This window comes from bacterium (assembly GCA_019912885.1).
GTDB lineage: Bacteria > Lernaellota > Lernaellaia > JACKCT01 > JACKCT01 > JAIOHV01.
On sequence record JAIOHV010000201.1, the window covers coordinates 1 to 55,692 of the forward strand.

The following is a 55,692-nucleotide window of genomic DNA, read 5'->3' on the forward strand; positions in this document are numbered from 1 at the left end:
GCCCGCGCCGGCCGTGACCGCGATCGTCGCCGCGGCTTGCGCGGCGAGCGATTTCTGCATGCCGACCAGCGCGTTTTCGACGAGATCGCGCGGGGTGACCGAGGTCAGGTAAAATTCGTCGATCAGCCCGAAAACATCGAACAGCAGAACCTTGTCGGGATCGCGCCCGCACGCGCTCGCGAATAGACACAGCGCGGCCAGTATCGCAATCGCGATGCGGTGCGTTCGCCGGCGTGTCGCCGGTTGCCGGTTGCCTGTCGCCTTCACTTCTCCGTCGATTCTTTCAACTCGCGGCTCATCGCGTCGAGAAGCCACTTTTCGATCTTGTCGGGATGATGGCGCACGAAGATGTTGGCGTGTCGCTCGCGGCCGATGTTCGTGCGCGGGCCGTGGCCGGGATAGACCTGCACGTCGTCCGACAGCACGAACAGGCGTTCGAGAATGGACTCGGCGAGCTTTTCCCACGAGGCGCGGCCCCGGTCGGTGTTTCCGATCGACCCGGCCATCAAGGTATCGCCGGTAAACAGCGCCTTTTTGTACTTCAGGCAGATGCCGCCGGGCGTGTGCCCCGGCGTATGGATGATCTCGAAATCGTAAGGCCCCACGGCCACGGTATCGCCGTCGGCAAGACGCCGATCGGCCGGCGGCGAGAGCGTCAGGCGTCCGTGCGCGATCGCAAGAAACGAGAACCTGGTCAGCCGATCCGCGTCGGCCTCGTGGATCAGGATCGGCGCGCCCGTCGCACGTTTCAGCGCCGCGTTGCCCGTGCAGTGATCGGCGTCGGCGTGCGTGTTGAGGATGCCGACCACGCGTAGATTTTCGCCGCGGATGAACGCGAGAATCGGGCGCACGTTTCCGCCCGGGTCGATGACGAGCGCATCGCGCCCGGTTTCCGGCCCGACGACGTAACTGTTCGCCTTGAAGATGCCGGAGGTGAATATTTCGATCCGCATGTTTTTCCCGCGTCAACCCGGAATTCGGCCGCGCACCCGCGGCCATACGCGATTGGACCCCGCCGGCGGGGCCGCGTTAGGCGGAACAGGGCTCGAACCTGCGACCCACGGCGTGTAAGGCCGTTGCTCTACCAACTGAGCTACCCGCCCAAACCGGCTGATCTTAACAGACCGCGGGTGGCGATGCCACGTTCATCGGGGACAAGCGGGCCGAGGAAACAGGAAACAGGAAATAGAAAAGTCGTCTTGCGAGACGCGGTGGTTCGGCAACGTGCCGAAAAAACGAGAGGCTTGCCGATTTCGGTTGAACGATCGCACCGGCAATTTGCGATTCCACTATTTTCTATTTCCTGTTTCCTCTTTCCTACCCCACCACCTTCATCACCACCTTGCCGCACTCGCCCGAACGCATGAGCGCGAAGCCGTCCTCGAATTTCTCGAAGGGAATGATGTGCGTGATGACCGGGCGAATGGCAAGGCGGCCGGTTTCGAGCATCTCTTTCACCGTGTACCAGGTCTGCCAGATCTTGCGGCCGGAGATGCCGATGACGTTCGCGCCTTTGAAGATGATGTCGTTAGCCAGGTCCAGATCGATGCGCTTTGAGGGCAGGCCGAAAAACGTGAAGCGACCGCCGTTTGTCAGCACCGCGAAACCGTCGCGGATCGCGGCCTGCGTTCCGCTCATGTCGACCACGATGTCCACGTGCGGGCCGCCGACCAGCGCCTTGACGCGCTCGACCACGTTTTCCGTCGAGGGATCGATAACGTAGTCCGCGCCCATGCGCGTGGCCATGTCGCGCCGGTAGGGTTGGGGCTCGACCGCGATGATGTGCGCCGCGCCGTAGGCCTTGGCGACCGCGATCGCCATCTGCCCGAACGGGCCCATGCCGAAGATGGCGACGACCTTGCCGGTGACAACCGAACCCTCGGTCACGGCGAACACGCTGTTGCCGAGCGGCTCCTGGATGGAGGCGATCTCATCGGGCATGTCGGGGCTGTTTTTCCAGGCGTTTTTCGCGGGGATCGAGATATATTCCGCGTAGCAGCCTGGGCGGTCGACGCCGATGATGCTGGTGTTTTCGCAGATGTGCTTGGCGCCGATGCGGCACTGGTAACACACGCCGCAGACGATGTGCGTTTCCGCGCTGACGCGGTCGCCGATGGCGATTTCGGTCACGTCCGCGCCGCGCTCGACGACCTCGCCGGTGAACTCGTGGCCGAACACCATCGGCACGGGCACGCGCGCCTTGGCCCAGTCGTCCCAATTGTAGATGTGCAGATCCGTCCCGCAGATCGACGTGGCGCGCACCTTGACGAGAACGTCGCGCGGCCCGACGCGCGGGATGTCGGTTTCGATCATGGCCGCGCCCGCCTCGGGGCCGGTCTTGGCAATGGCTTTCATCTTTTCCGGCACGGTGTCCCCCTGAACGCGCGCAAGGGTAGGGGGAAATCGGGAAATAGGAAATAGGAAACGGGAAGCAGGAAAGAGGAAAGAGGAGATCGGGCACGCGGATCGCGCGTTGCTCGTACCCGGACTTCTCCCCGGCGTGCTACCGATGTTATCGTACCCGTTCAAAAGGGGGGTGAAATGTCCAAGGGCGGAAAGACCAACAAGAAGAGCTGGGAAGACAGCATCATCGATCAGCTCGATCGCGCGCGGGAAGGGCACATGGGCCCGAAGGAAGGCGCGTTCGACGAAGGCGTCAAAAAACGCCTGCACGACTGCCAGCCGGGCGACTGGGTGAAACAGGTGCTGGCCGGCACCAACAATTACGGCCCGCCGCTTCGCGTGCTCGACCCGAAGAAGGGCGAGGTGGAAAATCGATCGGGCATCCGGTCGGCGCTGCCGCCACGCTCGCAGGTGATGACGCAGGAATAGTGCCGAGTTGCGAGTGTCGAATGGCGAATGAAATCGCAGAATCGCAATTCGGCGGAACACGGAGAACACGGGGAAGACACGGAGGACACGGAGTGACCGGGTCGTCGTCCTTGCACGACATCATTGCTCGCGCGACGTCATCGTTCGCGAGACGTCATCCTGAGCGAAGCGAAGGATCTAGCTCGCCCCTTGCCACCGCCACGGAGATCCTTCGCTTCGCTCAGGATGACATTAGCGCGGGATGACAATAGCGCCGCGCCTCTACTTTAGAGGTCGATCAGCGCGAGGCTGATCGTCAGCGCCCGATCCACGTCCTTCATCGTGCGTGGCTCAAGGGCGCCAAGGCGCCGGATCAAACGGCGTTTGTCCATCGCTCGAATCTGATTTAACAAAACGACCGAATCCGCCGTCAATCCGCCGCCGCCCGCGGCGACGAATACTTCTGTCGGATACAACCGCTCGTTAAAGCGCGACGTGATCGGCGCGACGATGGTTATTGGACTGTATTCGTTCGATAGATCGTTTTGAATGATCAGAGCGGGGCGCTTCTTCTGGATTTCCGCGCTTCGAGTCGGGTCAAAATCTGTCAGGTAAATCTCGCCGCGTTTCGGATTGGATTTCCGTCGCGGCGCATTCATCGTTCATCCGTGTCCAACGATGCCCATTCCTCAGCGATTTCAAGGTCGCGCTTGGCGTGGACAATCGCGCCTTCTTTCAGCAGTTTTCTCAAGGTAGCCCGGCCTTTTTTCTCAACGTACTGGCGTACGGCCGCGTCGATGAGTGCACTGCGTTCGCCCTTCGGAGCGACGCGATCCAGCATCCGAACCGTGGATTCCGGCAATGTGACATTGATTCGAACGTTCATCTCCATCGTCTCCTCGTGCATCGACGGCGTTCACCATACACACAATTCGTGTGTATGGCAACGCCTTGAGTCGATGGCGCGCCGTTTGGTCTTACCGCCTATCTCCCCGCCAATTCGTTCGCGATGGCGACCAGTTCGTCGTAGCCGGGCTTGGTCGAATCGTCGGGGCGGACGACGCCCCAGTAGGTTTCGACGGCTTTGACGACATCGAGGAAGTGCGCGTCGATGTAGTCGATATTCATGATCGCCCACAGCACGAGCAGCAGCGCGTCGCCGTCGTGCCACCATGTGCCGAGCCGCGCGAGGTTTTGTGCGTCCTCGCCGGTGATGTCGATGCCGTGCGTGTCGGTTGTTTGCAGCCCGAAGTAGAGAAACCCGACGATGCCCTCGCTGTAGGCCGCGTGGAAGGCCTCGTCGATAAACTGCGCCTGGAGCGCTTCCGTGTAGCCAAGCTCCCCGGGGCCGGTGGGGTAGCCGATCTCCATGATCATGAGCGGCTTGCCGCAGCTAGCCTCGCGCATCGCCGCCGTGCGGTCGGCGAGCTCCGCGGCGTACAGTGGCGAAGCGACGTAGTAGTTCGGATACGCGTCGAACGCGACGATATCCATGTGATCGCGCCAGAGCGTCGCCGCTTCGATCCAGGACGGCTGAAACAGCAGCCGGCTGATGTCCGGGTGCACGTCGGTGTGGAGGTTCTGCGTCGTGATGGCGTCCGGGTCGGCGTCGTGCACCGCGCGATTGAGCGTGATGAGCAGATCCGTGACGAAGTCCCAGTCCATCCACAACGAGCCGATCGCCGCAAGCCAGCCCGGTTCGCGCCATCCCCACGCGGCGGTCAGGAAGGCCTGGTTCAGTTCGTTTTCGAGCTGCCAGTGTTTGATGACGTAACCGTCCGGCGAGTCCTTGTATCCGTCGCCGTCGTAGCGCTCCACGGTAGCGCGCGTGGACATGTACATGTACGCGAGATACGCGTCGCGGCCGATCAGGTCGGGATACGCGGCGTCGCCCTGATACTTCGCCTGCTGCCCGCTGTAGCCGTGGCCGACAATGCTCCACGGCGTCAGGCCCGCGTTGACGATCGGCGCGACAACGCTATCCGCCGTCGTCCAGTCGGCGTTGTCGAGCAGATCGTCGATCCACTCCGGGTGCGCGAGCACGTCGTCGAGCGTGATCGTGATGTCGGTGATCTCCGGGAACACGTATTTCTGGCTGATGCCGATGCGCGAGGCATTCATCCCGATTTGCGGCGCCCACTCGGCCTGATTCGCGGGATTGGACTGACTGAAGCCGAAGTGGAACGTGTCGAGCGTGGGGCCGTCGTTTGGCGGATTGTCCTTCGTGCCGTCGCAATCGTTGTCGGCGTCATCGCCGCAGATGTCGTACGCGGCCGGGTTGATATCCGGATCGCCGTCGTCGCAGTCCTCGCCGCCGCACGCTTCATCCTCATATCCGTCCAGATCGAGATCAACGCATCCTGCCGTGTCGTCGTCGCCGGTGTCGTCGTCGCCGGTGTCGTCGTCCGCCGTGTCGTCGTCCGCGGTGTCATCGTCGGCCGTGTCGTCGTCCGAAGTGGAATCGTCGTCGGCGGTGGTGTCATCATCGGAGGTATCGTCGTCATCGGAGGTGTCGTCGTCATCGGAGGTATCGTCGTCGCCGGAGGCGTCGTCATCATCGGAAGCGGTGTCGTCGTCGGGCGCGTCCGCATCGTCGTCATCGCCGCAGGTGCAACCGGGCAGCGCGAACATCAGCAGTAACGCGGTTATGGACGAGATGGACCGAATGGACCGAATGGACATGATGGACATATCAGCGCGCCTCGGCGTTCAAAAGTATTCGTTTTCCTGGGTGTCCTCTGTTTCTTCGCGGCGCTCTCCGTGTACCGCCGGGATTGCATTTCCGTTCGCCACTCGCCATTTCCTTTCCTAATCGTCGTAGTAATCGAATGCGGCGACATCCTCGGTCAGGTCGATGAAACGCTTCACCGGCGGGTCGTCCCACGACTGTTCGGCGCCGCCGGGCCAGAGCACCTTAACCTCGTCGATCGTCGTCTTGTCCCCCAGGCCGAATTCGACCGGCAAGGACGGCGTGCTGCTGGCGTGGCCCTTGGCGCACTGCACCTCGCGGATTTGCGTCAGGTCGCCCGCGACAAGCGTGACGCGCGCGCCGCACGCGGAGCGGTTCGAGGTCACGCCGGTCAGGCGGAACGTCGCCCAATTATTGTCCTGCCCCACGTCGTTGCGGAAGACGTGCGTGACGAATCCGCCGGACCGGCGCGTGACGAGCAGGTCGAGATCGCCGTCGCGGTCGAAATCTCCCCAGGCGTGGTTCGTGCAGTCGTGCATCTCGATGCCGGCCCAATACGTGACGTCCATGAACGTGCCGTCATCGAGTTGGCGATAGAGGCGGCCGTAGTGCCCTTCGTAGAGATCGGACAGGAACACGTCGAGCCGGCCGTCGTTGTCGAAATCGACGAACGACACGTCGATCTCGCCCTCGTCGCACGTGAAGCCGAGCGCGTCGGTGACCTCCGTGTAGAAAAAATCCGGCGCACCGGAGTTGAGATTCATGCTGCTCGGCTCGCTCGACGGCTGGTAGCGCGGGTGGCTGATCTCCGCGAGGTACGCGTCGAGGTCGCCGTCGTTGTCAATGTCGCCGAAGTCCGACGCGAAGGTGTTGCCGGGGCGGTTGCCGCGCGGCGAATCCAGGTTCGCGTCGTCCGCCACGTTCACGAAGGTGCCGTCGCCCTGGTTTTCCCAGAACACGTTTTTCACGCGGCCGTATTCGGACACGAAGATATCGGCGAGTCCGTCGTTGTTGTAGTCCGTCCATGTCACGCCGTAGGTGGGACGCCCGGCGAGCACGCCGATCGCCGATGCGTCGGTCACGTCGGTGAACGTGCCGTCGCCGTTGCCCGCGAAGAGCACGTCGGGGAACGACGGGATATTCGGATACTCCACGAGCCAGTTGCCGACGTAGAGGTCCACGACGCCGTCGCCGTTGTAATCCGCGGCCGCGGCGGCCGACGTGCTGGGTCGGTCGCCCTCGAACATCACGTCCACCCCGTTCGATTCCTTTTCGGTGAACACGCCCGTGCCGTCGTTCAACAGCACGGTGGACGGCGCGTCGACCGCGTCCGTCACGGGCGTGTTGACGCCGAGGTACACGTCGATGTCGCCGTCGTTGTCGAAATCGGCCCAGACGGAAAAGCCGGCGTAGTAGCCGTTCAGGCCGGAGGCGTCCGTCACATCGACGAACATCCCTTCGTCGTTGTGGTACACGCTGAAGCCTTCCTCGTCGTATCCGCCGCGCGACACCACGATGTCGTCCCAGCCGTCGCCGTCGATGTCCGCCCACACGGTGCGCTGGCGATGCAGATCGCCCGGCAGGCCGATGTCGGTCGTCACGTCGGTGAAGGTCTCCGACTCCTTCTCGCAGAAGGTGTAGCCGTTCGCCCGCACCATGTAGTTATGCCCGGCGACGCCCCACTGGAACGGCGCGTTCGCGGCGGCCCAGTCCGCGCTGTAGTAGCGACTGCGCAGGTGGTAATTGTCCGTTCCATCCACGCCGAGCAGCGGCTCCTCGGTCACGTGTTCGTAAGCCACCCAGAACTTGTCGGCGGGGTAGCGCCAGAAATCGCGCGGCGGCAGCTCCACGCGCACCCAGCCCGCCTCCTCGGGTATCGCAAGGCGGATCGGCGTGATGAGATCGCCGTAGCGATCCGGCTCGGATCCGCACACGTCCGGCAAAAGGCGGACGATCACATCGCCGCAGCCGCCAAAGAAATAAAGATCGACGCTCGTGACGTGGAACGGGTGCGGCGCGATGACCTGAATCGCCTCGATGTCGCCGGGTTCGAGCCCGCCGCGCCCGGCCTTTTTTACGCCGTCGTCGAGCGCGTATTGCGCCTCGACGTTCGCGGCCGGGTCCGTGGCGTCCGGGCAGATCGAGGCGTAGAGCGCCTCGCGGTCGATCGGCGCGCCCGGTTCGTCGCTTTCGACGACCGTCGCCTCGTCGACGCACTCGTAAACCGAGTCGTCGTCCCCCGCGTCGTCGTCGTCGTCATCATCATCATCGCCATCCGCTTCGTCGTCGTCGGCCGCGTCGTCGTCAGAGACATTGTCGTTGTCGTCATCGTCGTCGTCGTCGCCGCACGAGCAGCCGGCGGCCATGGACAGCGCCGCAAGCAGAAGCAACACGAAAATGGACCGAATGGACATAATGGACATGATGGACCCTATGGACCGGATCGACGCCTTAGACGCGCGGCGTTGCAGAGCGTCGCCCAGGTCGCGATTCTGATTTTCGTTCGTGGTTTCCAAATTCCTGCCTCGTCAGCGCGTAAGCGCGTCGCGGAGTGGCACGGGGGTCGAAAGCGCAAAACCCGACGGCACGATCGTGACCGCGGTTGTCTTTCCGGTTGCGCCGAATCGCCAGCGAATCGCCTGGCCGTTCATCGCGTCGAGGCGCGAGCGCTCGAACACCACGAAATAGAGGCCGCCGGGGTACGACGCGTACTCCTCGATGCGCGTTTCGCCGACGGACAGCTCGACGGTATCGGCCGTGCCGCGCGGGAATGTCCCCTTCACGCGCACGACGTAGCCTTCGGTGTACGTCACGGGCTTTTCATCGCGCGTCACGGTGACGGCTTCGGGCAGCGTCACGCGCGCGATGTCGTATCCGGTGATCGAGACCGCGTCCGCGCGGTCGCCGGCAAGCGCGGCGCCGGCCGCGAGAACGAAAAGGATGGCGATGATCGAGAGGGCGCGCGTCATGATGCGTCTCCGTTTGTCTTGCGTACATTCAGGTATTTATCCCAGAACTCAAAGATTTGGGACAGTAACGACGTCCCGGTGCGCGGATCGACGAAGCCGTACGCCGGCCTGAGGACGTGAAGCGGCGCGGTCGAAAACTGATTGATGATGGCGCTGTACGCATAAATCGCGGGCACGGTCGAATTCTGGTAGGGGTCATTCGGCGCACGATCGAGATAGTTGGCGTCGGAATCGCTCACCAGGGCGTGAAAGGCTCGGGGGCGCACGCGCACGGTGACGTTCGCGACGACCGCGCCACCGGAATGGCCGATCAGCCCGATGCGGTCGGGTTCGACGGCCGTGAGCGACGCGACGTACCGGTGCGCCAGCAGTTGCTCGTACACATGCAACGACAGCAGCGAAAAGCCGGCGAGCAAGAGGCGCCTCGAGATGTCGGACTCGACCTTGTCGGCCAGCATCGCGCGGCCGGAGACCATCGCGATGAGGTACCCGTGCGCGGGGTACGTTTCGCCGCCGTAATCCGTCCGAAAGATTTCGATGCTGTCTCCGTGCCCGTGCGCCGCGACGATGGCCGGAAGGAATTCTTCGGGATCCCGGGGTGCGAGGATGACGACGCGAAAGGCGCCCACATCCTCGTCGAGGATGAGGATTTCCTTTTCGCACGAATCGGCGTCCACGCGCGTCGAAACGACCTCCACCGTCATTCGCCTTCGTTCGAGCCGGTCAAGGAGAAACTCAATGTTCAGGCGATTCGCGAGCTTCTTCGCGAGGACGTCTGGACGCGGGAGCTTGACGAAAAGCGGCGGCGGGACAGTCAACATGTCATCCAGCCGCGCCTGCGTGATTTCGCGCGCGCGCGACCTGTTTCGATCGAGAAATTTCTCGTAACCCCGCACGCACCGATGCGCGTTCACGGCGCAGGAAAGCTCGGAAAAATCGCCCAGGTAATCCGTCTCGTCGATATTCGCGCCCGCGCGAAAATCGTCGAGCCAGCCGCACATGGCGTCGTAATCGGCCCCGTGATAACCCACGCGCGGCGGAAGGCGAGCGGCGTCGCCGCGACCCGGCGCCGGCGTGTCGTCGTCATCGCCGCCGTCATCGAAACCCTGTCCGTCCGCGTCTTTTCCCGGCGCGGCGGGCCACATCGCGACCAGCAGCGCGGCCACGAGCGCGGCGCCCAGGGGTATTGCCCGGCGCCGGCGCGCGGCGCGGTACAGGCGCGTTTTCCACGCCCGGGCGGGGGTCATGGCGTCGCGAGCTGAATGTCGTCGAACGACACCAGCCCCTTGGGGTTGACGTCGAATTCGAAGATCACCGCCTCGATATCCGTGCCCACGATCGGGCTGGCCGACAGATCCGCGAGCGGGATGCGCACGGTGTTCAGCACCGTTTTCGATCCGTCGGACGCGCCGTATTTCACGCGGGCGGGGTACGTCAGCGTGGCGTAATCCGACACGGGTACCGCGGGCTGCTCCACGCCGTCCACGACGACGCGCACGGAAAAGTCCTGCGCCGCGTCGAACGTGTTGTAGTTGTCCGCGACCTCATACACCGTCGCGGCGCGGAAGACGAGTGCGTCAAAGTCGTCGGCCGACGCATCGAGCGCCGGCAGATCGACTCGATATTCCGACGCCGACGTCCAGCCCGCGCTCACGCCGCGTGAGCTGCCGGGGTAGAGCGGCGACTCCGTCCATATCGAGGTCGTGGCGCTGTTAGTCGCGCCGGCAAGACTGCCCGACGTCTTGTTCGCGTCTTCCTCGTAGTGGTCAAACCACATCCGCTCCGGGCCCTGGAACTGCTGGTTCATCACGATCGTTCCGGGGAGCGAGCCGTACGTCGTCTCGCCGGCGAAGAAATTGCGGTAACAGGTCTCGCCGTCGAACGACGCCAAAAACCAGGACGTGATGAAGTTAAGGCCAATGGCGCGCTGGTCCGGGCCGGACAGCGGCGCGGGATCCGAAAACGACGGCGGGTACGGATCGCCCACCGCCGACCACACCGTGTTCCAGTGCGCGTGGTTCGCGCCGTAGACGAACGCCAGCGCCTTGGCGGCCGTCGTTTCCTCGCCCACCGGCAACGCGCGATCGTACGTGGCGTGGCCCTGGAAATCGGACACGTCGCCGTCATTCGATCCGTGCATGATCGCGTAGTTCACGTCGCGCGGCACGAAGTTCTGGAACAGGATCTGCCCGTCCACCGGAGCGATGGCGAACAGCGCCCGGATGTCGAAATCGAAATCGTGCAGCGGGTCGCTCGGGTTGTGCAGCGTCGTATTGAAATCCTGCGCCGCCACGACCGCTTCGCCGCCGCGTGAATGCCCCGCCAGGCCGATGCGGGACAGGTCGATCTTCTGGTAGAGCGGGTGCGTCGGCGTCTCGTTCCACTCTCTAAACAATTGCAGATGACGCAGCAGCACGATTCCGCGCGCGTCATTTTCGCCGGACGCGCCGTTCAGGAAATCTTCCTCCACCGAAAACGCGATGTAGCCGTGCGTCGCGAGGTGGCTCGTCAGGTAGTCGTAGCCCGGATAGGAAAACTCCGCCGGATCGTGATTGCCATGAACGACGAGGACGACCGGAAACGGCCCCGCGCCGTTCGGGTAGTAGCCGACCGCGTGCAGTGGCACGGCCGTCGGCTTGATGCCGCGGCCAAAACGCACGTAGAAGTCGAGAACGAAAACATACGGCTGAACGTTCGTCGTGCGCTTGTCGGGGTCGCCGTCGTGGCCGTACTCCATCGCGGTCGTGGCAAAAGGCCCGGGCGTCGCCGGGTCGGGCGGATCACCGATGCACGGATCCATCGGGAACAGCGGACCGTCGCTCACCGTGTCGTCGTCGCCGGTGTCGTCATCGCCGGTGTCGTCGTCGCCCGTGTCGTCGTCCCCGGTGTCATCATCGCCCGTATCGTCGTCCGACGTGTCGTCATCCGCCGTGTCGTCGTCGGCGGTGTCGTCGTCGAAATCGTCGTCGACGTCATCGTCACCGGCGTCGTCATCCGAATCGTCGTCGTCGAGATCGTCGTCGCCGGCATCGTCATCCGCGCTGTCGTCATCGCCGTCGTCGTCATCGTCAGCGTCGTCATCGGTGGAATCGTCATCGTCGTCGTCGTCGTCGCCGCACGAGCAGCCGGCGACGGCACTTGCGAAAAACGCGGCCAGAAGGATGGCAATCAGAAATCGGGGCACGGGCGCGAACCTCCGTCGGGGTAATCGGGGCCACACTATAGCAGTGTCGAGTGACGAGTGACGAGTGGCGAGCGATTCAAATTGGGAATGGCGAATGGCGAATGGGGAATGCCGGACACCTCCTGAGCTCGGCCGAGCGATTGGCCCGGGAGCGCGGGCGTCCCGCCTGCTTATACCCTGACGTGTTGATCCACCGTATGAGGATATAATATCTATCCGCTTGAATCATGGGCAAAATGTCGACACGCATGAATCGGTATTTGAAAAGTATGACGCACCGCGTTATCACCGCACGCAACGATTTGTTGCCGCGTCGTCACAAAATCTTTTTCGGAGACGTGATTTTCCCGTTGACATTCGGCAGGGAACGCGGTATTTTGAGAAAATATCGGTGCAGCCACGACCTCCGGAGCCACGACCTCCGGAGCCACGCCTGGAGGGAAAAAGTATGGCGGGCTCCTATTATATCAATCCGGATCGACCTGACGACACCGGCAACGGGCTTTCGTGGGCGACGGCGAAGAAGACCATTCAAGGTTTGGTCGATATCCTGACGGGTCCGGTCGAAGGCGAGACGAAGGTCTACCTCGCCGCGGACGCCACGGCGGCCTTTTCCGGCGATGTTCAGATGCGCGGAATTTCGGCGATCGGCGAAGATGCCAAGCTCGTCTTCGAGCCGCGCTCGACGGACAATTCGACCGTCGTCTGGAATGAGGACAACTACGAAGGGCACACGTACAGCCCGTTCGAAAGCACGGAAACCGGCGCCTTCGATATCACCGCCGACGACAAACCGGTCGAGCTGCCCCTGCAATTCGACATTCGCGATTGCCGGCATGTCGAATTTCGAGGATTCAAAATTATCGGCACGAGTGGATTCGTCCTCGCGCAATTGACACTGATCAATAGCGCGAGCGGCGTGAAATTCGTGTACTGCCGGCATGAGGAGAAATCGACAGGAATCGCGAGTCTCGGCAATTCCAACGTGGACGCCGAAAATTGCTATTTCTTGCGAAACAACGTCGCCGTGTATGCGGGCCACGGCGGGAATTTCAACCTGATCGGCAACAATTACATTGTTGAGCCATACAAACACGGGATTCTCGGCTGGATGGGCGGAAATCTCCTTGTCAGCCCGTGGGACGAATCGTTCGACTATTATACGACAGAGGTCCGGACGAATCTGTCGCGCCCGAGTTTCGAGGCCATCAAGCTTGTCGGAAAGTCGGTGATGAGCATCTGGCAGGGCTTCGGCCTGCTTGACGAGATTTCTATCGGAAAGGTTCGCGTCTACAATGCCAATCGCGTCCTTTCTCCGAAGTACCTTGGCGTCGTCCTGGAATCGCAATCGATGGTGGTCGGTGCCTCGCAATTCGAATTCCTGACACTCAACGCGAAGAGCGAAGATCAAAATATGCCTGCGGCGCAACGATTTGTGGCCGCGCGCGGTGAACGCTGTCTCGTGATAGGATAGTAGTAAACTCACTATCGATAAACCCCACAGAATGAACGGGAGGTGCAACGTGACTTATAAGAAACTGTATGTGCCTATAAAAATGAGCCAAGCAACAGTGCCGGGCTTGACATCCCGTCAGGGCGGGCGGCGATATGTGCCACGTTTGATGGGTGGTGTTGCCTCTGATCTGAGTATCCCGAATATCGATCAGCCAAATTTTCAGGTTGACCCGTTTGTTGGGCGATTGGGCCGAATCGATCTTTCTAACGAAATTGGTCGCCTACTTGCGGGCGTAATACAAGGTATGGGCAGCGCTGGCGGCAATCGGGGGGAACTTGATGAACTTGGGATAGGATCCGTTGGCGCCTATTATAGCGACGATGATGACGACGATCAGGGTGACGATGATGGCACCGACGATCCAGATAATTACGAAGATTTGGGAGGGGGTGGAGGTTGCACTAAATTTATCCCTGATGTTATTCATTTATTGCAGAATCGAACGAATGTCCGCTTTAATCGCAAAACGAGAAATGCTCTTGCGTCGTCTCTGTTAACGGTGTTTCAGCTACTTGGCTTGGAGTAATATCGATCTAATGCAATTTCGAATGCAACTTCGAAAGATTGTATTCACAGGGATCTTGGCATCCCTATTTGTCTTTCTGGTAGCCGCTGCCATTGTATATTTTACGACAAGGCGCTCGTATGACACTCCCGCAACGAAGAGCGATAAACGAACGACAACTGATACGGATAGCAACTATTATAAAAACGACATACCAAGAACACCTTCAGTGAAATTTGCCGTTGACTGGTATGATATCGCGGAGGCGTGTAAACGCGATTCATTTGATGCTTGCAAGCAGAGGTTACGCGCCTACAACGAGAGCTTGCCTATTGATATACGTTACAGCAAAGAAAATTTGCGTCTCAATGCAGACATGCTAGAGACATTGTGCCATGCGCGCCACCCGCAAGCATGTGGAATGGCTGGGTCGATCTACGATGATGGCCCGATTCGTGATGACGAACGGGCGGCAAATTTTTATAGCATAGGATGTTCAAGCGGCGACTATGTCGCTTGTGCCAATTTGGGCTGGGAATACTATTCTGCTGATGGAGTGGATCTCGATACCGAATTAGCACTATATCATACGACGTTCGCGTGCAATATGGGAGTGGATTTTGCTTGTCGAAATCTGGGTGTCTTTTATGAAAACGGCATTGGGATTCCGGTTAGCTCGGATATGGCGGTCGATTTATATGAATATGCCTGTTTTACGGGCGACTTTATTGCATGTTCGAATTTGGGCGTGTTGTCGGCTAATGTATATGAAGGGCGCGGTGACGTGTTCTTTTTCTTTGAAATGGCGTGCGGCGCCGGGTACGGACGCGGTTGTGGCAATCTTGCCGAAATGTACTCGAGCGGATACGGGCTACCGGTGGATTTCGAGATAGCGTTCGATTTGTTCCGACAGGGGTGCGCGCGTGGAGACTGGTGGTCCTGCCTGAAATTCGCCACATTGCTGGATGAAAAGATCGATCAGCATGCCGAAGAGATTTATGATCGAGCGGAAAGTCTCGCGCACAGGGCATGCCTTGATGGAGATTATCATGCCTGTGAAGCTAATATATAACGAAGTCGGTTCAAAATTTGAGGCGAGCAACATAGTCCCTATTTCTCGTTGACATCGTTTACAACAGTCAATCTCTCCATCAGCAACCGCGCCACCGCGTGCGCGCCCTCGACCTCCTCGATGACCACCTCGGACGCGCCCATTGCCGAGAGGTGCTCGGCCTCGACGGCATAACGCGCGCGGGCGAAGATCGGCGTTTTCGGCGCATGGTGGCGGATAGCGTGAATCGCGCGGCGAGCGGCCTGCGGATCGTTGATGAGCAGCACGACCGCCCGCGCGCGTTCGGCGCCCGCCTTATGGATCGTCTCCGGGCTCGTGATGTCGCCGTAGTGGATCGGCTCGCCCTCGCGCCGGGCGCGGCGCACCGTCTCCGCGTTCAGCTCGTAGAGCAGATATGGCGTGCGCGCACGGCGCAAGGTGGTCGCCAGGTGCCGGCCCGCAAGGCCGTAGCCCACGATGACGACGTGATCGGCGATCCGCGCGGGCGGCGGCGTCTCGTCCCAGTCCTTCGCGCGCGAAAGGCGCGAGAGCCGCGAAAACAGGCGCTCGCCCGCGAAGCGCGGCGCGGCGGCGATGAGGATCGGCGTCGCGAACATCGACAGCACGCCGGCGGTCAGCACCAGGTGCAGGTCCTCCGTGTCCGCGAGACCCGCGGCGTGCCCCGCGCCCGCGAGCACGAAGCCGAACTCGCCGAACTGCGCGAGGCCCACGGCGGTCAGCCAGGACGTGCGCGGCGCGGCGCCGGACGCCAGCGCGATGATGCCCGCGATCGCGCCCTTGAGAAGCAGAAAGCCCGCGAGCATCGCGGCGACGGCGACCGGCCGCGTCGCGAACAGACGCACGTCCATCAGCATGCCCATGGAGACGAAGAACACGGAAAGGAAGACGTCGCGCAGCGGCAGGACGTCCGTCATCGCGCGATGGCCGTATTCCGTGTCCGAGAGCATGAGCCCCGCCAGAAACGCCCCGAGCGCAAGCGACATGCCGGCGTATTCGGTGGCGTAGGCCGCGCCCGCGCACACGCCGATGACCGCGAGCACGAAGACCTCGCGGCTTCGCGTGGCGTCGACGCGCGCGAAGATCGGCGGGATGACGACGCGCGCGACGAGGACCGTCGCCGCGACGACGATGGCCGCCTTGGCGAGAGCGATCGCCACCGATAGCCCCACGCTGTCGCCCGTCTGCCCGCCGAGGATCGGCGTCAGGAGCATCATCGGCACGACGCACAGGTCCTGGAAGATCAATACCGACAGGATCATCCGACCGTGCGGCGCGTCGAGCTCGGAGCGCTCCATCAGCACGCGCAACACGATCGCGGTGGACGAGAGCGCGAACAGGAAGCCGAAGAAGATCGCCCGCCGCGTCGAAAGCCCCGCGAACGCAGCAAGCACCGCCACGGCGAGAATCGTGAACGCCACCTGCATGCCGCCTCCGGCTAGCACCAGGCGCGCGTTTTTCGCGAGGCGCGAGAGCGACAGCTCGAGCCCGATCGTGAACAGCAGCAGGATGACGCCGATCTCGGCAAGCTGGTTGATGCGCTCGACGTCGCTTGTCAGGGCAAGCCCATACGGCCCCACGAGCGCACCGGCGAGCAGAAGGCCCGCGACGGTGGGGAAATGCACCTTGCGCACCAGCGCCGCCGCGATGACGGCGGCCACGACGATGACGAGAAGGTCGTAGAGGAACGGCGAATGCGTCACGCGTCGGCATCCCCGGGGTTGCGCTTCAGAAGCAGAATCGTACCCGTGATGCCGGCCGCAAGCGAGGCCAGGAGAATCGCGAATTTAGCGACGCCAAGCTCGGCGCTTTCGCCGAACGCCAGCGCCGCGATGAAAAGGGACATCGTGAATCCGATGCCCGCCAGGCACCCCGCGCCCGCCATCTGGCGCCAGTTCGCGCCGCCCGGCAGATCGGCCACGCGCGCCTTCACCGCCATCCAGGACAGCAGGAGGATGCCGGCGGGCTTGCCGATCCACAGCCCGAAAAAGATGCCGAGCGCGACCGGATCGCCAAGCGACGCCATCGCACGGCTGGAAAGCTCCACGCCCGCGTTGGCGAGCGCGAAAAGCGGCATGATCGCGAACATGACGACGGGATTCAGACGATGCTCGATCGTCGCCAGCGGCGAATTCGCCTGATGACCGACGGACTCGAGCGCGTGGATCTCGTCGGCCTCGCGCTGGCGGCGCTGTTTCGACGCGGGCTCGGTCGCGAGCCTGCCGAGCCGTTCGAGAATGCCGCGCACGCGCTCGTGACATTCCTCGATGCCAAGGCGTGGGCGCGCGGGGATCGTCATCGCCGCGGCGACGCCCGCGATCGTCGCGTGGATGCCCGATTGCAAGAAGGCGAGCCACAGCAGGGCGCCGAGAAACGCGAATACCGCCATAGGGCGAACGCGCATGCGGTTGGCGATCACCATCAGCGCGAAAACGCCGGCCGCCGCCGCGAGAGCGGGCATGGACAGACTCTCGCTGTAAAAGATCGCGATGATGAGAATGGCGCCCAGGTCGTCCACGATCGCAAGCGCGACCAGAAAAACGCGCAGCGCGTCGGGCACGCGGTTTTTGAGCAGCGCGGTGACGCCGAGCGCGAACGCGATGTCGGTGGCCGTCGGCACGCCCCAGCCGCGGATCGTCGGCTCGCCGGTGTTGAACGCGACGAAGATGAGCGCGGGCGCGAGCATGCCGCCCGCGGCGGCGACCGCCGGCAGCATCGCCTTGCGCGGGCTGGAGAGCTCGCCGATCAGAAGCTCGCGCTTGATCTCCAGGCCGACGACAAAAAAGAACACCGCCATCAGCCCGTCGTTGATGAGGTGCAGAAGCGACATCGAGGCCGCCCCGTCGCCCGCGCCAAGGCGCAGATCGAGGTGCCGCGCGTGCTCGTAGGCGCCGCTCCACTCCGAGTTGGCAAGGATGAGCGCGACGATCGTCGCGATCAAAAGGAACAACCCGCCAAGCGATTCCGTCTCGAAAAACTCGCGGAACGGCTCGAGCGGCCGGAACGCGCGCTTGATTTCCTTGTCGACGTTCAAAACATTCCCTCTCGCCGCGGGCGCGAAATGCACACCTCGCGGCCAAAACCCGCGAAAACGCACGATACCCGCCAAAAACGCGCGCGGAAACGATCAGGCTGACGAAAGGACCAAAACACCGCAAGGGGCGGCACCATCGCTTGCCATATCCGCGCTCGCGCGGTAATTCGGATCGCGCAACGCACCGCAAGCCCCCCGACGAGAGGAAATCCATGGCCACGATTCAACGCCGTAGCTGGGCGGAGCCTTTCCGCATCAAGGTCGTCGAGCCCATCAAGATGACCACGCGCACCTTCCGCGAGGAGGCGATCGCCGAGGCCGGTTTCAACACGTTCCTTCTGCGTTCGGAGGACGTTTACATCGACCTTCTGACCGACTCCGGCACGAGCGCCATGAGCGACATGCAGTGGTCCAAGATGATGCTCGGCGACGAGGCGTACGCCGGCTCCAAGAGCTTCTACGAGATGGTCGAGACGATTCAGGAGGTCTACGGCTACGCGCACGTCATTCCGACGCACCAGGGCCGCGGCGCCGAACACATCCTCTCGCAGATCCTCATCAAGCCGGGCGACATCGTGCCGGGGAACATGTATTTCACGACGACGAAAATCCACCAGGAGCTCGCCGGCGGAAAGTTCGTGGACGTGATCGTGGACGAAGCGCACGACCCGGACGACCTTTCGCCGTTCAAGGGTAACATCGACCTGGGCAAGCTCGAGGCGGTCATCAACGAATACGGCGCGGACCGCGTGCCGTACGTGAGCTTCGAGGGGAACGTCAACATGGCCGGCGGCCAGCCCGCGAGCCTCGCGAACTTCCGCGAGGTGTACGAGCTGTGCCAAAGGAACGGCGTGCTCGTGATGCTCGACGCGACGCGCCTTGTGGAAAACGCGTATTTCATCAAGACGAAAGAGGAGGGTCAGCAGGACCGCACGATCGCCGCGATCCTGAAAGAGATCTGCTCCTACTCCGACGGTTGCACGATCAGCAGCAAGAAGGACCACCTCGTGAACATCGGCGGGTTCCTCGCCGTCAACGACGACGCGATCGCGCAGAAGGCGCGGGAGATGGTGGTCATCTACGAGGGTCTGCACACGTACGGCGGCATGGCCGGCCGCGACATGCTCGCGCTCGCGCAGGGCATCCGCGAGTCGATCGAATACGACCACATGCGTGCGCGCGTGGGGCAGGTCGAATACCTGGGGCAAAAGCTGATCGACCACGGCATCCCGATCGTGCGTCCGATCGGCGGTCACGCGGTGTATCTGAACGCGAAGGAATTCCTGCCGCACATCGACCAGGACGAATACCCCGCGCAGGCGCTAGCCGCGGAGCTGTACATCGAGTCCGGCGTGCGTGCGATGGAGCGCGGCAACGTCTCGGCCGGGAGAAAGGCTCCGGGCGAAAACTATCGCCCCGCGCTCGAACTCGTGCGTCTCACGATTCCGCGCCGCGTCTACACGCAGGCGCACATGGACGTGACGTGGGAGAGCGTCGCCGATCTTTACGATCGCCGCGCGTCGATCCGCGGATTGCGTTTCACGTACGAGCCCGAGAAGCTGCGGTTTTTCCAAGGGCGGTTCGAGCGAATTTGACGGCGCGCGGCTCTGCGCCGGTAGCGCAGGCATCGCGCCTGCTTCGGAAAAACAGCGGTCATGCCAAGGCGGTATCGACCGCGCACTCCGTCCCGCTCGAAGCGGGACTGCGTTTGCGGCCCTGACGTCGTCGCGAAACACAGCGGTCATGCCAAGGCGGTATCGACCGCGCACTCCGTCCGCCTTCGCTTTCGCTTCGGCGGGACTTCGTTTGCGGCCCTGAAATGCAGCCCGGACGACGATGCCGGGGCGCGGCCCTGACGCCGCGACGCCAACGCGAAACTACCGTGTTTCGTAGATCTTCTTGACCAGGTCCTTGGCTTCGTAGCAGTCGGAGTTTTTTTCGACGGCTTTCACGAGGTAGAGCTCGGCCATTCCCTTGTCGCCTTCCTCGAAGTAGAGCTTGCCCATGATGAGGTAGGGCACGTCGTGCGCCGGCTGCGCGTTGATCGCTTCCTGGATCAACGCGGAGGCGACGCCGAACGGATCCGCGTTCGAGAGGTGGTATTTCACCCAGCCGCCGTACGCGAGCACGCCGGCGTCCGTCGATCCGCGCCGCTTCAATTCCTCGAACGCGGCGTTGGCGATATCCCATCGCCCTTCGTCGCTGTAGGTCCGCAGCGCGTTGTACACGGTGTCGTCGGGCTCTTCCGGGCTGAAGTGCACCTGCGTCGGATCGCCGATGCCGTAGTCGTCCATCGGGTTTGTCTGGTCATCGACGAAATCGGTGAACGACTCGTCCGCTCCGAAACCGGCGTCGAAGTCTTCGGCGATCTCGTGGCCGATGTCCTCGTCGTCCTCGCCGCCCAGATCGAGTCCGGCACCACCGAGCCCCGTCTCGTCGTCCGCGGCGTCGGCTTCCCCCCCGGCGCCGGGGGCGATCGTCGCCACGGCGTCCTCGCCGGCCGCGCCCTCTTCGTCCAGCATCGCGCGGCGCTGGCGTTTGAGATCCAGAAGGCGCGCGACGCGCTCGCGCAGCTCGCGGGGCGCGTCCGCGCCGATGCCGAGTTCGCGGAAAATCTCCTCGTTGGTCGTGCCGACGGGCACGTCCATCTCCGACAGACGCGGCTCGTCCTTGAAGCGCTCGTGGATCTGCTCGACGCTCGCGAGCGCTTCCTTGTAGAGCTTCTCGAACGGATCGTTGCGGCGGCGCGCCTTTCGCGCGCGGGCGATCTCGCGTCTTTTCGCGGGCGGCACGATGAATTTGAGCACATCCAGCGTCAAAAGGCCGAAGCAGACGGCCAGGCCCTCGGTCGAATTCAGGCCGGCGTTCGTGATGACGTCCTTGAGCGGGCGATCGTCGCGAATCTCCGCGAGGAAGCGCGCGACGACCGGAACCTTGCGCAACTCCTCGGCGTCGATGAAACCGTGCGGGTTCATGCGCAGCGGCGTCTTCAGCCGGCGGATGAGACGGTCGGAGATCATCAGCGTGTTGTAGTGGCGCACGATGCCGTCGACGATCGCCGACGCGGTCTTCGCGGTGGAGACTTCGGAATCCGGCACGTCGATGTCGCACTCGACAAAAGCGAATTCGCCCATCGTCATGGAAAAAACGTCCGAAAGCGTTTCCTCGTCGAATTTGACCCGATGTTCTTCGAGTTCCGCGCGCGTGAGGATGCGATCTTCGACCATCAGATCGTAGGGGGCCTCGCCGCGTTCTTTCGCGCGGTTTCGGAAGCCGCGGTTTTCGCGCGCGGTCAGAATGCCGCGCGAAACGAGGTAATCGCCGAACTCCGTTTTTTCGAGGATGCGGGCCGTGGGGTAAACGATGCAGCCGTTGCGCAAAAAGAGCGTGCGTTCCGACGCACCCTCACGGAAGATCAGCTCGCCGGTCTTTCGGGCTTTCAAGAACCCCGAAAGCAGCTTCGCCGGATGCACGGCCTTGGAGACCTTGCTCCGAATGGCGGCGCGATGTTCGAGCGTATGGATCACGAGTGGTTTGACGTCCTTGAACTACTTTTCAAACGAATCGATTGGATTTAAGGGCTATCAACCCCCATTCGTGTTATTCTTGCCTACCGCGCGAACGTTTTTCAATGGGTCAAGGCGGACGCAAAGTGAAAAATCGACGCAGATTCGCGATTTTGGCGTTGACGTTGGTTATCGCGGCGTTTTTTGCGCCGGTGGCGTGGGCCGCGAGCCGTGTCATCGCCATTACGTCGGCACCGGCTCAAGATTTCCTTCCGAAGGTCCGTGCGATGCTCTCGAACGAGGGACGCGCCGAGGTCGACACCGCGCGAAACGCGATCATCGTCAGCGACACCGATGAGAACGTCGCGGATATCGAGCGTCTCATCGCCGCGCTCGACAGACCCGCGCCGTGGGTCGTTTTGCGCGTCACGCGCGCGTCGCCGCCGGCGCTCGAAGCGGCCGGCGTTCGCATCGACGAACAAACGGCGGACGGCGTCTGGCGCGTTGCCGATCTGTCCGCCGCGAAGACCGGCGAGGATGCGTACCGCGCGCGCGGCGCGACGGTGCGCGTGCATTCCTCCTCGCAGGCGGCCACCTCGACTTACAAGGTGCGGGCGGGCGGCGAGGTGCTGGTGCGCCTTGGCGATCCGGTCCGCGCCGACACGCTGTCCGCGGGCGCTTTCGGTCGGCTGCCGTTCGTGGAGGATCTCCGGACCGGAACGGCGCAAGGCGCTCTTCTCGTCACGCCGTCGGTCGCCGGCGAAAAGGTTTTTCTTCGCATCGTTCCGGCGGCGATCTTCATTCGCGACGGCGAGGATATCCGGATCCGCCGCCTCGACGATCTGGCGACGAGTGTCGGCGCGCCCGCCGGCGGGCAGGTCTACGTTTCCACGCGACGAACGGGCTCGGCGCTTCTCGACGGGGTGATGACGGGCTTCGCGCCCGAGCGCTCGGTGCGCGACGAGGCCGGCGGGCTACTCATCGACATCGACCTGGAATAGAGTCGTCGCGTCCTTTCCCGGAGAATTCCTTGCGCCGAATCCTTTTCATCCTGCTGACGCTTGCCGCGCTTTTTGGCGCCGCATGCGCGAAAACGCCCGATCCCGGACCGGCCGCGCCGCCGTCGAGCGAGCAGATCGCCAAGCTCATGGATCGGCTGGAGGAGGCGGCGAACGCGCGCGATTTCGCGGCGATGCGCAAGATTTACGCGAGCGATGCCGAAGTCGAAATCCGTTTCGGGCGCGAGGAGCCGCGGCGCGTCGCGGCGAAGGAATATCTCGACACCGCGGAACGCAATGCAAGCAAGTTCGACGCGTACAGCTACGCCATCGAAGGGCAGCAGGTGGAAACGGACGGCGAGGATGCGCGCGTGTCGCAGACCGTCGTCGAGACGGCGACCGCCGGCGGTATGGCGCTGCGCTCCAAAACCGAGGCGGTCTTCACGCTGAGGCTCGTTGGCGGCAAGCCGCGCATCGTCAAGATGACGGGCAACACCATCGTCGCGCGGCCGGGCGAACCCCAGGCCGAAAAGTCGGTGTGAGCCGCGAGGCGCCCGCGGCGGGAGACCCGGCGTGAAGACGCGAAACCGGCGCCGCGTGTTCGCCGCGGCGGCCGTGGCCATCGCGTTCTTGCTCGTGAACGCCGCGATCGCACTTTTCGGACTTCATCGCGAGCCGTCGGGCGCCTTCTACAAGGATCCATTCGCCGTCGCGCTTGAACTGGCTCCCGGCGCGAGCATTCCGTTCGCGGAATTCGACCGCGTGAACAATTACGGATTTCGGGGCGGCGACGTCGCGACGCGGAAGCCGCCGGGAACCTGGCGGCTTGTGTCCATCGGCGATTCCTCCACGTTCGGATCGGGCGTCGCGGCCAGGGAAACCTACACCCACCGCCTTGGCGAGAAGCTCGCGGCGCTCGGGCCGTGGGAGGCGATCAATGCGGGCGTTCCCGGCACCGCCATCGTGCAGCATCGTATCCTCTTCGACGCCAGGCTTCGCGATCTGTCGCCGGACATCGTGCTGGTGTACGTCTCGGCGAACGTCGCTGACGAATTCGAGGTCGTGCGCGACGCGCTCGACCGCGAGGGCGCGTGGGCGCCCGACGCGCCGTCGGCCGCGCGCCGGATTATTCGTCGCGTGCCGGTGTACGCCGCGCTTCGCCGCGCGCTTCGCGGACCGATGACGCGGCGCATGAAAACGCACATCGAACAGGCGCTCGAAATGTCCGGCGGCGAAAACAGGAACGCGCGGATCGCGCAAGGACTGGCGCGCGATCTTGCGGGCCTTGGCGCCGCGATCCGGCGCGCGGGGGCGCGGCCGGTGTGGTCGATCATCGCCTCAAGCCATCCGCTGGAGCCGCTCGCGAACCTGGACCGCCCGCCCACGCGGCACGACCTGCTTGCCGCGCTGCCTTTTTTAGGCGCGCTTTTCGCGTACGCCGGCGAACACGGCGATCCCGTGGTGGATCCGTATCCGTCACTCGTTTCCGCGAGGAAAAACGGCGAGGATCTGTTGCAGGATTTCGTGCACCCGACCGCCCGCGGGCACGAAATTCTCGCCGAGGCGATGGCGCCCGTCGTCCTTGGCGAGGCGGAAAGGATCATGCGCGGCGGCGGCGAACACGCGCCGGCGGTCGTCACCGCGGAACCGTCGCCGTGACGGCGCGCCGGCGGCCGATCCTTTTCGCCGTTATCGCCGCCGTGCTGGCGTTCGCGATGATGAACGCCTTGGTCGCCGCGTTCGGGCTCCACGAAATTCCGGCCGAGGGAATATTCAAGGATCCGTTCGCCGTCGCCCTGGAGCTCTACCCGGGGTCTCACGCTCCGTTTGCCGGCGACGAAAACCTGAACAACCTGGGATTGCGCGGCCCCGCCCCGCGCGTCGAAAAGCCGGCGGGGTCGTGGCGTCTGTTGTCGGTCGGCGACTCGACCACCTATGGCTATCGGGTTCCGCTCGCGGCGGCGTACACGACGCGGCTTGCGCGCCGGCTCGCGGCGCTCGGGCCGTGGGAGACGATCAACGCCGGCGTTCCGGGGACGTCGATTTTGCAGCACCGTATCCTGTTCGATACGAAATGGCGTGCGTTTCGGGCGGATCTCGTGCTCGTTTACACGCAGCCGGCCGTCCTTGTGGAATTCGACGCCGCGCGGAAGGTCTTCGAGGCCGGTGGCGCATGGAGTCCCGCGCCGCCGTCGCGAGCGCGCCGTTTGTTGCGGCGCGTTCCCCTGTATGCCGCGATGAGAAATTTGCTGCGTGGCCCGCTGGCGCGCCGGCTCAAGACGCATCTCGAGCAGGCGGCCGAAGTCGGCCTCGACGCCGACGATGAGCGACGCATGGCCGACACGTTCGCGCGCGACATCGAGGGGCTGGGGCGATCGATCCGCGAGTCCGGCGCGCGTCCGGTGTGGATCGTCCCCGCGTCCCGCACGCCCGCGAACCGCTTTGCGCAAACGGACCGGGTTCCGGCGCGGGAGGACGTCGTGGCGTTCATGCCGTATCTCGACCGGCTTTATGCGTACGCGAGCCAAAACGGCGATCCGCTGGTCGATCCGCACGCGCGGATGGCCGAGGCAACGCGGCGGGGCGAGGACCCGTGGCAGGACGAGGTGCATCCGACCGCGCGCGGGCACGCGATCATGGCGGACGCGATCGCGCCGGTCGTCGAGGGTGCGGCGCGGGAGATCATGGACGCGCGGGGCGCCGGCGAGGCGCGCGATACCGGACGCCCGTAGTCGCGCGGTCAGCCGCGGCGGCGGAGTTCCCGCTCGATCTCGCGACTGGCGTCCTTCTCGCGCATGGTTTCGCGCTTGTCGCCAAGCGACTTGCCCTTGGCGAGCCCGATTTTCAGTTTGGCGAGGCCCTTGGAGAAATACAGCGCCAGCGGCACGACGGTGTAGCCGCGTTCGCGCACGCGTTCGCCCCATTTCTTGATCTCACGCGCGCGCAGCAGCAGGCGGCGCTTTCGAAACGGTTCGTGATTGGCGATGTTGCCGTGGGAATAGGGGGGGATGTGCGCGCCCACAAGCCAGGCGCCGTCGTCGCGGAACTCCACGTAGCCCTCGGCGATGCTCGCCTTGCCCTCGCGCAGCGACTTCACCTCGGTGCCCGTCAGCGCGAGCCCCGCCTCGAGCTCCTCGAGGATGTGGTACTCGTGACGCGCGCGCCGGTTGCCCGCGATCATCTTTTCGCCTTCGGCCATGGCGATGCCCGAATCGAGCGACGCCGCGCCTCAGCCGGCGGGCGCGTTCGACCCCGTATCGCCCGCGTCGCCGTTCGACGCGCCGCCGTTCGATTCCCCGTCACCGGTCGCGTCCGCATCGGCGCCGGATTCCGCGGTCGGCACGGCCGCCGCGCCCTTGGAGCTATCCGCGGCTTCGCCGTTGGCCGGCTCGGCGTCGCGCGCATCGGCTCCGGCGGGCGTCGTATCCGGCGTTTCGTTCCGGGGCTTTTTCGGCGTGGGCGGCGGCGGCGCGACGCGCTCCACGACATCCGGATCGCACGCCACTTCACCGCCGCCTTCCTCCAGATAGATGAACACCTTGCGCGCGATGGGATCGTGGCGCACCACGCGCCCAATGCCTTCGGGGCATTTGGCCCGCTTGCCGACCTTGGGCAACTCGCGCTTGAAATCCGTGTAAACCTCGTGCTCATAACGCAGGCAGCACTTGAGCCGGCCGCACACGCCGGAGATCTTTGAGTCGTTCAGGGCGAGGTTCTGGTCCTTGGCCATCTTCACGGATACGGGCGCGAAGCATTGCAGGAAGGTGGAGCAGCACAACGTGCGCCCGCAGACGCCGACGCCGGTCAGGAGCTTGGCGGCATCGCGCACCCCGATCTGCACCATCTCGATGCGCGTCCGGTATCGCTGGGCCAGCTCGCGGACCAGGTCGCGGAAATCGACACGGCCCTCGGCCGTGAAATGGTAGATGATCTTGGTGCCGTCGAAGATGTATTCCGCGTGGATCACCTTCATCGGCAGCTCGCGCCGGCGGACGGCCTCGCGGCATGCGAGAAGGGACTCGGCCTCGCGCTCGCGCATCCTTGTGCCGCGATCGATGTCGTCGCGCGTCGCGGCGCGCACCACGCGCGGAAGCTCCGCGGACTCGTTGTCCTCCTGGATCTCGAACACCGTCGCCAGGCGCGGGCCGTGATCGTCGGGAACCACCAGCGTATCGTTTTTCGCGACGGCAAGGCCTCCGGAGTCGAAGGCGACCGGCCGGTTGCTTCCAGCGAATTTCACTTTCACCACATTCATCGGGGCATCCTTCGTCCATAGTCCGAGCCGCGCGGCGACGCGAGCTCGAACAACATCGTCTCGATCGCGAGTTGACGATTGACGTTTCTCGCGAGCAGTCGTTGCGTGTATGTCACCGCGCGCGACTTGCGCGCCAGGATCGCCGGCTCGAAACGGTCCGCGAACGCGGCCGCTTCCCCGGCGAGGTCGGCGTGCGTCAATTCGCTTGCGGGAGCGCCGGCCAAGTGACGCATCGCGTCGGCGACAAACGTTTTTATCATATCGAGCGCGTTATCCACACCCTCCGGCCAATCCAACAGGATTTGCGCCAACGCGCGCGTGGCGCGGTCGCGTCCGGGTACGAGCGAAAAAAACACGCGGCCGACCTCGCGCCGCGCGGCGAGAACCTCGTCAGGAATGGCCATCGCGCGGCCGATCGAGCCGCCGGAAAGCCGCGCGACGATCAGGGCGTCGTTGCGCGTCAGGCCTCGTTTATCGACGAGCACATCCGCCACCGCACCTGGCTCCGAGATGCCGAAGGCGATCATCTGGCAGCGCGAGCGGATCGTCGGCAACAACCGCTGCGGCGCCGAGGTGACGAGAATGAACAACGATCGCCCCGGCGGCTCCTCGAGCACCTTCAGAAAGGCGTTCGAAGCCGCGGGATTCATCCGCTCGGCCTCGCCAAGGACGAACGCTTTTCGATTGGCCTCGAACGGCGCGAGCGACGCGGCTTCGCGCATCTCGCGGATTTGATCGACCTTGACAAACGGTCCGTCGGGTCCGAACTCGAAAAAGTCCGCGTGGTTCCCGTCGCGCAGCTTGCGAAACACGGCGCTCGCGTCGCCGGGCGCCTCGCCGCGCTCGTGGCAGAAAAGGTCGGCGACAAACGCTCGCGCAGCGGTCAACTTGCCCGCGCCCTCGGGGCCCGCGAACAGATACGCGCCGCCGACGCGATCGCTTGCGATGCTGCGTCGAAGGATGCCGACCGCGCGCGGCTGGCCGACGACGTCGTCGAGCGTCGGCCAGGCCTGGGCCGTCACGCCAAAACCCCGAGTCTCGCGGCGATGGGCGCCCACACGCGGGCGAACACGGTATCGGCGTCCGCGTTGGCGTCGATGAGGACCACGCGGTTCGTCTCGCGCGCGGCGATGTCGAGATACGCCCGGCGCACCGCCTCGTGAAACGCGATCGCCTCGCGCTCGAAGCGGTCTTCCTTGTGCGCGTCGGGCAGGGTTTGTGCGCGAGCCCTGGCGCGGGCGAGGCCGGTCTCGGGCGAAAGATCGAGCAGAATGGTCAGGTCCGGCTCCGGGGCCGACAGCGCCATCGCGGACAGCTCGCGCACGTGGCCGGCGCCGTGGCCGCGCGCGACGCCCTGATAGGCCTCGGTCGCGTCGTGAAAACGGTCGCAAAGGACGATCCGCCCGGCGGCGAGCGCCGGCTCGATAACCTCATCCACGTGCTGCGCGCGGGACGCCAGATACAGCAGAAGCTCGGCGCGCGGCGCCAGATCGACGCTGCGCGCGTCAAGCAGGATCTCGCGGATGCGGTCGGCGATCGGGCATCCGCCGGGCTCGCGCGTGGCAACGACATCGCGGCCGGCGGCGCGAAGGCGCTGGGCGACACGGGCGATCTGCGTCGTCTTGCCCGAACCCTCGATGCCCTCGAATGTCACGAAAACGCCGCGCGCGCCCGCCTTGTCCATGCCGCTCCTCGCCCTGGTCGATCGAAGGGGAAGGGCATACTAAGGAGGCGTCGCGCGCCGGGCAACCGGGAGCGGGAAAAGACGGCGGGGAAAAAAGGAAAGAGGAAAGTGGGGCGCGGGCTCGGCGGTTTTACGAGGATCCGGCGGGCGAAAAATGGAGGTCTTGATACTTTTTTCGTTTCCCCTTAGATTTACCCAACTTTTTGAGTGATCCGGCCGCGAGGGAGGGTCTTTCGGCGGGCCGATTCATCGAGAAATCCAATTGGGAGTATGGCGACAATGAAAGCAATGCAAATCCTCATGGCGATGATCCTCGTCCTTCTCGTGGGATCGTTCTCCGTGGCCTTCGCGCAGGATGACGATACGGCCGCGGACGACGACGCCGCGGATGACGACACGGCGGCGGATGACGACATGGACGACGACGCGGCCGACGATGACGATGACGATGACTTCTCGGCCGAAGTGACGTTCTCCAGCCCGACGGCGCTCGAAGCGGACTCCGAATACGAATTCGAGTTCTCCGTCGCGAACACGACGTCCGCGGATGTCGAAGGCAACCACTGGGTCTATCTGGTCGAGATGTTCATGCCCTCGCCCGACTACGTGATCGACAGCGCGAGCGTCCACACGCCCGATCCGCTGCATCCGTCCGACGGCGACTGGAACGCGCAGGTGATCGAGGATGTCGACGGCACGCAGGGCATCCTTTGGGAGTTCAACAACATCGCGACGACCGCGATCAATGGCGACATCCAGGAAGGCGAGTCGCTTGACTTCTCCTTCATGGCGACGACCGACGCGGACGCGACGGACGGCTTCCCCTGGCGCGTCGTGGCCGATAGCGGCCTGTTCGACACCGGCGTCGCGGAAATCGGCGGCTCGGCGGACGACGACACCGACGACGACACCGACGGTGACGATGACGACGCGGCCGATGACGATACCGACGGGGAACCGAGCGGCGGCGACGATGACGACGATGACGGCGGCTGCGGCTGCTAAATGAGGCTATCGTCCGCGCGTGTTGCGGGCGTAGGGTCAACGACAGTCCAAGGGGCGGGCGCGGCACAAGCCGCGCCCGCTTTGTTATGGACGTGAGCGCCGGCGTGGGAAATTTATGAAACAGCCGGCCTTTTGTGTTGATATGCTTAAGGATTTCCGCTAAGTTCGCACGCAAGCGGCGCCGATTGGTCGCGGAATAGGGTGTCCTTCGGCACGGCGCCTTCGGAGGGAGCAATTTATGACGCGCTTTTGGTTTGCGGGCCTTCTTGCCTGCCTGGCGATGATCGTCGCCGTCCCCGCTTTCGCGCAGGACGACGATACCGCCGCGGACGATGATGCCGCGGACGATGACGCCGCGGACGACGACGCCGCGGACGATGACATCGGCGACGATGACGACGGCGCGGGCTTTACCGGCACGGTCGAATCGTCAAGCCCCGCGACGCTCGAATCGAACACGCAGTACGAGTTCAACTTCCGCGTTTCCAACACGACGAGCCCAAACGTCGAGGGCCAGCACTGGATCTACCTCGTCGAGATCTTCATGCCGTCGCCGGATTACGTGCTCTCGAGCGATCTCATGGTTCCGGACTCGGACCACGGCGGCGAGTGGGTCGCGGAAATCTTCGAGGACGAGATGAACATCCAGGGGATCAACTGGATGCACAACACCACCGTGACGACCGCGTTCGTGGGCGACATCGAGGAAGGCGACTTCAAGGACTTCTCGTTCATCGCCACCACCGACGAGTTCGCGACGGACGGATTTGACTGGCGCCTTGTGGCCGATAGCGGATTCATGCAGACGGGCACCGCGTTCATCGGCGCCGACGATGCCGACGACGACACGGCCGACGGCGACGACGATGACGACGACGATGATGACGATGACGACGACGGCTGCGGCTGCTAGATAGGGCGACAGGCCGAAGTCCATCGCGGACGGAGATCAGGAACGGGCGCGGCAAAAAAAGCCGCGCCCGTTTTGCATGGTGCGCATCGGCGCATATGGACGGAATAGACCGCGCCGACAGTTGGGACGGGTGCCACACTTTTACCGGCCGCAGGCCGGGAACGGTGTGCCGACAACGAAGGGCACACCTTTGACCTCGGGCGCTCGGTCAAAAGTGTGGCACCCGCATTCCCAACTCCCCGATTCGAAATCAACCGTCACTCGTCACTCGACACTCGCCACTTCCTGTGACAGGATCAATCACCGGGCCGAATGGCGCGGCTTACCGCACGTTCGAAATCCCAAAAACGCAATCCCTGACATCGGAAGGACACGGGACGCATGCCCGCGGTCATCATTATCGGTACGCAGTGGGGCGACGAAGGCAAAGGCATGGTGGTCGATCTGTTCAGCGAGCAGGCCGACTTTCTGGTGCGTTATCAGGGCGGCAACAACGCCGGCCATACGGTCGTTGTCGGCGACGAAACGACGATCCTTCATCACATCCCGTCGGGCATCCTTCACGACCGCGTGACGTGCGTCATCGGCGACGGCGTCGTCGTGAATCCGAAGGTGCTAATCGAGGAGATGGACCGCCTGATCGCGAAAGGCCGCCTGAAAGACCCGGCGTCGCTTCTCATCTCCGACCGCGCGCACGTCATCATGCCGTGGCATATCGCGCTCGACGCCGCGGCCGAGGATCGCATGGGCGCCGGCAAGATCGGCACGACCGGACGCGGCATCGGCCCGGCCTACAAGAGCAAGATCGGCCGATATGGCCTTCGCTTCGGCGCGCTGATCGACAGGGAGACGCTCTCGCATCACGTGCGCGAGGCGCTGCCCGAGGCGAACTTTTTGCTGACCGAGTACTACAAGCGCGACGCGCTCGACGCGGATGCGATCGTCGAGGAATACGGCGCGTACGCCAAGCGCCTCGCACCGCACGCGGCGAACACGTATCGCGTTGTGGGCCGCGCGGTGCGCGAGAAAAAGAACGTGCTGTTCGAAGGCGCGCAAGGCACGATGCTCGACATCGACCACGGCACGTACCCGTTTGTCACGAGCAGCAACACGGTCGCCGGCGGCGCGTGCACCGGCGGCGGCGTCGGTCCGCGATCCATCGACAAGGTGCTCGGCGTCATGAAGACGTACACGACGCGCGTGGGCGGCGGGCCATTCCCGACCGAGCTGACGGACGACATCGGCGAACATCTGGTGCAAAAGGGCCACGAGTTCGGCAGCACCACCGGCCGGCGCCGGCGCTGCGGCTGGCTCGATCTGGTGGTGGTGCGTTACGCGGTGGAGCTGTCGGACATCACGGGCCTTGTCGTCACCAAGCTCGACGTGCTGGACGGGCTGCCGGAGCTGAAGGTGGCGGTCGGCTACGAGATCGACGGCAAAAATACCGACGAGATGCCCGCGGACCTCGGCGCCCTCACGCGCGCGAAGCCGATCTATGAGACGCTGCCCGGCTGGACGGAAACGACGACGGAGATCACGCGGTACGAGGATCTGCCGGCAAACGCGCGGAGCTACCTGGAATTTTGCGCGAAGTTCCTCGGTGTTTCGATCGACGTCATTTCGATCGGCCCCAAACGCAGCCAGACGGTCACGCTCGCCAATCCGTTCGCGTGAATTTGTTCGCGCGGAGCCGCGGAGAACGCGGAGATGTCAGTGCCGCAAACGGAGGCCGCGATGTCAGTGCCGCAAACGCAGTCACGCCGAAGCGAAAGCGAAGGCGGACGGAGTGCGCGGTCGATACCGCCCAGGCATCGCCGCTCGTCCGCGATGTCAGTGCCGCAAACGGAGTCACGCCGAAGCGAAAGCGAAGGCGGACGGAGTGCGCGGTCGATACCGCCTCGGCATCGCCGCTCGTTCGCGATGTCAGGGCCGCAAACGGAGTCACGCCGAAGCGAAAGCGAAGGCGGACGGAGTGCGCGGTCTCGTACGCCAATCACAAACGCGGCCGCCCCGTTCGTGCCGCGAGCCGGCCGTTGCGAAACGCGGCATCGCATTCGAAGCAGGTGAGGACACCTGCGGTCCCGGGGAGTCGCCGCTCTCCTTGGCGGTCGATCGTGGTATTTGAAAGCGAATTGACGCAACGGACCATCGCCGAATCGCCTTGCCGCCAACGCGACGCCGCACCGTCGGCAACGCGCCAATCCTGTGCTATCGTTTTCGACGGACGTTAACCGGAGGCGCCATGCTTTTTGATGTCACGTTGACCCGCGCCGAGGATGGCTGGATCGTCGCGGAATGCCCCGCGCTGCCCGGATGCGTTTCGCAGGGCAAGGACCAGAAGGAAGCTCTCGAAAATATCAAGGAAGCGATCGTCGGTTGGCTGTGGGCGGAAAACGAGAAAACGTGCGCGGGAATGAATTAGAGAGTTTCAGGCGGCTCGCGGGTCCATCATCCCGAGGCGTGCGTAGCGAGTGCCGTCGGCCTGAGGCGAGCTACGCTGGCCGAAGGATCTGGCTCCGCGCCGGTTGACGTGTAGCCGTCAGCAGGGGCCAGCCAGATCCTTCGCTTCGCTCAGGATGACGTCGCGCCCGCGGATGACTCACGTACGGAATGGCGTCCCGCCCCGGTAGGCCGCGCCCGCTCGCGCAAGACCCTACAACCCCTGCACCAGCTTCCCCGCCGCCGCCTTCGCATCCGCCTCGATCGCTTCCTCGATCGACTGCACAGGGTTTTTGCCGAAGCCTTTGAGGATGTCTTCCTCGCCGAAGTAGGATTTTTCGTTGCCGTAGATCTCGCCGAAGATGATGCGCGTCACGCCCGCGCCGAGAAGCGCTTTCAGGCATTGCAGGCACGGCTTGAAGGTGCAGTAGCACGTCGCGTCGGAAAGCGAGATGCCGAAACGCGCGGCCTGGAGCACGGCGTTCTGCTCGGCGTGGATCGTCCGCACGCAGTGGCCGTCCTTCACCAGATGCCCCACCTCGTCGCAATGCGGCGAGCCGGGCAGCGAGCCGTTGTAGCCCGTCGTCAGGATGCGGTGGTCCTTCACGATGACCGCGCCGACCTTCAGCCGGTCGCAGGTCGCGCGCGTCGACACCGCCTGCGCGATGTCCATGAAGTAGGTGTGCCAACTGGTGCGTGACATGGCGTTCCCCCGGTCCGTTGCCTGGCGCGTCAGGGCCGCAAACGAACGCCGCCGCGGCGGCGGCGGGAGCGCGCGGTCGAGTGGCGCCGGAAAAATCGTTCTATACGGCCGCGAAACCAACCGCGCACTCCGTCACCCCGCTCGAAGCAGGGCGACTTCGTTTGCGGCACTGACATCGTCTCAATTCACGAACAGCCCGACGTCGATCCGCAGGTCACGCATTTCAGGCACGTGCCGTTTCGGACCATGGTGAACTGTCCGCACTCCTCGCAGGGGTCGCCCGTGAATCCCTTTTGCCGGGCCTGTTTGATCTGCAGGGCGACGTTCGGGCGCGCGCCGGCGGAGGCCCTGGCCGCGGCGGGCAGGGCCGCGAGGTTTCCGATGACGTTTGCCTCGCCGACCTTCGCCTCGCCCTTGGCGCCTTCGGTTTCGGAGGTCACCGAGCGCAGGCGCGGCGCGTTCGCCACGCGCGTCGAGGGCTCGGCCGTCTCGCCGCGAGCAACGACGACCGACGTCTCGCCGGGCGTGTGACCGCCGCGCGACCATCCTTCCTCGTAGAGCTTCTCGCTCGTCGGATCCTCGACGCCGTCGTCGGGGATGTGCGCGAGGTCCGAGCGGTCCATGTAGCTGATCGCCAGCTCGCGGAAGACGTAGTCGATGATCGAGGTCGTCATCTTGATGCGCTTGTGGCCGTCGACCATGCCGTTGGGCTCAAAGCGCGTGAACACGAACGCGTCCACGAATTCGTCGAGCGGAACGCCGTGCTGCAGGCCGAGGCTGATGGCGATCGCGAAGCAGTTCATGAGGCTCCGGAACGCGGCGCCTTCCTTGTGCATGTCGAGGAAGATCTCGCCGAGCGTGCCGTCCTCGTATTCGCCGGTGCGCAGGTAGATCTTGTGACCGCCGATGGAGGCTTTTTGCGTGTATCCGCCTCGGCGCTCGGGGAGCTTGCGCCGGCCGGAGACGTATTTCAGCACGACGCGCTCGGCGAGTTTCTCCGCCGTCTTCGCGACATCCAGCGACGTGACGGCCTCGACCTCCTCGACCGACAGCGAGGACAACGGCTGGGAGAGCTTGCTGCCGTCGCGGTAGAGCGCCACGCCTTTCAGCATCATGCGCCAGCCCTTGAGGTAGGTGTCCTGCACGTCGCCGACGGAGGAGAAGGCGGGCATGTTGACGGTCTTGCTGATCGCGCCGGAGATGAACGGCTGCGCCGCGGCCATCATTTTCAGGTGGCCGTCGATCGCGATGTAGCGCTTGCCGATGCGCCCGCAACGATTGGCGCAATCGAAGACGGGCAGATCCTCGTCCTTCAGGAACGGCGCGCCTTCGAGCGTCATGGTGCCGCAGACGTAGTCTTCCGCGGCGCGGATCTGGTCTTCGGTGTAGCCGAGCGACGGCAACAGGCGGAAGTCCATGCGGTCCACGGTCTCGTCGGAGATGCCGAGCGTGCCGGTCAGGAAATCCTTGCCGAGCACCCACGTGGAGAACGCGGCCTCGACCGTAAATGCGTTCGGCAGCGCCTTTTCGATCTTCTCGATGATCTCGGGCGTGAAGCCCCTCGCCCGCAGGGCGTCGTGATTCAGATGCGGCGCGCCGGCGAGCGTCTGCCGGCCGACGGCGTAGGCGATGATGGCGTCGATCTCCACGTCGGAGTAACCGAGCCTCTTGAGCGCGAGTGGCACGGAACGATTGATGATCTTGAAGTAGCCGCCGCCCGCGAGCTTCTTGAACTTGACGAGCGAATAATCCGGCTCGACGCCCGTCGTGTCGCAGTCCATCACAAGGCCGATCGTGCCGGTGGGCGCGATGACGGTGGTCTGGGCGTTGCGGTAGCCGTGCTTTTCGCCGAGCGCCAACGCGCGGTCCCAGCCCTCGCGCGCGGCCTTGAGCAGATAGTCCGGGCACTCGTCCGCGTCGATCGCGACGGGTTTGATCGACAGGTTTTCGTAGTCGTCATCCGGCGCGGCGTGCGCGGCGCGGCGATGATTGCGGATGACGCGCAGCATCGTCTCGACGTTTTCCTCGTGCTTCGGGAACGGCCCGAGCTCGCCCGCAAGTTCCGCGCTCGTCGCGTACGATTCGCTCGTCATGATCGCGGTGATCGCGCCGCAGATCGAACGGCCGCGGTCGGAGTCGTAGGGCAGGCCCATGCGCATGAGCAGATTGCCGAGGTTCGCGTAGCCGAGGCCGAGCGTGCGGTACTGGTAGCTCTTGCGCGCGATCTCTTGCGAAGGGAACGAGGCCATGAGCACGCTGATCTCGAGCACCGTGGTCCACAGGCGGCAGGCGTGGCGGAAGCCCTCGACATCGAAGGTGCCGTCGTCGTTCAGGAACTTGATGAGGTTGATGCTCGCGAGGTTGCAGGCGGTGTCGTCCAGGAACATGTATTCGGAGCAGGGGTTGCTCGCGCGGATCGGTCCGCCCGCCGGGCAGGTGTGCCATTCGTTGATCGTCGTGTCGTACTGCGTGCCGGGGTCGGCGCTCGCCCACGCCGCCGCGCCGATGCGGTCCCACATCTCGCGCGCGGGCAACTCGCGGGCGACGTCGCCGCCCTGGCGCCAGGTGAGCTTCCACGTGCCGTTTTTCTCGAGCGTGTCGAAAAACTCGTTCGGAATGCGGATGGAGTTGTTCGCGTTCTGGCCGGAGACGGTCTGGTACGCCTCGTTGTTCCAATCCACGTCGTATTCATGCAGCACGACGTGCGTGTAACCCTGGCGCGCGTAGCCGAGGATGCGCTGGATGAAGGTCTCGGGGATCATCACCTCGCGCGCGTCGATGATGGCGGCCGCGAGGGCGGCGTTCTTTTTCGGATCGCACTCGGGCTTTTCGCCGTCGGCCTTCTTCGCGCACGCCTGCAGGATGGCGTTCATCTTGCGTTTGATGAGCTTGCTGCCGGCGACAAGCGCGGCGACCTTCTCTTCCTCTTTCACCTTCCACTCGACGAATTCCATGATGTCGGGGTGATCGAGGTTAAGGCAGACCATCTTCGCCGCGCGGCGCGTGGTGCCGCCGGATTTGATGGCGCCGGCCGCGCGATCGCCGATCTTCAGGAAGGACATCAGGCCCGAGCTCTTGCCGCCGCCGGCCAGCCGCTCGCCCTCGGCGCGCAGCGACGAGAAATTCGATCCCGTGCCGGAGCCGTATTTGAAAAGGCGTGCCTCTCGCGTCCACAGGTCCATGATGCCGCCCTCGTTGACGAGGTCGTCGGCGACGGACTGGATGAAACAGGCGTGCGGCTGTGGGCGTTCGTAGGCGTTCTTGGAGCGCTCGACCTGGCCGCTTTCGGGGTTGAAAAAATAGTGCCCCTGCGCGCGGCCGGTGATGCCGTAGGCGTGGTAGAGGCCGGTGTTGAACCACTGCGGCGAGTTCGGCGCGGCGACCTGCGCGCACAGCATGTACGCGAGCTCGTCGCGGAACGCCTTGGCGTCGGTCGGCGTGTCGAAGTAGCCGTTGCGCCGGCCCCAGTCGGCCCAGGTGTCGGCCAGTCGATCGAAAACCTGTCGCCCGTCGTGCTCGGAGCCGGTCTTCTGCTTGCCGGACTCGTCGACGACCGGCTGGCCCTCGTCGTCAAACTGGGGCACGTCCGTGCGGCGGAAATATTTCTGCGCCAGGATGTCGGTCGCCACCTGCGACCACGAATCCGGCACGACGACGTTCGAATTGCGATGAACGACGCTGCCGTCGGGGTTCGTGATTTCGCTGACCCGTCGCACGAAGTTGAAACCGGCGTACGGGCTTTGCCCCTTCTTTGTAAATCGGCGTGGAATCTTCACCGTCTGCCTCCACGTGAACGCGAATGATTGTCCCACATTTTCGTCAATCCGGCACGCGCCGCGAACCGTTGACGGGCGACCCGCCGAAACGTGGCCGCTACCACAGTTTGTTGGTGCCTGCTGATTGAGGCACCACATATAGTAGCTTCCCGATCGTCTGACAAGCCCTGCGCCGGACCGCCCCGGGCGGCGAGCCGGCCCACGATTTCCCTTGTCGGAACGCGGGGTTCCGCGGCCGAAGGACGCCCTTTCCGGTGCATGAAGGCCAAAGTTTGCCGCACTTTTTTTTCGCGGCCAAATCTGGGGACGAAGGGTTGGGGACAGCGGGGATAAGTCCGGGCGACGGTCCGGCCGCGTGCCTTGACTTGGCAAGCGGATACGCCCGAAACTCCCCGCGATTTTCCGCTGACCCCTAATGACGAGGAGTTCGCATGAACGGGCGAATCTGGTTGTGGACCGCTTTGATCGTGGCGCTTTTGGCCGCCTCGGCGCTTGTCGCCTGCGGCGATGACGATGACGACGACGAAGAAGAAGACGACGACGCGCCGGCCGACGACGACGCGGACGACATGGCCGATCCCGTCGGGGAGTGCACCGACGAATCGCAGCGGCTGTACGGCAATCCCGACGGCTGCATCGCGCCGCAGCAGGAGCCGGCGTCGTCCGAGCAAGCCTGCCAGTCCGGTTACAACGCGGCCGCGGGCAGCTCGTGCGGCGAGCAGTCGTTTATCGACCTCGTGAATTGCATCAAGGACATCTCGTGCGACGACGTCGACCAGGCCAACGCCGACTGGGCCGACTGCGCGGTGACGTTCGAAAACGCCGTCGCGGCGGCGTGTTGAAGCGATAAGGGCCGGCGGCGCCGCCTCCTGCGCGGCGCCGCCCGCCGGTCCCGGAGTCCATTTGCGCGGCCAACTTTTTACCCAGCAATATCTTCTTGAAGGCATTCGAGAGACCGGCGTATGGAAATCGATCACCGATGACGATGTCGAGCGTTTCCGCGCATTCTTGATCGATCTGTTTGGAAAACATCGCGAATCCGACACGCGCAACGAGGCGGAAACCGAACACCAGATCATCATCCCGATCCTGAAGGCGCTCGGCTGGCACTATCTGCCGCAACAAAGCGCGACGCCGCGCGGCCGCCGCAAACTCCCGGATCTTCTCCTTTTCGATGACGACGCAAAACTTCGTGCCGCGCAAAATCACCGGCACGAATCCGAACGATACGCCTACGGGCTGTGCGTCGCGGAATCCAAGCGATGGAACCGCCCGCTCGATCGTGCCGACGACCGCGACACCGACGATACGAAAACGCCGTCAAACCAGATTCTGGCGTATCTGGCGCGCGTCGCGGTTATCCCGGGCAGCCGCATCGAATGGGGCATTCTCTCCAACGGGCGCCACTGGCGGCTGTATTGGCAAAAGGCGTATTCGCAGTCGGAGGAATTTTTCGATATCGATCTTGCGATCGCCGCGGGCGCGGCCGGCTTTGCGGGCGACCTTTTTGATACCGGGTACGAAGACGTTGGCGACGCGTTGAGGCTGTTCATCATCGTTTTCCGGCCGGCTTCGTTTTTCCGTGAAGGAACCGGCGCACGCTCGTTTCTCGAGGAGATGCAAGCCGAAGGCCGCTTGTGGGAACGCAAAATCGCCCAGGACCTTGGCGAACACGTCTTTCACAAGCTCTATCCCGATTTGCTGAACGCCATCGCCGAGCGCGCGCCAGCGGCGACGCTCGACGAGGTCCGGCACGCCGCCCTGATTTTTCTTTACCGGCTTCTATTCGTTTTTTACGCGGAAGATCGTGACTTGCTGCCGGTGAAGGACGAGCGATACGAACACTACTCCCTTCGACGAATTCGCCACGACGTCGCCGAGCGCGTCGATCGCGGTGAAAAACTTTCCGGTAAGCTCGCTCGATATGACCGTCAATTACGGGACTTGTTTCGCGCGATCGCGCATGGGGATACGGAAGTAGGATTGCCCGCTTATAACGGCGGCCTGTTTGACGACGAGAGCATTCCCGAGCGGGCGCGCGTCGAAATCCCGGATTCGGTCCTGATCAAGATCATCGATCGCCTATCGCGCCATCGCGATACGCAGGCGGACGGCGACGCGCGGTCCCAATGGATCAACTACCGCGATCTTTCCGTGCGCCATCTGGGTTCGGTTTACGAGCGGTTGCTGGAATTCGTCGCGTATCGGCAGGCGGACAGAAAGATCGGCATCCGGCCGAACAAGTTCGCGCGCAAGGATACCGGCAGTTATTACACCGCGGACGACCTCGTCAAACTGGTCGTAAAGGAAGCCGTCGGCCCCCTGATCGCCGAGCGCATGCATGTTTTCGAGGTGCGTGCCCAGGAAATGACATCCTCCCGGGCGTCGGTGTTTGATCGACTTTCTCATTTGCAGGAGAAGGACGCGGCCGACGCGATCCTTCGCCTGAAGGTCTGCGACCCGGCGATGGGAAGCGGGCATTTTCTCGTGGCGCTTGTCGATTACCTCGCCGACGAAATCATCCGCGTGCTCGGCGATGCGGCGGGCGTCGTGCACAAGTCGGGCGAGCGATACGTATCTCCGGTTGAAAAACGCATCCGGCAGACGCGGCAGCGGATTCTCGACCACGCCCGCGACGAGGGCTGGCGCGTGGAGGCGTCACAACTGGACGACCGGCATCTCGTGCGCCGCATGATCCTGAAGAGCGTGGTTCACGGCGTGGACAAAAACCCCATGGCCGTCGAACTCGCCAAGGTTGCGTTGTGGCTGCATACGTTCACGGTCGGCGCGCCGCTTTCGTTTCTCGATCATCATTTGCACTGCGGCGATTCGCTGTTCGGCGAATGGATGTCGGGCGTCGTGGGCGACATGGAAAAGGTCGCGCCGCTATTCGCGTCGGGTTTCTTTCGCGACCTCGCGCGGTTCGCGCCCGCGCTCGATCAAATCTCCGAAATCGCGGACGCCGACCTCACCGAGGTCAACACGTCGCGAACGCTCTACGCAATGGTGGAAGACAAGCGGCGGCCGTACTGGCGGCTGGCCGACCTTTGGCAGGGTTTGCGCTGGCTGGAATCGGGGGCGGACAAGGACGAACAGAAACGGGTCCGGGAGGGGCGCAAGCAACTGCTGGACCGCGCCTCGCGCCTGGCCGAGGCGGCGGAACGCGGCTATCTCGACGCAAACGGCCGAAATGGCGGGGACAATGGCGACGCCATGCGGAACCTGAACGAATTGCTTGCGCGGGCGTTGTCGGTCGCGGATGACGAACATTTTTTCCACTGGGAATTTGCCTTTCCGTCGATCTGGAAAATTGAGCAAAACTTTCGCGTTCCCGACGGTGGATTCGACGCCGTTGTCGGAAACCCGCCGTGGGACCGCATGAAGATCCAGGAGGTGGAATGGTTCGCGATCCGCGCGCCCGAAATCGCGAAGCAGGCGCGCGCGGCTGACCGGAAGAAGCTCGTGGCCGAAATGAAGGAGGCGCGAAATCCGCTGGCCCTGGAATACGAAGAAGCGCGGCGGAACACCGAGTCGGCGATGCGCCTCGCGCGTTCAAGCGGCGAATACGACCTTCTGGCGAATGGCGACATGAATCTGTACAGCCTGTTCGTCGAAAGGGCCGCGCGGCTCGTCAAGCCGACGGGCATCGTCGGGTTGCTGACGCCGTCGGGGATCGCATCGGACAAGTCGGCGGCGAATTTCTTCCGAACGATTTCGACGAATGCTCGCCTTTCGGCTCTGTTTGATTTCGAGAATCGCGATCGGAAGACGGGAAAGGAGTTCTTCCCGGATGTCGATACGCGGTTCAAATTCTGTGCGTTGATCTTTGGCGGCGAGACGAGGAAATTCAATCGCGTCCGGTGCGCGTTTTTCCTGCATCGCGTGGAAGAGATCGACGAGGCGGAGCGCGTCTTCGAATTGACGCCGGCCGACTTCGCGCTGGTGAACCCGAATACGGCAACGGCGCCGATCTTCCGAGAGCAACGCGATGCGGCCATCACGACGCGGATTTATCGCGAACACCCGGTGCTGGTGGACCGGCGCGAGGACGAGCCGAAATATCTGTATCCGATCAAATATTTGACGATGTTTCACATGACGAACGATTCGCACCTCTTCATGACGAAGGACGAGCTACAAGCGATGCACGTCAGGCGGTTCGCCGGCAATCAGTGGAAGAAAGGCAAAAAAACCTGGTCCCCACTTTACGAGGGCAAGATGGTGCAGATGTACGACCATCGTGCCGCGAACGTCATTGTGAATCCGGAAAACGTTCACCGCCCTGCGAACGCGGAGTCAGCGACGGACGAGCAGCACCGCAATCCGTCTTGGCTCCCGACGCCGCAGTTCTGGGTTGCCGAATCGGAAATCCCCGTTTCGAAGGAAATTTCCTGGTTCGTCGGCTTCAAGGAAATCACCGCGCCGACGAATGCCCGCACGATGATCGCCGCGGTGATCCCGCGCGCGGCGGTGGGGAACACCTTGCCGCTTCTGCTTCCGAGTTCCGATGCCGCCGACACCGGCATGCGTTTATTGTGCATGCTGGCAAACATGAATTCCTTCGCATTCGATTTTGTTGCCAGGCAGAAAGTTCAGGGACAGCATTTGAATCTTTATATCGTCGAACAATTGCCGTTCATCGCGCCCGAAACGTATGCAGCTTTCACGCGGGAGGACTGTGATGTCGATGTCGCGGCGTTTGTCCGGGACGAAGTCGTCCGCCTGTCGTACACGTCCGTCGATCTGAAGGACTTCGCGGCGGAATTCGGCGTGACGGGCGAGCCGTTCGCATGGAACGAGGAAGACAGGCGGCACCGCATGGCGCGGCTCGACGCGCTGTATTTTCTGCTTTACGGCATCTCGCACGACGACGCGAAGCATATCCTCGACAAGTTTCCGATCGTCCGGGCGCAGGACGAGGCTCGATACGACGGCTGGTTCCGCACGCGGGATCTCATCGAACACTACATGAGCGCGCTTGACGACGGCGATTTCGAGGTCGTCGTCACCCCGGGGCCGCCGCAAAAGCCGTTCGTGCCGAAAAGCAAGCGGCGGAAAACGGGCGTCGCCCGCGGTTCGCGTTGACCCCCCGAAACGGACAGTGCTAAATTCGCGCCGCTTTTTCCGGCGGTATCACCCCGAAAATTTCTCATCTCGCGACCCAGGGAGCCCATGAGGCGCGCGGCAGCATTCGGCGTTTTGATGGCGATCGCGGCCCTTGCGCCGCCGGTGGCCGATGCGCAGATGCGCCTGCTTTTCGGCGGCCAGCTCGAGTATCAGTATCCGATCGACGCGGACGTGTACGGCGGGGGCATGCGGGACAATACCTGGGGGCGCGACGTGCGCGGCCTAACCGCGCCCACCGGCGAATCGCGCAATCAGTATTATTCGTTTTCCACGCACGACGCGCTGTTTCTGCCCGGGCTGATGCAGGGCGTGCGTTTCGGCGAAAAGCCCCGGTTCTCGTTCGAGCTGACCGAATCGCTATTGTGGTTTTCGTACGCGCCAAGCCGCGATCTCGACATCGTCTACGATCGCTTTCAGATCCCGATTCTCGCGACCGCGCGGCTGCGGTTTTTCCCGACGGCGAACTGGCACCCGACGCTGCTTGCGGGCGCCGGCGCCTATTACATGGACACGCGCGTTTCGGGCGGCGACCTCTACAATCAGGCGCGCAACCCGGCCGCGACCGACGAGCCCGAGGGCGAGGGACTGCCAGCGGAGCGCAATTTTTTTCGCAACGACATCGAATTTCGCGAATCGGCGTGGGCCTTTGGCGTCCACGCGGGCGCGGGGTTCGAGGTGCAACTTTTGTCGCAACTGCTGCTGGTGCTCGACGTGACGTGGTCCGTCGTGCCGGTCGATACATTTGACGTCGTGTTCGTGCGCGGCGATTCGCTCGACGATTTCCATTGGGAAAAGCGGAACGTGTCGGGCGACGCCGGGGGCTTGCGCGGCGGGCTTGGCGTGCGTTACCTGATGATTCCTTAAATCCAGGCGGGATTATGCGGAGGCGTCCATGAAAACAACGATCATCCTGACGGCGGCCCTTGTCGCCCTTGCGTTCGCGGGGCTCGCGCATGCCGAGGACGCGGACGTGGAAGATCCCGGCGTCAGCGTCGATCTGTCCGGATACTACCGTGTCCGGTACGACAACATCTTCAACCACGGATTCCGCTTCGACGATGAGGAAATTCTCGGTGACGACACGGACGTGGATTCGGACTGGTGGTCGTTTTTCGATCAGCGCGCGTTGTTTTTGCCGACGGTGACCGTCAACGAGAAGATCCAGCTCAAGGCGCAGGTGGACGCGCTGCGCAACTCGATGTTCGGCCAGAACGCCACCGCGCGGGTGCCGTTTGTGCGGGTGCAACGCAATCCGTCGGACGTGGAGGAGATCGAGACGGTCGAGCTCGACACGGACGGCCTTGTTCGCGGCAACGCTCTGTCGCAAGACACCTCGACGACGCAGTCCTACTACAGCACGACGCCGGGGGCGGAGGTCGATCCGATTCAGCTCACGCGCCTTTGGGCGGAGGTGCTGTTGCCGGTCGGTTTCGTGCGCTTTGGCCGCATGCCGTCGCAATTCGGCATGGGCGTGTTCTCGAACAGCGGCCTGCCGGAAAAGACGGAATACGGCTGGGAAGGCCTCGACAAAAACTACGGCGACACTTACGACCGCCTGATGTTCGGCACGAAGATCGGGCCGTACGTGCCGGTCCTGATTTACGACCGCATCGTCGAAAACGATTTCCGCACGGGCGATCAGGACGTGCACGAGTTGGCGTTCGTTCAGTACGTGCGCGACGTGAAGCTCGGGACCAACAGCACGTTCAACGGCGGCCTGTATTTCGTCAATCGCAACCAGCATTCGACGAACGCGCGGCTGAACGCTTACGACCTGTGGCTCAAGTTCAAGTTCGGCGGTTTCGAGATCGAAAACGAGGGTGTGTGGTTGCAGGGGTCGTTTAAGCAGATCGACTTCGAGACCATCGAGGATCTCGAGGAATCCGGTCTCCCGACGGGCGCCGGGGCCGGCAAGATCGCCGTGTCGGCGTTCGTGGACGCGCTGCGTTTCCGGTATCGTTCCGCCAAGTGGGGCGCGGGCCTCATGGGCGGCTTCTCAAGCCCGGAGCATCCGGACCCCGAGCGGGAATTCGACGGCGACGCCGCGCGCGAGGTGGCGCTGGCCGCGCTTTCGCGCGACGCGGACGAGGACGCCTCCGAGAACACGATCGACTTCATCGAGGCCGTCGTCGAAAATCAGCGCGCGTTCGGCGACCGCATCAACACCTTCCCGATGGATCGCGATTTCAATGTCGACATGATCGTCTGGGAAATCCTGATGGGCGGCGCGGTGAAAAACGGCATCTTCGCCAAGGCCGGCGGCTATTTGCGCCCGGTCGAACAGATGACGATCAACGTCGATCTCATCAAGAGCTGGATCAACGAGCCGCACAAGGACAAGGACGGCGGCGACGCGAGCCACGACCTCGGCTGGGAACTCAACGTCGGCGTCGAGGGCTTTTTCTGGGGCCATTTCTTCACCGGCCTCGACATCGGCTACGCCTGGGTCGGCCCGTACTTCTCCGACGTTTACGACAACGTCTCCAACGTCACCATGGCGCGGATGAGGACGGGCATCACGTTCTAGCGCGGATAATTACACGGCGCCTTGTTTTCGCGCCGAATCTTTCATCGTCCCCGTCGTTGTAGCCTGTCGGCGGTTGGGTCCGTTCGCTTCGCCTAAACCCTGACGATCCGCTCGCCCAAAATTCCACCAAATCACCCCCGTCCGCGTTGACAGCCTCCCATCCTTGTGTTTGAGTGTGGGGAAAGGTGTCGATTTAGGGTTGATAAGTGGGTGCGGTACCCCGTTTAGGCGGTTTTTCATGCGGCTCATGGGTTGCAGCAAGGTCAAAATGGACACGAAGGGTCGCGTCGCGATTCCGGCGTCCATCCGCGAGCAACTTGGCGAAATCGCCAAGCAGCCGTTTTTTTTGACCTCGACGCCGACCTGCCTGGAAATGCTTACGGAAGACGCATTTGAACGCGTGCTTTCCGCCCTGGACCGTTTTCCGGACATGCATCCCAAGGTCGCGAAAATTCAGGCGTTTTACGTTTCGCCGGCTCAAAAAGTGACGATCGACACGGCCGGCCGCGTCCTCGTGCCACCGGCGTTGCGCGAGGATGCGGGCCTCGGCAGCGAAGTCATCGTCAACGGCGGCACCGACCGCGTGCAGCTCTACCGCCCGGACGTTTGGGATACCGAACGCGCCAAAATGCACGCGGAGTGGGAAGACCTCTGGGACGTTGTTTCGGAGCCGCGGGATTGAACAAATCGGTGGGGTCGGTCCCCCATCGGCCGGTTCTCTTAAAGGAAGTCATCGATCTTTTGCAAGTGAAACCGGACGGCGTCTATCTCGACGCAACGGCCGGCGCGGGCGGGCACGCCGAAGCGATCGCGGCGCGGCTGACGACAGGCCGGCTTATCGCCGCGGATCGCGACGCGGCCGCTATCGCCATCGCGCGCGACCGTTTGGCGCGATTCGGCGAGCGCGCCGTGTTCGCGTACGCGAGTTTTTCGATGCTCGGCCCCGTGCTGGACGATCTCGGCGTCGATCGGCTCGACGGCGTGCTCGCGGACCTCGGCGTGAGCTCGATGCAGCTCGACGATCCCGGCCGCGGATTTTCGTTCGGCGCGGACGTGCAAGTGGACATGCGCATGGACACGAGCCGAGGCGAGAGCGCGGCCCGACTGCTCGCGCGTATCGACGAGGCGGACTTGTCGCGCATCCTCCGCGATTTCGGCGAGGAGCGGTACGCGCGCCGCGTCGCGCGGGCGATCGTCGCCGAACGCAAGGCGCACGCGGAGATGATCGGCGAGGACGCGGGCGCACTCTCGGCGATGTTCACGGGCGAACGGCTGCGGCGGATCGTTCACGGCGCGATGCCCGCCAAATCGCGGCACGCGGGCGGCATCGATGCGGCGACGCGGACGTTTCAGGCGCTGCGCATCGCGGTGAACGACGAGCTTGGCGAGGCGGATGCGCTGCTCGATCTGGCCATCGAGCGATGCCGGCCCGGCGCGCGGATCGTCGTGATCGCGTTTCATTCGCTCGAGGACCGCATCGTGAAACGGCGGTTTCGGGCGTGGGCGCGTCCGGCGCCGATCCCGCGCCGCGCGCCGGGACCGCCGGAGCCTTTCGTGCCCCGGGCGCGAGAGGTGACGCGAAAGCCGGTGACGCCGGGCGCCGAGGAGATCGCGGCCAATCCCCGGAGCCGCAGCGCAAGGCTGCGGGCGGTGGAAACGGCCGGAGCGCCGGCGGCGGATGGCGATGGGAAATAGGTGACTGTCCCCGGTTTTGGAAATGAAAAATAGGTGACTGTCCCCGGTTTGGGGGAAGGCGCCGCATGGAATGTGGGTCAAGCGGCATGCGCATTTGAGCGCATGGTTGAGATTTGTGGGTGTTGCGGCATGCGCATTTGGCGCATCGACAAATGGCGTAAACGGATACACGCGGCGGATGCGTTCGTGCGTGCGAACGCGCGCGTGGCGCGGGGTGGCGAATGTCTCGTCATCTGGCGATAACGCCTCCGGTGAACCGGCGGCAACGGCCGGCGCGCCGGCGCGCGCGCTCGTCCGCGCCGATCGACTGGAGGGGCTTCCTGTGGCCCGCGGTGATGACGCTCGTCGGCGTCGCCGTGGCGCTCGTTCTGGTCTGGTCGAGCGGCAAGTCGCTTTCGCTCGGATATGAGCTCAGCCAGCAACTCGGCCGGCAGCAGAATCTGCGCGAAACGCGCGGCGAGTTGAAACTTCGTCTTTTCGAGTTGACGCACCCCGGGCGCCTGGAGGCCGAGGCGAAGCGCCTTGGCCTGAAGCTGCCGGCCTCCGACCAGGTGCGCCGCGTGGTCGTGCCGGAGAACGCGCCATGAGGCGTCGCGATATCCACGACCGCCACCGATCGGTGCGCGCGACGCGCCGCGTCGGCGACGCGTTCGAATTTCGATCGATCTTCATGATCATCGTTTTCGCGGCGCTGTTCGGCGTCTTGATCGTGCGCGCGTTTTGGCTGCAGGTCGTGGAGTACGACCGCTGGGAAAAGCTGGCCGCGAAGATCCAGGTGAAGGCCGAGCCGCTGACGCACCGCCGCGGGCCGATCCTGGATCGCAACGGCGACCCGCTGGCGATCTCCGTCGATGCCGATTCCATCGCCGCGTATCCGCGCCAGGTGGAGGACAAGGACGCGGCGGCCGTGGCGCTCGCCCGCGTTCTCGACATGCGCCCGCGGGATGTTCGCGAGCGGCTGGACATGGGGCGCTTTTTCACATTCATCAAAAGGCAGGTCGAGCCCGAGGTGGCCGCGAGTGTCGCCGAGCTGAAGCTCGCGGGCATCGGCATCATCAAGGAGAGCCGCCGGCGCTATCCGCGCAACAGCCTCGCGGCCAACGTGCTCGGATTCGCCGGGCGCGACATGGAAGGGCGCGAGGGCCTGGAGCTCGGTTACGACGAGGTGCTCCGCGGCGAGGCCGGCCGCATCGTCGGCGTTCGCGACGCGCGCGGCCACACGCTTTATCCCGACGGCGTGAACATCGTGGACAGCTCGATCGGCGGAACGCTGAGCCTGACGATCGACGCGACCGCGCAATATCTCGTCGAGACCGCGCTCGAGGAGGGGTGGAAGCGCTCGAACGCGAAATACGCGCTCGCGCTCGTGATGGAGCCGGATACCGGGCGGATCGTCGCGATGGCGCAGCGGCCGAGCTTCGATCCGAACCGGGCGGGACAGGCGTCGCCCGAGGCGCGCAAGAACCATCTGGTCACGGACATGTTCGAGCCGGGCAGCGTGATGAAGCCGTTCTCCATCGCCGCGGCGATCGAGGACGGCCTCGTGCGTCCGGACGAGTCGGTTCATTGCGAGGGCGGCGCGATGCGGATCGGCAAGCACATCATCCACGATGTCCACGCGTATCAGCAGCTCACCGTCTCGCAGATCATTCAGAAGAGCAGCAACATCTGCACGGCGAAGATCGCCATGCGCCTTACGCGCGAGCGCTTCCACGAGTGGATCCTGCACTTCGGGTTCGGCGCGCGTACCGGGCTGCCGGTTTCGGGCGAGGCGTACGGCCAGGTTCACGCGGCCTCGACGTGGAGCCGCATCGCGCACGCGAACATCGCGTTCGGCCAGGGCGTCTCGATGACGCCGGTGCAGCTTCTCACGGGCTTTTGCGCGCTCGTGAACGGCGGATCGTTGATGCGCCCGTACATCGTGGCGGAGGCGCGCGACGAGCACGGCGTGGTGATCGAGAAGAATCATCCGACGATCGTGCGCCGCGTGATCCGCCGCGAAACGAGCCGCGCGATCTCCGAGATGCTGGGGCTGGTGACGCAGCCCGGCGGGACGGGCACCGCGGCGGCCGTGCCCGGATTCACGGTCGGCGGAAAGACCGGTACGGCGCAGAAGTCGGACCCGGTTCGCGGCGGATACGGATCCGAGCGCGTGGGCTCGTTCATCGGCGCGATTCCGGCGGTCAATCCGCGGCTGGCGATCCTTGTCATCATGGACGAGCCGTCCGGCGGCATGTCGATGCGCTACGGCGGCGTTTGCGCCGCGCCGGTGTTCCGCGTGATCGGCCAGACGCTGATGCAGCATCTGTACGGCGGACCCGCGCCGAAGCCCGGCGAGACCGACATCGAGCGCCTCATCATGATCGCGCGGGCCGAGCAGGAACGCGAAAACAGCGCGGTGACGGAGGCGATCGTCGAGGACGAATCCAAGGCGCCGAACGTGGTCGGCCTGCCGCTGCGCGAGGTCATCCAGATCGCGACGACGCGGGAAATCAACCTCACCGTCGTCGGCACCGGCGTGTCGTTGAAGCAGGATCCGGGACCCGGTACGCCGCTGACAGCCGGCCGGCAAATGAAGGTCGAATTCGGGCCCGCGGGATGACGAGGGCGGACACGAGATGACGATGACGCTTGCCCAACTAACCGACGGACTTGCCGTGCGCGTCGTGCGCGGAGCGGACCGGCGCATCGCCCGCCTGACGCTCGATTCGCGCACGGCGGGGCCGGACACGCTGTTCGCCGCGGTGCGCGATCCGTTCCGCGACGGCACGGCGTACATCGACGACGCGCTTTCGCGCGGCGCGGCGGGCGTACTTGTCGAAAGCGAAAACGGAACGGACGGCGCGCGCGCTCTCGCGGTGGCTCGCGATGTCCGCGACGCGCTCGGCCGCATGGCGCATCGGCTTGGCGGCGACCCCACGAGCGCGATGACGCTTGTCGGCGTCACCGGCACGAACGGCAAGACCACGTTCACCTATCTGTTCGAGGCGATCGCGAAAAAGGCGGGCGTCGCGGCGGGCGTCGTCGGCACGGTGAATCACCGCCTGGGCGGCGAGGTCTGGCCCGCGGACAACACGACGCCCGAGGCGCCCCGGCTCGTCGAACTCCTCGCCGCGATGCGCGACGCCGGCGCGACGCATGTCGCGATGGAGGTGTCGAGTCACGGCCTGGCGCTTGCGCGCGTCGCGGGGTGCCGCTTCGTGGCGGGGGTATTCACGAATCTCTCGCGCGACCACATGGACTTTCACGCGACCGAAGAGGAGTACGCCGCCGCCAAGGCGCGCCTGTTCGCCGATCACCTCGATACCGCGCGCGGCGCGTTCAGCGTCGTGAACGCGGACGATCCGTGGACGGCGAGGCTCGTGCGTTCGGCGGCCGGGCGCGTCGTGCGTTACGGCATCGCCGCCGATGCGGATTACCGCATCGTCAATCCGGACGCGCACGCCGGCGGCGTCGCGTTTCGCCTGCTGACGCCGCAAGGCGCGCTCGACGTGGCGAGCCCGCTGCTCGGCGATTTTCAGATGTACAACCTCACCGCCGCGGCGGCGTGCGCGATGGAGCTTGGTTTCGCGCCCGAGGCGATCGTCGCCGCGCTCGCCGGGGTCGAGGGCGTCCCCGGGCGCATGGAGGCGGCGACCGACGGCGAGGTGATCGTGCTTGTCGACTATGCGCACACGCCCGGCGCGCTCGAAAACGTCGCGGCGGCGGCGCGCCGGCTGACGCGCGGACGGCTCATCACCGTGTTCGGCTGCGGCGGCGACCGCGATCGCGGCAAACGCCCGATGATGGCGCGCGCCGCCGGCGTCTTTTCGGATGTGTGCGTGGTGACAAGCGACAATCCGCGCACGGAAGTCCCGCGCGCGATCATCGACGAGATTCTCACCGGCTTCGACGCCGGCGAAATCGACCGGATCGAAGCCGCGTCGCTGCCCGCGTACGAAGGCAGCCGCGGCGTTCTCGTCGAGGAGGATCGCCGCGTCGCGATCCGTCAGGCGATCGCCGGCGCGCGGCCGGGCGATACCGTGCTCATCGCCGGCAAGGGGCACGAGGACTACCAGATTCACGGCCGGACAAAGACGCACCTGGACGATCGCGAGGAGGCGCGTGCGGCGCTCGCGGCGCGTCGCGGCGAGGGAGCGGCGTCATGACGCGCAACGCGGCATGGACAATCGAATTCGTGGTGCGCGCGACGGGCGGGCGTCTCGTGGCCGCGCCGCCGGGCTACGCGGATCTGACGTTCGATCGCGTGTCGACCGACAGCCGCACGATCGGCGAGGGCGAACTGTTCGTGGCGCTGGACGGGCCGAATTTCGACGCGGCGGACTTTCTCGCGGACGCGGTGGAAAAGGGCGCGGCGGCGGTCATCGTGGCCGGCGACGTCGCGGTGCACGACGTGCTCGCCAAGCGCGCGGCGTTTGTCGCCGTGCCCGACACGCTCGCGGCGCTCGGCGATCTGGCGCACGCGCATCGCGAATTGTTTGCCGCGCCGGTCGTCGCGATCACGGGATCGACCGGCAAGACGACGACCAAGGACATGCTCGGCGCGATCCTGACGCGGCATTTCGGCGAGGACGTGCTCATCACCGAGGGCAATTTCAACAACCTCATCGGCATGCCGCTGACGCTGTTGCGCCTGCGGGCTCATCACCGTGCGGCCGTGCTCGAACTGGGCATGAGCATGCGCGGCGAGATGCGGCGGCTCGCCCGGATCGCGCGGCCGGACATCGGCGTGGTGACCAACGTCGCCGAGGCGCACATGGAGCGCCTTCCGAATATCGAGGCGGTCGCCGCGGCCAAGCGCGAGCTGGTCGAGGATCTCGACGAAAAGCGCGCGGCGGTGCTGAACGCCGACGATCCACGCGTCGCCGCGATGGCCTCAGGCGCGCGTTTTCGCGTGGTGACGTTCGGCGTCGACAATCCGGCCGACGTGCGCGGCGAGGATATCCGCGTCGCCGGCGCGGACGGCATCCGCTTCACGCTCGCGATGGACGATGCGCGCACGCCCGTGACGATGAGCGTCATCGGGCGGCACAACGTCCACAACGCGCTCGCCGCCGCCGCGGCCTCCCGCGAGCTTGGCGTGCCGGCCGAGACGATCGCACTCGGGCTCGAGGCGTTCCGTCCCGCCGCGATGCGCCTGCGCGTTCTCAACATCCTGAATGTGCGCGTCCTGGACGACACCTACAACGCGAGCCCGCGCAGCATGGACGCGGCGCTCTCGACCCTCGCCGAATTGGCGGGCGGCGGGCGCAAGATCGTCGTGGTCGGCGACATGAAGGAGCTCGGCGCCGAAAGCGAGGCCGCGCACCGGCGGCTCGGGCGGCACGTCGCGAAGATCGGCGCGGACCGCCTGTTCGCGATCGGGGAGTACGCGCATTTCGTCGCCGAGGGCGCGATCGAGGAAAACATGGACGCCGGGCGCATCGTGCGCGCCGAAAATCATCAGGCGATCGTCGAGGCGCTGCGCGATCTGGCCGCGGCGGGCGACACCGTGCTCGTGAAGGGCTCGCGCGCGATGCGGATGGAGTGCGTGGTGAAGGGGCTGAAGGGAGAGATGTTCTGATGCTCTACCACTTCCTTCTCCCTTACGCCGACTCGTTTCAGCCGTTCAACGTTATCCGCTACCTCACCTTCCGCACGGCGGCGGCGTCGCTGACGGCGATGTTTCTCTCGTTCATTCTCGGGCCTTGGCTGATCCGCAAGCTGACCGCGATGAAGGTCGGCCAGCAGGTGCGCACGGACGGCCCCCAGACGCACCTCGTCAAGCACGGCACGCCGACGATGGGCGGCACGCTGATCCTGATCGCCATCGTGGTGCCCGCTCTGTTGTGGTCGGAGCTGACCGATCCGTACATCTGGGCTGTCGTGCTCGTCGTCGTCGGGTACGGCACGCTGGGTTTCTGGGACGACTTCCTGAAGCTGACCCGGCGCAACTCCGCCGGCATTTCCGCAAGGCGCAAGCTGTTCGTGCAGACGCTCGTCGCGATCGCGGCGGCGGTGGTGATCTCGTCGCATCCGAGTTTCGTCGACGAGATGCCGGTGCCGTTTTTCAAGAACGTGCGCATTCCGCTGGGCATCTGGTACCTGCCGCTGACGACGTTCATCATCGTCGGAACGAGCAACGCCGTGAACCTGACCGACGGCCTGGACGGCCTGGCGATCGGGCCGACGATGACAAGCGCGGGCACGTTCATGGTGCTCGCTTACGTGGCGGGCCATTCGCGCATCGCGGACTATCTGCAAATCAGTTACGTGGCCGGTGCGGGAAATCTTTCGATCATCTGCGGCACGATCATCGGCGCGGGGCTCGGCTTCCTGTGGTTCAACACATACCCCGCGCAGGTGTTCATGGGCGACGTCGGATCGCTGCCGCTCGGCGGCGCGATCGGCACGATCGCGTGCGTCACGAAAAACGAGCTTCTGCTTGTCATCGTCGGCGGCATCTTCGTGCTCGAGACCGTCAGCGTCATCGCGCAGGTCGCGAGCTTCAAGCTGACCGGCCGGCGCATCTTCGCGATGGCGCCGATTCATCACCACTTCGAGCTGCGCGGCTGGGCGGAGCCGAAAATCATCGTCCGTTTCTGGATCGTCAGCATCATCCTTTCGATGGTCGCGCTGGCGTCGTTGAAGTTGAGGTAACGATGGACGTGGCGGGAAAACGCGTGCTGGTCGTCGGCATCGCCCGATCAGGCCTGGCCGCGCTCGCGCTTTTGAAAAAGCTCGGCGCCGATACGCGCGCGATCGACACCGCCGCGCCCGACGATCTCGGCGACCGCCTTGTGCGCGCGACAGAGTTGGCCGGCGAGGTCGCGGCGGGGGGCTGGCGCGAAGCCTGGTTCGCGGCGGCCGATCTTGTCGTCGTTTCCCCCGGTGTGCCGCTTTCCGATCCGATCTTCAATATCCCCCGGGGCGCCGGCATCCCGATCGCCGGCGAGGCCGAACTGGCGTCGTGGTCGATCGAGGCGCCGATCCTCGCGGTGACGGGCTCGAACGGAAAGAGCACCACGGTCACGCTCGCCGGGCAGGCGCTCGCGAACTCCGGCAAGCGCGTGTTCGTCGGCGGCAATATCGGCCGCGCGCTTTCGGAGATGCCGCTCGCGGGCGAGGCGTTCGACGCCGCGTGCGTGGAGCTGTCGAGCTTTCAGCTCGAGGCGATCGACACGTTTCATCCCTCCGCCGCGTTGCTGACGAACATCTCGCCGAATCACGAGGACCGCTACGCCGACCTCGCGTCGTACGCCGCCGCCAAGCGCAACATCTTTCGCAACATGGGCGCCGGCGACGTGGCGATCCTGAACGCGGCGTGCGCGCTGACGGCCCGGCACATCACGGGCCTTCCGTGCCCTGTCTGGTGGTTTGGCGACGAGGCTCTCGGTGGCGCGTTCGTGGCGGGCGGCGAGCTTGTCGTCAACGCCGGCGGGCGCGACTGGCGTTTCGACCTCGCGCCGTTTCGAGCGCCGGGCGCGCACAACCGCGAAAACCTCATGGCCGCGGCCCTTATCGCCGCGCACGGCGGCGCGACGCGCGAAGGCGTCGAGCAGGCGATCGCCGAATTTGCCGGCCTGCCGCATCGGCTGGAATTCGTGCGCGAAGTCGGCGGCGTGCGTTTCGTGAACGACTCCAAGGCGACGAGCCCCGGCGCCATCGCCACCGCGCTCGATGCGATCGCTGGCGCGCGCGTCGTTCTTTTGTCCGGCGGGCGGAGCAAGAAGGCCGACTTCGCGCCGATCCGCGACGCCGTCGCGGCGCGCGCGCGCGCGGTGGTGACCTTCGGCGAGGCGGGCCCGGAAATCGCCCGCGCGCTTGCCGGCGCGGCGGCGATCGTCGAGTGCGCGTCGATGGACGAAGCGATCGGCGAGGCCGCGCGGATCGCGCAAGCCGGTGACGTCGTGCTTTTGGCGCCGGGTTGCGCGAGCCAGGATGCGTTCCGCGATTTCGAGCACCGCGGCGAGCGGTTTGGCGAGGTGGTCCATGACCTTTGATCCGCGCCGCCAGATCGCCCCCGTGCGCCCGGACCTGATGCTGATCGGCATGGCCGTCATGCTCGCGGTGTGCGGCCTTGTGCTCGTGTATTCGGCGACGGTTTCCAAACCAATGATGCCGGCGGGCGCGGCGGGCGCTCCGGCGCCGGCTGACGACGCGTTGACGGCCGAGCCGACGCGCGCCTCGGGAATGCAGTATCTGCAACGGCAAATCGTGTTTTTCATCATCGGTCTCGCGGTGATGGCGTGGGTCGCCTCGTGGGATTACCGCCGTCTCGCGGATCGCCGCATCGCATACGTCCTTCTTCTCGGCGCGATGGGGGCGCTCGCCCTGACGCACGCGCCGGGCATCGGCAAATCCGTGAACGGCGCGGCGCGCTGGATCGCGCTCGGTTCCGTGCGCGTGCAACCCGGCGAGTTCGCAAAGGTGGCCGTCGTCATCTTCCTGGCGATGAGTATCGCGCGCCGCGGCGAGGAGAAAATGCGCTCGCTCAAGTTTGGCGTCATGCCGAACGTGACGATCCCGGGCGTGGTCATCGGTCTTCTGATGTTGCAGCCGGACTTCGGCAGTTCGGTCATCGTCGCCGCGATCGTCGGCGTAATGCTTTTTGTCGGCGGCGCGCGCCTTTGGCATCTGGGGCTCGGGGCGCTCGCGTCCGCCGGTCTTTTCGCCGGGGCGCTTATCGCGGCGCCGTATCGCATGCGGCGGATGCTCGCGTTCCTGGACCCGTGGGAGGACTACCGCGGGTCCGGCTACCAGACGATTCAAAGCCTCGTCGCCTTCGGCAGCGGCGGCGTGACCGGGCGCGACCTCGGCGCGGGCCGGCAAAAACTCGCGTACCTGCCGGAGATCCACACGGACTTCGTGTTCTCGAATCTGGGCGAGGAGCTCGGCTTCATCGGCGCGTTTGTCGCCATCGCGCTTTTTTCCGTGTTGATCTTCCGCGGGATGATCGTCGCCCGCCGCGCGGCCGATCCGTTCGGGCGCCTGCTCGGTTTTGGTGCGATCGCGCTTATCGGCATTCAGGTCATCATCAACATGGGCGTCGTCATGGGGCTGCTTCCGACCAAGGGCCTGGCGTTGCCGTTTTTTTCGTACGGCGGCAGTTCGCTGATCGCGAGCTTCATCCTCATCGGCCTTTTGCTTTCGGTGTCGCGATACGCCGATCTGGAGGAGGCGCGATGACCGTGCTGTTCGCCGGCGGCGGAACGGGCGGCCACCTCATGCCCGCGCTCGCGTGCGCCAACGCGGTGCGCCGCCTGCGTCCGGACGCCCGCGTCGTTTTCGCGGGGACCTCGCGCGGG

45 protein-coding genes and 1 tRNA gene are annotated in these 55,692 nt (G+C 64.4%); 26 read left to right on the forward strand and 20 right to left on the reverse strand.

Annotated elements, in window-relative coordinates; translation table 11 throughout:
* The 4 genes from K8I61_17630 to tdh form a co-directional block, all read right to left on the reverse strand.
* The coding region (locus K8I61_17630) for a hypothetical protein (GenBank protein ID MBZ0273864.1) at positions 1–267 on the reverse strand (267 nt) is incomplete at its 3' end.
* Positions 264–953: an MBL fold metallo-hydrolase gene (locus K8I61_17635; protein ID MBZ0273865.1), complete on the reverse strand. Its 690-nt coding sequence runs from the start codon at positions 951–953 to the stop codon at positions 264–266. The genes K8I61_17635 and K8I61_17630, both read right to left, overlap by 4 nt.
* A gap of 77 nt (positions 954–1,030) precedes the next feature.
* Positions 1,031–1,103, reverse strand: a tRNA-Val gene (locus K8I61_17640).
* Between the two features lie 214 nt (positions 1,104–1,317).
* Positions 1,318–2,355: an L-threonine 3-dehydrogenase gene (tdh, locus tag K8I61_17645; GenBank protein ID MBZ0273866.1), complete on the reverse strand. Its 1,038-nt coding sequence runs from the start codon at positions 2,353–2,355 to the stop codon at positions 1,318–1,320.
* A gap of 186 nt (positions 2,356–2,541) precedes the next feature.
* Between tdh and K8I61_17650 the strand changes: the two genes are divergently transcribed.
* Positions 2,542–2,832: a hypothetical protein gene (locus K8I61_17650; GenBank protein MBZ0273867.1), complete on the forward strand. Its 291-nt coding sequence runs from the start codon at positions 2,542–2,544 to the stop codon at positions 2,830–2,832.
* 266 nt (positions 2,833–3,098) lie between these two features.
* On the opposite strand, the gene K8I61_17655 is transcribed toward K8I61_17650, so the two are convergent.
* From K8I61_17655 to K8I61_17685, 7 genes are all read right to left on the reverse strand, one after another.
* A complete protein-coding gene (locus K8I61_17655; GenBank protein ID MBZ0273868.1) occupies positions 3,099–3,470 on the reverse strand; it encodes a type II toxin-antitoxin system PemK/MazF family toxin in 372 nt (123 codons plus the stop codon).
* Positions 3,467–3,697 carry a ribbon-helix-helix domain-containing protein gene (locus K8I61_17660; protein MBZ0273869.1) on the reverse strand — a complete coding sequence of 77 codons (231 nt, stop codon included), beginning with the start codon at positions 3,695–3,697 and terminating at the stop codon, positions 3,467–3,469. The genes K8I61_17655 and K8I61_17660 overlap by 4 nt, the downstream gene beginning before the upstream one ends.
* A 98-nt stretch (positions 3,698–3,795) precedes the next feature.
* Positions 3,796–5,493: a hypothetical protein gene (locus K8I61_17665; protein MBZ0273870.1), complete on the reverse strand. Its 1,698-nt coding sequence runs from the start codon at positions 5,491–5,493 to the stop codon at positions 3,796–3,798.
* A gap of 126 nt (positions 5,494–5,619) precedes the next feature.
* On the reverse strand, positions 5,620–7,923 hold the full coding sequence (locus tag K8I61_17670) for a CRTAC1 family protein (GenBank protein MBZ0273871.1): 2,304 nt from the start codon (positions 7,921–7,923) through the stop codon (positions 5,620–5,622).
* A 105-nt stretch (positions 7,924–8,028) separates the two neighbouring features.
* Entirely contained in the window at positions 8,029–8,469 is a 441-nt protein-coding gene (locus K8I61_17675; protein MBZ0273872.1) for a hypothetical protein, read from the reverse strand.
* Complete coding sequence (locus K8I61_17680) at positions 8,466–9,716, reverse strand: S9 family peptidase (protein MBZ0273873.1); 1,251 nt, start codon at positions 9,714–9,716, stop codon at positions 8,466–8,468. Before K8I61_17680 ends, K8I61_17675 begins: the two co-directional genes overlap by 4 nt.
* Positions 9,713–11,653 (reverse strand): hypothetical protein, encoded by a 1,941-nt coding sequence (locus K8I61_17685; GenBank protein ID MBZ0273874.1) that lies wholly within the window; start codon positions 11,651–11,653, stop codon positions 9,713–9,715. Before K8I61_17685 ends, K8I61_17680 begins: the two co-directional genes overlap by 4 nt.
* 220 nt (positions 11,654–11,873) lie before the next feature.
* Between K8I61_17685 and K8I61_17690 the strand changes: the two genes are divergently transcribed.
* The 3 genes from K8I61_17690 (at position 11,874) to K8I61_17700 (ending at position 14,746) form a co-directional block, all read left to right on the forward strand.
* Positions 11,874–13,127 (forward strand): right-handed parallel beta-helix repeat-containing protein, encoded by a 1,254-nt coding sequence (locus K8I61_17690; protein ID MBZ0273875.1) that lies wholly within the window; start codon positions 11,874–11,876, stop codon positions 13,125–13,127.
* Between the two features lie 49 nt (positions 13,128–13,176).
* Positions 13,177–13,695, forward strand: a complete 519-nt coding sequence (locus tag K8I61_17695) for a hypothetical protein (protein ID MBZ0273876.1) — start codon at positions 13,177–13,179, stop codon at positions 13,693–13,695.
* Between the two features lie 208 nt (positions 13,696–13,903).
* Positions 13,904–14,746, forward strand: a complete 843-nt coding sequence (locus tag K8I61_17700; GenBank protein ID MBZ0273877.1) for a sel1 repeat family protein — start codon at positions 13,904–13,906, stop codon at positions 14,744–14,746.
* A 38-nt stretch (positions 14,747–14,784) separates the two neighbouring features.
* Here K8I61_17700 and K8I61_17705 read toward each other — a convergent pair whose 3' ends face one another.
* Both K8I61_17705 and nhaA read right to left on the reverse strand, forming a co-directional pair.
* Positions 14,785–16,446 carry a cation:proton antiporter gene (locus K8I61_17705; GenBank protein MBZ0273878.1) on the reverse strand — a complete coding sequence of 554 codons (1,662 nt, stop codon included), beginning with the start codon at positions 16,444–16,446 and terminating at the stop codon, positions 14,785–14,787.
* A complete protein-coding gene (gene nhaA, locus K8I61_17710; protein ID MBZ0273879.1) occupies positions 16,443–17,777 on the reverse strand; it encodes a Na+/H+ antiporter NhaA in 1,335 nt (444 codons plus the stop codon). Before nhaA ends, K8I61_17705 begins: the two co-directional genes overlap by 4 nt.
* Before the next feature lie 212 nt (positions 17,778–17,989).
* Between nhaA and K8I61_17715 the strand changes: the two genes are divergently transcribed.
* Positions 17,990–19,372, forward strand: coding sequence for a tyrosine phenol-lyase (locus K8I61_17715; protein ID MBZ0273880.1), 1,383 nt, complete (start codon positions 17,990–17,992; stop codon positions 19,370–19,372).
* Between the two features lie 282 nt (positions 19,373–19,654).
* Here the strand turns inward: K8I61_17715 and K8I61_17720 are convergent, their stop codons facing one another.
* A complete protein-coding gene (locus K8I61_17720) occupies positions 19,655–21,304 on the reverse strand; it encodes a DUF4388 domain-containing protein (GenBank protein MBZ0273881.1) in 1,650 nt (549 codons plus the stop codon).
* A gap of 158 nt (positions 21,305–21,462) precedes the next feature.
* Between K8I61_17720 and K8I61_17725 the strand changes: the two genes are divergently transcribed.
* From K8I61_17725 to K8I61_17740, 4 genes are read left to right on the forward strand one after another with little or no spacing between them, the layout of a single operon-like run.
* The gene (locus tag K8I61_17725; GenBank protein ID MBZ0273882.1) at positions 21,463–22,284 is read left to right on the forward strand and encodes a hypothetical protein; all 822 of its coding nucleotides are present in this window, start codon (positions 21,463–21,465) and stop codon (positions 22,282–22,284) included.
* A 29-nt stretch (positions 22,285–22,313) separates the two neighbouring features.
* A complete protein-coding gene (locus tag K8I61_17730; protein ID MBZ0273883.1) occupies positions 22,314–22,823 on the forward strand; it encodes a DUF4440 domain-containing protein in 510 nt (169 codons plus the stop codon).
* 31 nt (positions 22,824–22,854) lie between these two features.
* Positions 22,855–23,940, forward strand: a complete 1,086-nt coding sequence (locus tag K8I61_17735; protein MBZ0273884.1) for a hypothetical protein — start codon at positions 22,855–22,857, stop codon at positions 23,938–23,940.
* The gene (locus K8I61_17740; GenBank protein MBZ0273885.1) at positions 23,937–25,013 is read left to right on the forward strand and encodes an SGNH/GDSL hydrolase family protein; all 1,077 of its coding nucleotides are present in this window, start codon (positions 23,937–23,939) and stop codon (positions 25,011–25,013) included. Before K8I61_17735 ends, K8I61_17740 begins: the two co-directional genes overlap by 4 nt.
* Positions 25,014–25,021: 8 nt before the next feature.
* Here K8I61_17740 and smpB read toward each other — a convergent pair whose 3' ends face one another.
* Genes smpB through tmk form a run of 4 tightly spaced genes read right to left on the reverse strand, consistent with a single transcriptional unit; the run spans position 25,022 to position 28,220 of the window.
* On the reverse strand, positions 25,022–25,480 hold the full coding sequence (gene smpB, locus K8I61_17745) for an SsrA-binding protein SmpB (GenBank protein MBZ0273886.1): 459 nt from the start codon (positions 25,478–25,480) through the stop codon (positions 25,022–25,024).
* Between the two features lie 30 nt (positions 25,481–25,510).
* Positions 25,511–26,536: a stage 0 sporulation protein gene (locus K8I61_17750; GenBank protein ID MBZ0273887.1), complete on the reverse strand. Its 1,026-nt coding sequence runs from the start codon at positions 26,534–26,536 to the stop codon at positions 25,511–25,513.
* Entirely contained in the window at positions 26,533–27,558 is a 1,026-nt protein-coding gene (locus K8I61_17755; protein MBZ0273888.1) for a DNA polymerase III subunit delta', read from the reverse strand. The genes K8I61_17750 and K8I61_17755 overlap by 4 nt, the downstream gene beginning before the upstream one ends.
* Entirely contained in the window at positions 27,555–28,220 is a 666-nt protein-coding gene (tmk, locus tag K8I61_17760; GenBank protein ID MBZ0273889.1) for a dTMP kinase, read from the reverse strand. The genes K8I61_17755 and tmk overlap by 4 nt, the downstream gene beginning before the upstream one ends.
* Before the next feature lie 279 nt (positions 28,221–28,499).
* Between tmk and K8I61_17765 the strand changes: the two genes are divergently transcribed.
* From K8I61_17765 to K8I61_17780, 4 genes are all read left to right on the forward strand, one after another.
* Complete coding sequence (locus K8I61_17765) at positions 28,500–29,225, forward strand: hypothetical protein (GenBank protein MBZ0273890.1); 726 nt, start codon at positions 28,500–28,502, stop codon at positions 29,223–29,225.
* A 238-nt stretch (positions 29,226–29,463) separates the two neighbouring features.
* Complete coding sequence (locus K8I61_17770; protein MBZ0273891.1) at positions 29,464–30,138, forward strand: hypothetical protein; 675 nt, start codon at positions 29,464–29,466, stop codon at positions 30,136–30,138.
* Between the two features lie 381 nt (positions 30,139–30,519).
* Entirely contained in the window at positions 30,520–31,812 is a 1,293-nt protein-coding gene (locus K8I61_17775) for an adenylosuccinate synthase (protein ID MBZ0273892.1), read from the forward strand.
* Between the two features lie 568 nt (positions 31,813–32,380).
* Positions 32,381–32,560 carry a type II toxin-antitoxin system HicB family antitoxin gene (locus K8I61_17780; protein MBZ0273893.1) on the forward strand — a complete coding sequence of 60 codons (180 nt, stop codon included), beginning with the start codon at positions 32,381–32,383 and terminating at the stop codon, positions 32,558–32,560.
* A 231-nt stretch (positions 32,561–32,791) separates the two neighbouring features.
* Here K8I61_17780 and K8I61_17785 read toward each other — a convergent pair whose 3' ends face one another.
* A complete protein-coding gene (locus K8I61_17785) occupies positions 32,792–33,280 on the reverse strand; it encodes a dCMP deaminase family protein (protein ID MBZ0273894.1) in 489 nt (162 codons plus the stop codon).
* A 185-nt stretch (positions 33,281–33,465) separates the two neighbouring features.
* The gene (locus tag K8I61_17790) at positions 33,466–37,056 is read right to left on the reverse strand and encodes a vitamin B12-dependent ribonucleotide reductase (protein MBZ0273895.1); all 3,591 of its coding nucleotides are present in this window, start codon (positions 37,054–37,056) and stop codon (positions 33,466–33,468) included.
* Between the two features lie 431 nt (positions 37,057–37,487).
* On the opposite strand from K8I61_17790, the gene K8I61_17795 reads away from it, so the two are divergent.
* The 13 genes from K8I61_17795 (at position 37,488) to ftsW (ending at position 55,573) form a co-directional block, all read left to right on the forward strand.
* Positions 37,488–37,898, forward strand: a complete 411-nt coding sequence (locus K8I61_17795) for a hypothetical protein (GenBank protein MBZ0273896.1) — start codon at positions 37,488–37,490, stop codon at positions 37,896–37,898.
* Positions 37,899–37,959: 61 nt separating this feature from the next.
* Positions 37,960–42,141 carry a restriction endonuclease gene (locus K8I61_17800; protein ID MBZ0273897.1) on the forward strand — a complete coding sequence of 1,394 codons (4,182 nt, stop codon included), beginning with the start codon at positions 37,960–37,962 and terminating at the stop codon, positions 42,139–42,141.
* A gap of 117 nt (positions 42,142–42,258) precedes the next feature.
* Positions 42,259–43,047, forward strand: coding sequence for a hypothetical protein (locus tag K8I61_17805; protein ID MBZ0273898.1), 789 nt, complete (start codon positions 42,259–42,261; stop codon positions 43,045–43,047).
* Positions 43,048–43,075: 28 nt separating this feature from the next.
* On the forward strand, positions 43,076–44,710 hold the full coding sequence (locus K8I61_17810) for a hypothetical protein (GenBank protein ID MBZ0273899.1): 1,635 nt from the start codon (positions 43,076–43,078) through the stop codon (positions 44,708–44,710).
* A 268-nt stretch (positions 44,711–44,978) separates the two neighbouring features.
* Positions 44,979–45,392 carry a hypothetical protein gene (locus tag K8I61_17815; protein ID MBZ0273900.1) on the forward strand — a complete coding sequence of 138 codons (414 nt, stop codon included), beginning with the start codon at positions 44,979–44,981 and terminating at the stop codon, positions 45,390–45,392.
* Between the two features lie 8 nt (positions 45,393–45,400).
* The gene (rsmH, locus tag K8I61_17820) at positions 45,401–46,405 is read left to right on the forward strand and encodes a 16S rRNA (cytosine(1402)-N(4))-methyltransferase RsmH (protein MBZ0273901.1); all 1,005 of its coding nucleotides are present in this window, start codon (positions 45,401–45,403) and stop codon (positions 46,403–46,405) included.
* Positions 46,406–46,626: 221 nt separating this feature from the next.
* Complete coding sequence (locus K8I61_17825) at positions 46,627–46,992, forward strand: hypothetical protein (GenBank protein ID MBZ0273902.1); 366 nt, start codon at positions 46,627–46,629, stop codon at positions 46,990–46,992.
* Entirely contained in the window at positions 46,989–49,007 is a 2,019-nt protein-coding gene (locus K8I61_17830) for a transpeptidase family protein (GenBank protein ID MBZ0273903.1), read from the forward strand. The genes K8I61_17825 and K8I61_17830 overlap by 4 nt, the downstream gene beginning before the upstream one ends.
* Before the next feature lie 22 nt (positions 49,008–49,029).
* The gene (locus K8I61_17835) at positions 49,030–50,553 is read left to right on the forward strand and encodes a UDP-N-acetylmuramoyl-L-alanyl-D-glutamate--2,6-diaminopimelate ligase (GenBank protein MBZ0273904.1); all 1,524 of its coding nucleotides are present in this window, start codon (positions 49,030–49,032) and stop codon (positions 50,551–50,553) included.
* A complete protein-coding gene (locus K8I61_17840) occupies positions 50,550–51,968 on the forward strand; it encodes a UDP-N-acetylmuramoyl-tripeptide--D-alanyl-D-alanine ligase (protein MBZ0273905.1) in 1,419 nt (472 codons plus the stop codon). Before K8I61_17835 ends, K8I61_17840 begins: the two co-directional genes overlap by 4 nt.
* On the forward strand, positions 51,968–53,044 hold the full coding sequence (gene mraY, locus K8I61_17845) for a phospho-N-acetylmuramoyl-pentapeptide-transferase (GenBank protein MBZ0273906.1): 1,077 nt from the start codon (positions 51,968–51,970) through the stop codon (positions 53,042–53,044). The genes K8I61_17840 and mraY overlap by 1 nt, the downstream gene beginning before the upstream one ends.
* A gap of 2 nt (positions 53,045–53,046) precedes the next feature.
* Complete coding sequence (murD, locus tag K8I61_17850; protein ID MBZ0273907.1) at positions 53,047–54,387, forward strand: UDP-N-acetylmuramoyl-L-alanine--D-glutamate ligase; 1,341 nt, start codon at positions 53,047–53,049, stop codon at positions 54,385–54,387.
* Positions 54,377–55,573 carry a putative lipid II flippase FtsW gene (gene ftsW, locus K8I61_17855; GenBank protein MBZ0273908.1) on the forward strand — a complete coding sequence of 399 codons (1,197 nt, stop codon included), beginning with the start codon at positions 54,377–54,379 and terminating at the stop codon, positions 55,571–55,573. Before murD ends, ftsW begins: the two co-directional genes overlap by 11 nt.
* Positions 55,574–55,692 lie beyond the last annotated feature (119 nt).

Bases quoted from the DNA above. Each gene is read 5' to 3' on its own strand.
- K8I61_17635 (MBZ0273865.1), bottom strand. From the start codon at position 953: ATGCGGATCGAAATATTCACCTCCGGCATCTTCAAGGCGAACAGTTAC.
- tdh (MBZ0273866.1), bottom strand. From the start codon at position 2,355: ATGAAAGCCATTGCCAAGACCGGCCCCGAGGCGGGCGCGGCCATGATC.
- K8I61_17650 (MBZ0273867.1), top strand. From the start codon at position 2,542: ATGTCCAAGGGCGGAAAGACCAACAAGAAGAGCTGGGAAGACAGCATC.
- K8I61_17655 (MBZ0273868.1), bottom strand. From the start codon at position 3,470: ATGAATGCGCCGCGACGGAAATCCAATCCGAAACGCGGCGAGATTTAC.
- K8I61_17660 (MBZ0273869.1), bottom strand. From the start codon at position 3,697: ATGAACGTTCGAATCAATGTCACATTGCCGGAATCCACGGTTCGGATG.
- K8I61_17665 (MBZ0273870.1), bottom strand. From the start codon at position 5,493: ATGTCCATTCGGTCCATTCGGTCCATCTCGTCCATAACCGCGTTACTG.
- K8I61_17670 (MBZ0273871.1), bottom strand. From the start codon at position 7,923: ATGTCCATTATGTCCATTCGGTCCATTTTCGTGTTGCTTCTGCTTGCG.
- K8I61_17675 (MBZ0273872.1), bottom strand. From the start codon at position 8,469: ATGACGCGCGCCCTCTCGATCATCGCCATCCTTTTCGTTCTCGCGGCC.
- K8I61_17680 (MBZ0273873.1), bottom strand. From the start codon at position 9,716: ATGACCCCCGCCCGGGCGTGGAAAACGCGCCTGTACCGCGCCGCGCGC.
- K8I61_17715 (MBZ0273880.1), top strand. From the start codon at position 17,990: ATGGCCACGATTCAACGCCGTAGCTGGGCGGAGCCTTTCCGCATCAAG.
- smpB (MBZ0273886.1), bottom strand. From the start codon at position 25,480: ATGGCCGAAGGCGAAAAGATGATCGCGGGCAACCGGCGCGCGCGTCAC.
- K8I61_17750 (MBZ0273887.1), bottom strand. From the start codon at position 26,536: ATGAATGTGGTGAAAGTGAAATTCGCTGGAAGCAACCGGCCGGTCGCC.
- tmk (MBZ0273889.1), bottom strand. From the start codon at position 28,220: ATGGACAAGGCGGGCGCGCGCGGCGTTTTCGTGACATTCGAGGGCATC.
- K8I61_17765 (MBZ0273890.1), top strand. From the start codon at position 28,500: ATGAAAGCAATGCAAATCCTCATGGCGATGATCCTCGTCCTTCTCGTG.
- K8I61_17770 (MBZ0273891.1), top strand. From the start codon at position 29,464: ATGACGCGCTTTTGGTTTGCGGGCCTTCTTGCCTGCCTGGCGATGATC.
- K8I61_17775 (MBZ0273892.1), top strand. From the start codon at position 30,520: ATGCCCGCGGTCATCATTATCGGTACGCAGTGGGGCGACGAAGGCAAA.
- K8I61_17780 (MBZ0273893.1), top strand. From the start codon at position 32,381: ATGCTTTTTGATGTCACGTTGACCCGCGCCGAGGATGGCTGGATCGTC.
- K8I61_17785 (MBZ0273894.1), bottom strand. From the start codon at position 33,280: ATGTCACGCACCAGTTGGCACACCTACTTCATGGACATCGCGCAGGCG.
- K8I61_17795 (MBZ0273896.1), top strand. From the start codon at position 37,488: ATGAACGGGCGAATCTGGTTGTGGACCGCTTTGATCGTGGCGCTTTTG.
- K8I61_17805 (MBZ0273898.1), top strand. From the start codon at position 42,259: ATGGCGATCGCGGCCCTTGCGCCGCCGGTGGCCGATGCGCAGATGCGC.
- K8I61_17810 (MBZ0273899.1), top strand. From the start codon at position 43,076: ATGAAAACAACGATCATCCTGACGGCGGCCCTTGTCGCCCTTGCGTTC.
- K8I61_17815 (MBZ0273900.1), top strand. From the start codon at position 44,979: ATGGACACGAAGGGTCGCGTCGCGATTCCGGCGTCCATCCGCGAGCAA.
- K8I61_17825 (MBZ0273902.1), top strand. From the start codon at position 46,627: ATGTCTCGTCATCTGGCGATAACGCCTCCGGTGAACCGGCGGCAACGG.
- K8I61_17830 (MBZ0273903.1), top strand. From the start codon at position 46,989: ATGAGGCGTCGCGATATCCACGACCGCCACCGATCGGTGCGCGCGACG.
- K8I61_17835 (MBZ0273904.1), top strand. From the start codon at position 49,030: ATGACGCTTGCCCAACTAACCGACGGACTTGCCGTGCGCGTCGTGCGC.
- K8I61_17840 (MBZ0273905.1), top strand. From the start codon at position 50,550: ATGACGCGCAACGCGGCATGGACAATCGAATTCGTGGTGCGCGCGACG.
- mraY (MBZ0273906.1), top strand. From the start codon at position 51,968: ATGCTCTACCACTTCCTTCTCCCTTACGCCGACTCGTTTCAGCCGTTC.
- murD (MBZ0273907.1), top strand. From the start codon at position 53,047: ATGGACGTGGCGGGAAAACGCGTGCTGGTCGTCGGCATCGCCCGATCA.
- ftsW (MBZ0273908.1), top strand. From the start codon at position 54,377: ATGACCTTTGATCCGCGCCGCCAGATCGCCCCCGTGCGCCCGGACCTG.